This is a genomic window from Oceanispirochaeta sp. M1 (assembly GCF_003346715.1).
In the GTDB taxonomy this organism is placed as follows: domain Bacteria; phylum Spirochaetota; class Spirochaetia; order DSM-2461; family DSM-2461; genus Oceanispirochaeta.
Genome location: NZ_QQPQ01000032.1, coordinates 1 through 57,671, shown reverse-complemented (window position 1 = coordinate 57,671; position 57,671 = coordinate 1). Strand labels below are relative to the sequence as shown.

Sequence of the window (57,671 nt, the reverse complement as noted above, 5' to 3'; positions counted from 1 at the left end):
CGGTATTCCCCGTGAAATGACATCAAAAATATTTGAACCTTACTTCACCACCAAGGACAACGGCTCCGGTCTGGGCCTCACCATGGTATATAAAGTGATAAAAGAGCACGGAGGTGAAATTCGTGTAATGTCAAAAGAGGGAGAAGGAACTACCTTTATTATACTTTTACCTGTTCCACAGACCGACAAAAAACTTTTAGTCTGGGATGGTGAATAAATTGAAATTCAATATTCTTGTTGTAGACGATGAAAAAAATATCCGCGAAGGCTTGGCAAAAGCTCTTAAGTTAGATGGATATGAGGTATTTACTGCCGAAGACGGCAGTGAAGCCATGAAGATGATGGTTAAAATCGAAATTGACCTGATTTTAACAGACCTGAGAATGCCGAAAGTTTCGGGCGAGGAGCTTCTGAAAAAAGTCAGTACGTCCTATCCCACAGTTCCGGTAATAATCCTTACAGGACACGGCACAGTTGAAAATGCTGTAAATGCCATGCGTGACGGTGCTTACGATTTCCTGACAAAACCCCTGAATCTCGACCGACTGTCACTGCTGGTCAAACGTGCTCTATCCTCAAGAGAACTTGTAATAAAGCACAGAGAACTGCAGGAAGAGGTTAAAAAACTCGAAAGCCGAAGAAACAAGAGTAAGTTTATCGGCAAGAGCCTTCAGATGCAGAAAATTCAGGAACTGATACAGCAGGTGGCCTCAACCAAAGCCTCAGTTCTGATCACAGGAGAAAGCGGTGTAGGTAAGGAGCTGGTTGCTGATGCCATACACGATTACTCACAGAGAAAGGATAAGCCTTTCATCAAAGTACATTGTGCTGCATTAAGTGAATCACTCCTTGAAAGTGAACTTTTCGGTCATGAAAAAGGGTCTTTTACAGGGGCCTCAAGCCTAAGAAAAGGTCGTTTTGAACTCTCCGATGGAGGATCTATTTTCCTTGATGAAATCGGTGAAATAAATCAGTCCGTACAGATCAAGATATTAAGAGTTCTGCAGGAACGGGAATTCGAACGGGTAGGTGGTACAGAACCGCTGACAATAGACAGTAGAATCGTGGCTGCCACAAATCGTGATCTAAAGGCCGAGATAGCAGCCGGAAATTTCAGGGAAGACCTCTATTACCGTCTCAATGTTGTTAATATCCATATTCCCCCCCTCAGAGAGAGAAAAGATGACATACCTCTGCTGGCTACCGCCTTTCTGAAAGAATTTTCAGAAGAAAACTCCAAGCAGATAGAAGGGATTGACAATAAGGCCGCGATGGCTTTGTATAATTATTCCTGGCCCGGTAATATAAGAGAGCTTAGAAACTGTATGGAGAGTGCTGTTGTGATGTGTAAAGGTCACTTTATTCTGGCACATGATCTGCCTCCTGATATCTCAGCATCCGCTGAGGATGAAGGATCCATACGAATCCCCATGGGGACGAATATGGCTGAGGCAGAGAAACTGATTATCCGGTCCACCCTTAATTTTGCACAGGGGAATAAAAGCAAATGCGCCGAAATCCTCGGAATAGGGCGCAAGACCTTACATAGAAAGATTCATGATTTTGGAATGGAAGATGAATTTCTGAAAACATCCAAGCAGGAGGAACCCGATGGATGAAAGCAAAAAAGCAATAAAAGAACTGTCAGCAGTACTGGCAGAAAGTAATGATACAGCACTGATTGAAGATTTTCTGTGCAGCCTGCTGACTCCCAATGAGATCAAGGAGGTGGCCTCACGCTGGGCGCTGGTTAAACTGATAACAGAAGGGATGTCTCAAAGAAAAATTGCCGAAAAACTCGGCTTGAGTCTCTGTAAGATAACAAGAGGATCCAGGGAATTGAAAAAAGAAAACTCCTCCTTCAAGTCCATGATAGATCTGTACAGCCAGCTCGAAGACTGAGAATCAGTCGAAAGCTATCTCGCTATCCAGCATTTTTTCTTTTTCGAATACAAAGCGACCGCTAAACTTTTCACCTTTCAAGGCTCTTGGAAGCCAATGGATATCATCTTCCCACATTCTGTCCCAGGGGATCTCTTCCAATGGGCACCAGAAAGGGAGAGCTTCATCAGTCTCAATCATCTCACCCTTGAAATCACTGCATAGATATACCGTTCCTTTAAGCTGTAAACCGTCAAGAAAATGAAAAAAAAGTTCGCCGGAGTATTGAAGATTGCTTGTTATCAGTCCTACTTCTTCAATAGTTTCCCGGACAGCCGCCTCTAAAGGAGCCTCTCCTTCCTCGATATGCCCTCCGGGAGCATTGACTTTACCCGCACCCAATCCTGTTTTCTTATGAATAAGCAAAACCTCATTACCCTTAAGAATATATGTGATAACCGCATCTTCCGTGGGTACCCAGTTCTTCCAGTCTACATCGCTGACTTTCATTCTTTAATAACTTCCTTTAGTAAAACGCTCATATCGCCTTTATTGTTGTCCTTCTGTAAATCAAACATAATTCTGTTATTCCACAGAGACTGAGCCTTAACAGGCAATGCCTTGTGATCGGAGAGAGATAGAATCTGCTCAGACTTGACAGCTCCATCGTTATCACGCCACTGAAGAGTAAAATCCAGAGTGGATAAAGCTGTATTACTCTTATTATTAATTCTCAAATCATAAAAGTAATAATTGCGGTCGTAACCCTCAATCTGTGAAATAAAACGGCTTTCGGCATCCAGAAAAACTCCATTAGGCAGGGGAGTTTCATTATGAAGAATCTCTTCAGACCACTCACTGTTCTCCTGTTCTCTGTAGCTTACTTGCTCACTGATTCCAATATAAACAGACTTCAGCTGTTCAATGTCATCGTTAAAATACATATAATCATGGAAACTCTCTGTCTCACCACTTCTAAGAGGGGCGTCCCCTTCATCAATAACTGTTATTGTTCCAACAGAACTGTTGTCATCAGATCTGAATACTTCCAGCTCAAGTCTGCTGTAGTCATCTTTGACTGCTTCCAGATACCCGGCAATACTCAATGCAGGAGTGCCCGAAGGTGATTCACGAATAAGAGTAGTTTCCATTAAATCCATTTTAAAACTCTCTTTCAATGAAGAGCTTTTTTCATAATTCAGCTCCCTTGTCTCCCATGGAGGAACATAATCAAGGGGAGAAGAACTCTGCATAGCTGTATTATTCAGTGAAAGGAAATTGAAACGCTTTCTTATCTGCGGGTAGAGCGCTGCCCCGAGAATGATAATGACAATAAATATCAGCGGGATAATCCTGCGGTTATGCTGGGTCCCCCGAAGCATCTGCTTAAGTTGTTTTAGCTCTTTAAGAAACTTTTTGGCTGCTCTGTTTTCAGGTTCCAGAGTTAGAATGTCACTGGCTTCCCGGCCGGCGCGGTCCAGATCTTTTTGAAGATAACCATACTGAAAACTTCTTTTCATAAAAAGCTCAGCAAGATCAAGACGAACTTCATTATCAAGTGGAGAGAAGAGAAGGGCCCTTTCAGTTTCTACTATGGCACTGTCCCATCTTTCGTTTTTTTTGTAATCCAGCGCTCTGTTGAGATGTCTGTCGATAAGCATTGTCAACTTATCTATATCCTCAGGAGTAAGCATATACTTCTGCAGGAGAGCATCCACATCCTCAGTGTTCAGAAGTTTATTGTCCTGAGAATTTACAAGCTCTGTGAGAAAGTTGTTTAATCTTCCTTCATCAGACACAATTTCATCAGAAACACGCGGTTCATCATTTTCTTTACTCATATGACACTATATTAGCAAAAGGTTTAAAGCTTTGGCTACAGTAAACCGATTTTGATACTGAGTAATTGTATCTAACGGGAGTAAATGAGTATATATGAAATTTTCTGTGTTCTGTTCTGAGAAGAATAAAACAGAACTGCCTCACTTAAGAATAGCGTTTGATGAATTCTTCATCGAATATCAAACTCTACTTTTTTCAGAAAAAACTACTCTGGAAGATTCAATGCCTGCTCTTAAGCAGGTTCTATCATCAACATCCTTCTACCTGCTGATTCCAGACAATGAAGATTTCTCAAAACAGTGGCTCTCATTTGTCGTCGGATACAGTCAGCTGGTACATGAAAACATTATTATTTACGCTCCCGGAGGCTGCGCTCCATCCTGGCTTAATGATTTTATTATATGTCTTGATTTCAAAACGCTGATCAATACGATCAAAGAAAGAATGCCTTTATGGAATAAACAGCTGAAGGAAAACCAGGCCCTTGATACTCTCGAAGATAAAATGAAGGAACACAATCATCAGAATTTTGCAAAGGCAATTGAAGATGGTGACCGTTTTCTCACGGGTGTTTTTCTTGAAGCCGGTTATGAAGTGAACAAACTCTCTTCCGATCAGGTATCCCTTATGGCACTGGCTGCCAGACACGGTTATAGATCAATTGCAGAGATTCTCTTTGATGCCGGTGCAGATATAAACATTATCAGTCTGGACAGAAATAACACCCCCCTGATGGATGCCGCCTCAGAAGGACATGAAGATTTAGTCCAGTTTTTCATTGACAAGGGTGCCTCCCTTGATATAAAGAGTAAAAGCGGGCAGACAGCACTGGTCCTGGCGACCGGCAACGGTCACACTGGCTGTGCTGAGATTCTGATAGAGGCAGGAGCCGACTGTGATCAGGAAGATTCAATGGGTCTATCCGCCCGCAAATATGCCAGGCTTTATCAGAAAAACACAATACTTGATAAGATGCCTCCGGCTTCTGAATAGGGAGATTTTACTTGAAAGATATATTTTTTCTCAAATGGAAGGACCACACACTCTATCTTTCGGAGCATGAAGATAAAAATTTCATAGATGCTCTTGAGGAGGAGGATATTCGTGTCTGTTATGGATCAGGCCTTAACGAAGAAGACAACAGCTTTATTAAAACAGAAATGAAAGCAGGAATTGAAACTGCCGTAAACAACTGGATTAACGATTCCCGTTTTATCATCCACCTGCTGATGGCTGCAGGGGTTTTCCTTGTATCCTTTTACTTCCTATCCTATGTCATTCGTGACCCCCTCCCTATGGTGGATGAGATTGTTCTGTCTCTCCTGCTTGCCGCTCTTGCATGGTACAGACTCAAGAATCAGGAATACCAGTCAGAAAAAGTAATACATAAAAAAGTAGAACTGGAACAAGAGCTCTCCAGCATAACTATGGAACAGATGGAATATCTGAAGCAGATAGAACTTTACCTTGAGAAACTGGCGGATATGAACGGGGGGGAGCTTAAAAAGCTTCTTGACTCAGGTGCTGTTCCTGTATTTTTCACATCAGAGAAGAAAAATCTTCTTAAATTTGTCAAATCTGTAGATAAATACAGGAAGAAAACAAGGTTCAGCAAAAACAGAAAGTTCCCTGGAGAACTGAATGAATTGAGTAAACAGATCAGATCTTTTATGAAATATCATTCATCAATGGTCTGATTCTCTTCAATAACCTGATTCAGCTCAAGAGTTTTTCTGGCTGTCTCAATCATCTGTTCGGCCGGTGTAAAATCCGGCCTTACTTCAAGACTCTCTTCCCAATAGGCAATTGCCTGACTGATATCACCATTAGCATATTCCTCAAGTCCCTGCAAATACAGCAGCTGAGAACGTTCAACACGGGTCATACGTCCAAAGTCACCCAGGTTAAGTTTCAGAGCAAGACTGAAACGGTCCAGAGATGATACCTGAGTAGTCAAATCCAAAGTATAATTGGCTGTAACTGAGAATTTCTCAAGATCAAGTGATGATCCTACACTGAATCGGGGAAGACCTGTTTTAATCTGAAATCCTGATTGTACGGAAAGAAAACTTGTCAGCCCCAGATCAAGACCGACAGCATAGCTTACTTTTTCAGCCTTGGAACCATCAAGGTTAAAGGGAATATTTACATCAAAGGCCCATGTCATGGGCCTGATGGGAGAATAGGCTATTCCCGTAGAAATCATAGAAGGCAGTGGATCGGGATCCGTAATAAACTCGGAACCGAGGTTTTTGACCACAAACCCGAAGGCAAAGTTTTTATCTCTTGAACTGAAAAACTTCAATACATTGAATTTTGTCTGTATTCCGATATCGGCCATTACTGCTACGGCTGACTGATCAGGAGCAATGGAATAGGGAACTCCCCGATACGCCATCTTAACATTAGCACCGAGAGCAAGCCCGTGATAGTAGTAATTATCCAGAAAGGTATAGGCTGCATTCAGAGTCATAACAGTTTCTGTATAGTAACCCGAGGAATATGATCCATCACCATTCTGGGCTCTGTCTCCCCAGTCATCTATCCCTGTAAAGGGAAGGTAAAGAAACTTCCCGCCAATTCCTATACCGAAATCCTCCCAGCGCGATGTATAAGTTACACTCTCCAGGTTTGTATCAGCAATCCAGTTATTATGAAAAAAAGTCAGTTCTGAGTTTTTTATAAAGGAACTTCCCGCAGGATTTGCATCGAGAAATCCGGAATCAAGACTCATAGCTGTAAACGCTGTTCCCATGCCTTCATATTTACCGCCCGATGGAATTAGAAGCGTTAGAAATGAGTTTGTACCTGCATTGGGATCTATGCCGAAAATGTCGCTGAAATTGGCATAAGTAGTAGACGCAGCATTCCCTGCAGAGAGTCTCGAGATTGATAATAATGTAAAGAGTATTATTATGCCTTTTTTCATCCAACTATATTATACCTTTGAATAGAGCTTTTATCCAGATTCGTCCCCATCTTGCCGATAATGTTATAAGATATAAAGTCTGTTGATAATTTCGGTGATCTGAAGGGTTTACTTGACTGTAATAAATAAGAAGATTGTAATCATAGCCTGTATTATACTCCTGCTGAGTTCAGCACTTTTTGCTCAGGGCAAAGATCTGAGAAGAGGTCAGAAATATCGTGAAGTAGAACGGCTGATAGAAATATACGACTTTAACGCTGCAATCAACCTCCTCGTAGAGATTGTCAAAGAAGATCCTGAAGAGATGGACCATGCACAGAAACTCATACAGGAAATCAGGGAAAAAAAAGAAGAATTCAATGCAAAATATGAAGAGCTGATCCGTGTACTCTTTGAAGAGAATGATTATGAGAGAGGTCTGGAAATTATCAGTGAACTTGAAGAGCTTGACAAAAACCCCAACGAAGCGACTTCAGAATCTCTCAGTACAGCCAGAATTTCCGCAGAACTTATCTATTTCAAGCTCCTGTTCAACGAAATAATGGACCGTGCATTGGTTCAGATTGATGAAGGTAACTACAATACGGCAGCTACAATTTATAAAACCGGTTTTGAACTTCATAAGAGAACCTACAATGAGAGAGACTATGGTGATCTCATAAAGGGACCAGTTGACGCAAACCTGGAAAGTCTTCTTAGTTCTCTTGACGAATTTGTAAATAGTTATAATCTTTTAAGTAAACACTCAGCCGCAGAAATCAGCAGTTCAATTCAGGATAATACAGCTCTCGTTGAAGATCTTATCAGTGATATTAATCATTTTTCTGATATGAGAAATACTCTTTGGAAGGCTGCCTATGTTTTTGATAAGCAGAATAAACTTCTAGCTGAGATCAATGAAAATTACAGAGAAGACTTTTTTCTCAGTTTTGCAAACAGAATAATTTTCGGACGCCTTGAAACCAGGTTTGAAGAAGGTTTAATCAGGGCCTATGACAAATACTGGGACAGCACTGTCATGCCTATTCAGAGCGCTTTGACTCAAAAGACTGAAACTCTGATAAGAAAAGCTGAAAGTGAATATGAACAGCAGCAATGGGCTCTGGCGCAATCCAGTTTTGATGAAGCTGAATACTGGGCCGGGAGATCCATAGAGATTGGAGAACTCTGGTCCTCCAGATTAAATACAGATGAAGGATTAGGACTCCATCCATATGCTGAAGAGCTTTTACACAGGGAGTATCATAAGCTGGAAAACAGCAGGATACAGAACAGAAAGGCCATATCCAATTCACGTCTGAGCTTCTATCAGGAAGCTCTTGGCAATTATAAAGAGTATGATGATCAGAATCTGATTGAGATGACACAACGTAGGCAGACCTTGTCCAGGGAACTGGATGCAATGATTCCTGTTAAAGAAGAATGGAATGATTTTATATCTGCCTATAACAATGATGTTCTTTATACAGACAATTTCGCCGCAGTTGAAAATTCAGAGTTTAACATCAGAATTGACCAGGGTATTGATGGTTACAGAAACTTTGACGGACAGCTGGCCCTTGATTCTGCGGATCTGGAGATTCTCCCCCTTGAAAGAGAATATTTGGGGATGAAGAGTTCTCTGGACCGTTCTCTGACTCTCCTGGCAGGGATTCCTCCAGAAGGAGCACAAGAGGGTGACCGCAGCATTCTATTTGTTTTCCCTGAAGAGAGTTTTTCCATTTTGGAAGATCTTAAGGAGAAGAACATTAATCTGTCTCAACAGGCTTCAAGGTTCAAAAGCCGTTATCAAACGATTAGAAATGAAATACCCCAGCAGGCTGCTATGGCCCTGTACATAGGCCGTGCCGAGGCTCTTATCCTGAATCTTGAAGATCAGCTTCGTGACTATACCCGTGAGCAGAGAAAAGCCGACCAGAGTATTGCCAGTGCGGGACGTTACCTGGGTGAGGGTGAGTTTCGTTTTAAAAGAGCCCAGGAAGCATTGGCAAGAAAAGACTTTTCACAGGCAACACAGCAGCTGACTACTGCCCAGGAACTCTTTGTACAGGCCCTCTCCTTCAATGAAGCGATCATAAGCCGTGCAAGTATAGATTCACGGGTAGCCGAGCTTCAGGAGCAGATTCTCCTTGAAGAGAATAAAGAAGTAATCAAATTCGTACGTGAAAATGTAAATAAGGGTAAAAGCCTCTACCTTCAGGGACTCTATGGGCAGAGTGAAATTGTGCTTTTAAGAGCTGAAAATCGCTGGTACACCACAAATACCGATGAAAACAACGAAATCAACTATTGGCTTAACCTTGTGAGAGCCGCACTTTCGGTAGAATCAGGACGTACCATTGAAGAGACAGAACCTCTTTATGGTGAAATGACACAGTTTATCAATCTGGCCTATGCAAACTTTGAAGCCGGCAGTACTAAGATAGCCGCCGGTGAAAAAGAGGAGGGCTTTGAATTTCTGAATCGTGCAGATCAGAACCTCAATGAGATACTTATCCCCATGCCTCTGAACCAGCAGGCCAGTGTTCTCAAGCTGAAGATACAGCAGCTTAAGGATCCGGAACTTTTTAAAATTACATTTGATGAAAAGTTCAAATCTGCGGTGAGCAAGATAAATACTGAAACGGATACTGCATATATAGACCTGAAGGACCTCTCGGCCATACAGTCTGATTACCCGGGCATGAAAAAAGCTATCTATGATGCTGAAATTATTCTTGGAATAAGAATACCGCCGCCAGACCTGAAAGCACTGGCCGAGAGTAAAAATCTTTATGAGAAAGCATATGTGATTGTAGAAGGGAATGTACGTTCTCAATTCCCTGTGGCTCTGACGCAGCTCGACAGGGCTATTGAACTTAATCCTGAAAATCAGGATGCTATAGAATTAAAGGACAGAATTCAGCTTGATGCAGGTGGACAGACAGCAATTGTGTTATCATCATCAGATAACGCTCGTTTTAAATCTGCAGAAGATAAGTATATCAATGGCGAGTATTTCGAAGCTTATGCCATTGTTCAACAGCTGCTAAAGGATAAGAAAACAGCTTCTTATCCTCCGTTACAGGATCTTAAAAGGAGACTTGAATCAAAATTCTGAAGCTGAGACCCTTTTATATTTTGTATTTACTCATTCTTTGCCTCACTCCATCACTCCTCTCTGCAGAGGATTATTATTGGGAATCTCCCATGAATATCAGGACGGATGATGCCTACTTCCCACAGTCGGTGGTTTCTGATGAAGGTTATATTTTCACTGCATGGCAAAACTATGATGAAAGAAACTCAGAACTTGTTTCATTCTACGGAAGTATCTCCAGCGATGGTACCAACTGGTCTGATCCTTTCCTCCTTCTTGAACCTTTCCAGTACAGGGGAGAGGATAAAGTATCTCTCTTCACCCTTGCACAGGACAAAAATGGAAATCCTCTAATTTCTCTGATGGCGTCTGAAAACAGTATTTCCATATATAGACTTAATACACCCGGAAATCCTCTGGAACTGATTTCAAGCATTGAAACCGAGAATACTTCAGTTGTTCCAAGAATATTCAGGCGTTTCGATAATTCTCTTATTCTGTTTATGACTGGAAGCGTTACTCTTCCCAATGGAACAGATGCACTTTCAATACATTATTCGGTATCCGATGAGGGTCTCAGCTGGAGTGATGCACAGCATTTCATACGTAACTCGGAACTCAAGCAGAACTTTCTACCTTTTTATTGTTTTGATAATCAGGGTGAATATGTAGTTTTTCAGTCTCTTTATACAGGTAGCAGAAATACATATCAGATATATCTCAAAAGTCTAAAGAATGGAGATTCTCTCTGGTCGGATGAAATACTTGTTACATCCTATGACGAATATATTGATGGTGAAAATATAGAATTCACACAATTTGATAACCAGCGTCCCCATATGGTGGCGGAAAACGGAACTCTTCACCTTGTTTGGGAAAGAAGACAGGGCCGCGCCATGCCCCAGATTCACTATGGAGTCTTTAACAGCAATGGTGAGTCTCTGGAAGAAATTGAACAGATTTCCCGTGGAAGTTATTTCACAGCATCTCCCAGGATCACCAGAGATAACGGTGAGAGTCTGATTCTCTGGTTTGACAACAGAAATAATAACCAGGTGATTCTGGCAAAAAGAAATGGTATTTTCTGGCAGAGCGAAATAGTAAGTTCAACAAGCGGGAATTCCACTTATGCAAGGTGGATCAGCTTCAAAGGAGACCTTTTTGCAATCTGGGAAAATCTCCTTAATGAAAATAGAAATATAGTCATACTGACCCCTGATAAAACAGCCTCTCCTCCCATTATTAGAACAGTAAATTTTACTGATCAGGGACGACAGGCTGATGACAGGGTCATTTTAACCTGGAGACGTCCACAGGATTCTTCTGGAATACAGGGTTTTTCTTATGTATGGGATAATAATACAGACACCGAACCCGATAGAGATAAGGAATATCTTGATCTAAGAGAGAGAACTGAAACATTCAGAGCTATCGAAGATGGAGACTGGTACTTCCATATCGCTCTTGTAGACTATGCAGGAAACTGGTCAGATACTGTCCATATCAGAATCACACGAGACACGATACCACCGAGTCCAGTACAGTTTTTCAAACCTCTCACCGATGCAAGGGGATATCTGATCAGTAACACTTTCACCCTCAACTGGAGCTCCGATGATGAACATCTTGGCGGCTTCAGTTACAGGTTTTATTTTTTGGGAGAAGATGCTGATTTTATAGATCCATCAAAGTTAGACCTGCCTTCACCACCCGAAACGGTACAGACTATCAGTCCTGCCGTTCAGTATAATAATCGTGATAATGGACATTGGGCCCTCTCTGTAAGTGCCTTTGATGATGTCGGCAATAGAAGTGAACCGTCAATTCTTCTCTTCAGAACAGATAAATATATACCTGTTACCTATATTTCTGATGTACGTACACAAAAAGATGATCTTGAAAGAGTTGTTCTTACAATAATCGGTCGCGGTTTCTCAGTGGGCGGTAAGGTTCAAAGAGTTGTTCTTGACCGTGATGGTAAAGCTCCCTGGGATTATGAATTCACTGCCGATTCTTTCGATGTCAGAACAGACAGAGTCATCGAAGGACCTGTTGTTGAAGTATTTGAAGAAGGCTACTACCTGGTTGGTGTTGAACATCCCGGTAGAGGATTTGCCTTTGCAAAGGGCAAGTTAAGACTGGATTCAACCGGAACCGTCCGTTTCGGAGATTTCTCCTATGATTACAAGACATTCTGGCTGCCCATAGAATTGAGTCAGCGCATTTTCAGTATGAACAGTCTTATGTTTTATCTGCTGATTGCATTGCTTGTGTCTGTATGTGCACTGTCTTCATGGCAGATTTCCAGAATTATGAAAGAGAACAGTAAACTTGAAGAAGACATACAGTCAATAATATCCGGAGCTCCCTTAAAGAGTCATCTGAAAAAAGAGAGGATGAAGAGTATGAAACGGAGAGGAATGGGTCTGAGAATGAAATTTACTCTGGCTCTGTTAACCCTGATTCTTGCGGTAATCCTGTTGATTTCCATCTTTCTTGGAAATTACATGATCAATACTCAGAAGGAAAATCTTTCAGTTGGACTTTATGACAAGAGTGCACTCCTTCTGGAAACACTGACCACAAGTGCCAGAACATATCTGCCTACCCAGAATCGTCTTGAACTGGGACTCCTTCCCAATACCATCAGGGCGATGGATGAAGCGGTCAATACTACAATAAGCGGTCAGGGAGCCAACAACCCCGACAACTTCAACTATATATGGAGTTCCAATAACAAGGATATTGAAAAGTATCAGGAGTTTCCCTCAACAATCTCAGTTTCAAGAGTTGATTATCCTGAAAACTGGACCAACGGAACTATTAATAGCTTTGAAAGCAAGTACAGAGAGGGAGATAATTTCAGTTTTATCGAATATGAAGAAGATGATAGAGATCTTATTTATGATCTTTTATCCGAAGCGGGACTGATCAGCCGCTTTGAACCAGGTATAACAAGGGTAGACGATATTCTGTCTGAGGTTATAGATGAACTTGAAAAAGATATAAACAGCAGGGCCCTGGAACTGATCGGTGATCAAAGCAGTCAACTTGATCAGCTTTCAGAAGATGCCGTACGTCTGGCAATTAGAGGAGACCGGGCATCACTGGATGAACTGGCTGTAATTCAGGAAACAATCAGCCGGATTGAAACAGAAATCAATGACAAGCTGTCCACCGTATCAAATATTGTACAAACCTATCCTGAGTTTATTATTGAGACCCTTTCAGATGAGAAACTGATTTATACCTTCTACAAACCGGTTGTCTACAGAAACAAGGGACGTGATTCATATTTCAGAGGGATTGTCCGTCTGGATGTCTCGATCAACAGCATCCTGGAAGGAATTATAGAAACTCAAAACAGTATTCTTCGAATAACAGTTATTATTTCCCTGCTGGCTTTAGCCGGCGGACTCGTCGGTGCTTTCCTTCTGGCACAGACGATGATCAATCCTATCAAGAAATTAGTTGAAGGGGTTGCCAAGGTTAGAGACACCCAGGATAAATCCAAATTGAAGAATTATTCCATCGAAACCGGTACAAGAGATGAGTTATCCGACCTTGCGACAACTTTCAATCAGATGACAGAAGGGCTCGTTGCAGCGGCTGTCGCCAATAAATCATTGATTTTAGGTAAAGAAATACAGAAGAAATTTCTTCCATTAGATCCGGTACCACAGTCTGATAGAAAATATACAACAGGAGAAGAAGAAAATGAAAGAGTTCATTTCTTCGGATACTATGAGGGTGCCAAAGGTGTCTCTGGTGACTACTTTGATTATAAAAGATTAGATGATAAACATTATGCTACTATCAAATGTGATATTTCCGGTAAAGATATTCCTGCGTCACTTATCATGGTACAGGTTGCCACACTTTTTAAAGATTATTTCTCAAAACTGGATATTAGAAGAGATGGAATACACCTTGAGGTTCTCGTCAATAATATAAATGATCTTATTGCTCAGATAAATTTCCAGGGAAAATTTGCAGCATTCATCGTCGCAGTAATCAATATAGAAACAGGGAAATGTTGGATTTGTCATGCAGGAGACAATATGTTCTACTACTACGACGGAGCACTTAAAAAAGTCATAAAAAAAGAGATGGAAGAGGCTCCTGCAGCTGGTATGTTCGGAACAGATATAATTGGAGAGACAGCCTTCAAGCAAATAAATCACACTCTTAAAAATGATGATTTTCTCTTTCTCTTCACAGATGGAATTGAGGAAGCTAAAAGAAAATTCAGAACTAAGGATCTTGAAATCATACATTGTGATGGAACATGTGATTCATCAATTCTCGGAGGTGAAAAATCAAAGAGTCATATAGAGGGTTCTGATAATGAAGAACTGGGTCTTACAAGAATTGAAGAGATAATGGATGCAGTTCTCAATAAAAGCACATACCAGATATACCAGTATCATCAGCCAGATAAAGATATCAAGCTTTCCTTTGATTTCAGACAGGGAATAGGAGATATGAAAGAGACTGTACTGGCACTTATTTCTGTTGAAAAGGTATTCCGCCTCTATCCTGATCCGAATGCCGGTCCCGATGATAGAATTAGAATTGATAATAAAGTTGATGAATTTCTAAAAGTACATTTTGATCAATATAGAGATTATTTTAAATACCCTATTCCTGATGAAGATTATCCTGAGTACACTTATTATTCTCATATGAAAGAAGAGCCTCAATATGATGACCTTACCATCCTGGGAATTCATAAGAAATAATGGGGTTTTTCTGTGAAAACTGTGGTGAGGAAGTAAAAAGAAATTCTGATTCCTGTCCTGCCTGTGGTGTTAATTTCAAGGCAGTAAAATGTCCTTCCTGCGGTTTTATAGATAAAGCTGAATTCTTTAAAGGGGGATGTCCGGACTGCGGGTATATGACTTCAGTAGAGAAGTTTACTTATCATGACAATTCCAAAAAAAAGAGAACAAAGAAACCCATACTGGATTTCATACCAGCCTCAGTCTTCTGGCTCTCAGGATTTGGATTAATGCTGATACTGATGATAATTCTATTTACTTACTTAAAATAGAAATCCCAGATTTAAACCGATTGAATATCTCTCTCGCCCTTCCTTGACTGTTTGATCAACAGCAAAAAGATTTATGTACATGGGAGTGCCGGGTATATAAAAAGACCCCTCAACTCCCACTTGCATTACCATCTTGTTTCCGTTATATGAAGGGAGATATAGGGCAGAAGAGAAGGCTGCTCCAAAAATGGCATTTGAATAACTTACCCCCCATCTCATAACCCCCAGAATATCAAAACTGTCTGAAATATCAGCTGATGCTTGTGAATTCAATGTATATAAAAACTCGGGAGAGATCATAAAATCCCAATTACTCAGCTCAAACTGCATGGGAATGAAAAAAGAAAATCCTGAAGGATCTCTGATCAAAGAGTTTTGAACATTCTGCTTCAGGTCATTGATAGCGCCTTTATATGAGCCACGCAGTCCGAGACTGAGCTGAAACAGATCATTTCCGTATATATATGCTTTCTGAGAACTGTTAAGCCTGAGAGAAGGTTCCCCGGATTCATTAATAAAGGCAACTTCTGCTTCAAAAGAGGATTCCCAGCGTTTCAGAGGAGAAAATCTTAAGAAAAAGCTGAAGGGAAGGCTGTAGCCTCCGCTGGTCCCGCCATCAGGATTCCGGTCAATTGAGAAACTGGAACCAAACTGAAATCCTCCCGGAAAGAGTATTTGAGCAGTTGGAACAAGAACCAAACCCGCTGTTCCTGTGAAATAATTGGCAGCTTTTCTACTGTACATCCTATTCAGTTCAACCTTATATGTCTGACCTGGATTCATCTGCAGTGAATAAATACCGTCTTTCTGTTTCTCACCAAGAACATCCTTACCATCCCATGTAAATATAAAGGGGTACCGGGTTCCTTCAGGAACTAAAGAAAAGATCTTTTCACTCTCTTTACTCTTCAAAATTGCCGTATAGTGAGAATCACTGTCCTCGCTGTTCAATAAAAAAATCTGCCTGTAATAGGCAGGATCACCGGGATTGAATGAAAGATACAGGGGATGAGAATCCCTTTCAGGAATCGTATTATCTACTGGAGTACCGGAAACAGATGATCTAGGTTTCTCCTCATAGTAAACATGCGCAGTGGTCCTGTAGTCCTCTTTAACGTTTACCCAGAATGAAAAATCCCTGTAACCCGGTTTCTCAAGTTTGACTCTGATATATCCATTTGTAATATCATTACTTTCAAATGGAGTTCTTCCATTTTCTACATCAAATATGTAAATCTTCACATATTCAATATCTGTGATAATCTCAAGTCCGGAAACAAATTGGAATGACTTTCCTTCACGTATATCCTCTTCCTGAAGGCGGGGAGGGCGTTCATAATCAAGTTTTTTTCTTAACTGGATATCAACAACGGGAGTCTTGTTTTCCTGAGCGTAAAGTGACTCAGCTGAAACAAGAAACAAGGTTGTGAGAAACAGAAAACAGACTGTTTTTAAAGATGAAGATTTTCTAATGATTGTTTCGCTTTTCAATTAGCTCTACCCATCCGATATATAATAATAATGAGAACATTAAAGTACAATATAATAATATTATTATTCCTTATTTCACAGCTATTGTATAGTCAAAGTTCATTATTTGAAGATGAGACGAAAAACAGTAACATAGAGACCGGGGACGAAGACAGTACAGAAGAAATATCTGCCCTCCCTGACGGTTATAGAAGCATACTGCTGGGGATGGAGTTTTCGGAAGTCAAGGATCTGCTGTTACGGGAAGCCCGCTTTGACTTTCGGGGAGATCCCGATGTATCTATCCAGACAAATGGAAACCAGTCTCTTATAAGCAGCAGCGGAAGAGCTTTTATCGATCAGGGCTTTTTTCAATTCAACGAAAATCTGCTTTATCTGATTATTCTGCAGATGGATAGAGAAAGAATGGATTTCTATTCACTGCAGAAAACTCTGACAAAGAAATACGGCCAACCGGCTGAACTTTCACCGGAGGGTCTTTTCTGGAAAAATGAAAAGATGCAGTTGAGTCTTGAATATCCTCTGACCATAAAATATCTCGATCTTGAAGTTTTCAACTCATTTATTGAAGAAGATATACGTCTGAAGAGTTTTCAGGAGATATCACACAGTGAGTTCCTGAAGGATTTCTAATGAAATATATTCACCCTCGAAAAAACTTAATTCTTTTTTTATTCAGTCTCTTCTTTGCAGTCTCATGCTCTGCAGGGGAAAAACCATTATATGACATCTCAATCAATGGAGAAAAGATCAGAGTTGAGATTGCGGATACACCTGAAAGCAGACAGAAGGGGCTGATGTACAGAAAATCTCTTCCCGAAGATCAGGGAATGCTTTTTATATTTGAAAAAGAACAGAAAATGTCCTTCTGGATGAAGAATACAAAGATTCCCCTTTCCATAGCCTATATCAGCAAATCAGGTGTCATCCGGGAAATTCATAATTTAACCCCCCTCTCCCAGAAGGCAGTACAGTCAAGTCATTCAGTACTGTATGCTCTGGAAGTGAATCAGGGGTATTTTGATAAAAAAGGAATTGGAGAAGGAGATCAAGTTCACTTTTCCTTCTGATCATCAACCTTTATCTCTTCGATCATCTGCTCGGCACTGTCCAGCTCTTTCTCAATCTCTTGGGCAAGACCGGAGCCTTCCTTGTAAAGTTTCAGCTGCTCATCAAAATCTACAGCCGCAGTTTTAATTATTTCTGTGATCTCTTCCAGTCGTTTTATCTTTTTTTCGAATTTCATTTTTTTTCCTTATGCTTTTTCAACAAGAGCGGTTTTTTCTCCGTCTCTGAAACGGAGACTCAGGCGGTCACCGCTTTTCACCTGCTCTGCAGAATTTATTATTTTATTATCCTTGAATATAAGTGGAAATCCTCGTGCCAATATATTTTCCGGAGACACAGAGGAGATGGTCTCACTCATCAGAGCAGTCTGAGACCTCCAGCTGCCTATTCTGTCTGACAGCAATTTATTATTATCCAAGTGCCATAAATCCGGGATTTGCCTGATGTCTTCAATCCGTCCCGTCATTATGCCGTCTAGAACAGTCCTGTCACAGCTGCTGAAACGCCATCGCGTCTTCTCCATGGAATGCTGCAGCAGTTGTTTAAGTTCTTCCCGGCTCCGTCTGATTTTCTGCTCCAGGTCCAGTGTTGCTTCTGAAACAATCTCTGCGGCAGCTGACGGGGTGGGAGCCCTCATATCAGCTGCAAAGTCTGCAAGAGAAAAATCTATCTCGTGACCGACTCCACTGATCAGAGGTATCCGGGATGCAGCCACAGCCCTGACAACTCTTTCATCACTGAAGGAGAGCAGATCCTCGAGCGATCCTCCACCACGGGCTAGAATTATCACATCTATATCATCTCTTTTATTCATTGATTCAATGGATCTGACTATGGAAGGAGCTGAATATTCTCCCTGTACAACCGTATCATTCACAATCAGACGGAAAGACTTCATCCTTCTTTTAAGAACCTGAATTATATCCTGCAGTGCTGCACCCCTTGCGGATGTGACAGCCCCTATTGTACGAGGATAGAGGGGCAGCTCCTTCTTCAGTTCAGGATCAAAGAGGCCCTCCTGCTCAAGCCTCTTCTTAAGCAGTTCCAACTGATAAAGAAGATCTCCTCTACCGCTCTGTTCCATTGATTCACAGATAAGCTGATAGTTCCCGCGCTGAGCATAGACCGAGAGTCTGCCGATCACAGTCACAGACATACCATCGGCCGGAGTAAAATCCAGAGTACTCCGCTGCTGTCTAAATAGAACAGCATTGATAACAGCATCTTTATCCTTGAGATTGAAATAGCAATGTCCTGATGCCGCGGGTCTGAAGTTACTGATCTCGCCTTTTACTCTTACAACAGGAAATTGATTTTCCAGTGTGTTTTTTATCATATAAGTCAGTTCGCTGACATTATAGCTTGGAATTCCGTTCAAATATCTACCGCCTTGCTTATATTCCGGGTGAAAGAACTTGTTCCAGGGTGGATGCCGCTTCCGCAGCCTCTCTTACAGCCTGGAGAATATACTTATTATCCGAATCAAGTCCTGCTTTCACTGTATAGAGAACCAGATAATTCTTATTAATACTATCAGGGTTATCTTCAATCATAATAGACCAGCTGCCCATAATTCTAGTCTGCATATTATCTAAAAGGAGTACCCGGCTCAATGAATCAAGCTCTTCTTCACTGATAATCAATGAAACAGAAAATATCTCCCTTATTGCCACAGAACCCGAATGGTTCAGCTGCCCCCGTATCCATACATCCTTAAGAATACTGACACCGTCAGCAAGGATTCTGAAGTCACCTTCATTGTCCATTATATAGTTAAGGTTTTCATCATGAAAGAAATCCTCAAGTGATTTTGAATTCTTTAAGGGTCCTGCTGTACAAGATACAAAAAAAAGTAACAGACAAAGATAATTCAGTTTTCTCAGAATGCCTTTCATTATTTCTCCAAGAATTGTATCTTTCACTCAGAGGACCTACTCTAAATGACGATATTGTGACTATGAGAAATATAGTATTTTTGAATTTGATTCAAAACAACACCAACTCACAGATCCATCTGATGAACGGGAAGTCCCTGTCCACCATGATTCAGGATTTTACGTCCACACTTCCGGATGTAGAAAAAATTATACCCATTGCCCTTGATATTGAACAGTTAAAAATGTTTTACAGCAGTAAAGATCCTGAAGATTATGTAATTCTGAGTGAAAACAGACAGGACTTACTACTTCAGGCAATGGATCAGGCCGCAGCGGGCTATGATCAATGTATCTATTTTTTCGGTGATACTCCCTTACTGGATATCGATTTATTCAATAAAATGTATGCAAAGCATCTGAAGTATTATGCAGATTACAGCTTTGCAGATGGCTTTCCGGGCGGACTGGCTGCTGAAATTATCAACCCCCATACTTTGAATGAGCTGAATAAGCTTATTACCGAGTGCTCTGACCCCATCAAGAGAGAAAGTCTCTTTTCCTGGATACAGAAGGATATTAATTCTTTTGATATAGAAACAGAAATTTCTGAAGTCGATCTAAGGCTGAATAGAATATCCCTGGCCGCTGATAACAAAATAAATCTGATGCAGCTGCAGGCTTTTATCAAAGCAGGTATCATCAGAGCCCGGGATTTCATGGATCACCACAATAAACTTGAGAGTTTCACCAGAACTGCTCCCAATTATTATCAGATTCAGATATCCGCAGCATGTCCTCAGAGCTGCTCTTATTGTCCCTACCCTGAGATGAATACTGATCACCTGACTGACAGTAGACAGATGGCTCCTGAAAAAGTAATTGAACTTGCTTTGGCAATAGAAGCATATACTCCGGATGCAGTAGTTTCACTGAGTCTATGGGGCGAACCGTCTCTGTATACAAATATTTACGAGCTCCTTGAACATCTACTTGAAAACACTGAGTTATCCTTCGTAATAGAAACCTCAGGTGTCGGCTGGACAGATCTGGATGATGCAGGAATACAAAAAATCATATCCTCTCAACGGATTGAGTGGATATTTTCTCTTGATACACTGAACCCTGAACTTTACCGCAGACTACGTGATAAAGGGCAGGCTGAAGCTCTCTCCACTGCAGAATATTTTCTCAAATTGAACCCTTCACATACCTGGATACAAGCCATAAGAATGAAAGAAAATGAAGATGATCTTGAACAATTCTACCGTCACTGGAAAGAAAAAACTGACAATGTAATCATTCAGAAATACGATCATTTCTCTAAATCTCTGCCAGAAAAAAAAATAACTGATCTATCACCTTTAAAACGCTTTCCCTGCTGGCATCTTAAGCGCGAGATGAGTATTCAACTTGATGGAAACGTTCTTCTATGCTGTGAAGATCTGAAACAGGAAGCAACTCTTGGAAACTGTTTCACTGACAAGCTTGAAAAAATATGGGAAGCGGGCGACAGCCGGTTCTCTGAACATTTAGATGAAAAATACTGCGGAATATGTGAGCACTGTGATGAATACTACAGTTTCAACTTCTAGTATGGAGAGCAGCTATACCATCATTGCATCTGGTGACAACGAAAGAACTCCCTTTAATGGAATCAGTATTGTTCTTCTCAGCAGGGGTGGCAGACCCTTCAGGAAGGAACAGCTTCAAAAACTGGCTTCTCTTAAACTATCAGAAATAATCTCTATCGAGAGCAGCGGCTCCGACATGGATCAACTCAGTCATAGTATTCCTGAATTAAAATGCATAATCATATCCGGTGAAAAAACCGTGGGTGAGAAAATCAATATCGCCATAAGAGAAGCTTCGGGCTCCCATGTCCTTGTAATGTGGGACGATATGGATCTTCAGATTATAGGAAGAACAGGCAGACTTTTTGCAATGGCAGCGGAACAGAAGGCTCTTTGCAGTATTCCTGTTCTTATGAATTCAAGAAAAGAGTCCATCCCCATCAGACTGGCTCCCATCTTCTCGGGACATAAACTTGAAATAGTTCCCCTGGGATCGGTGAAAAACGAAACACCAACGCTCTATCCTTTTGATTACTGCGGAATCTACAACAGAAAAATATTTATGCTCACCGACGGTTATGATATAAAGATTGAATCTCCCTATTGGCAGAAGATGGATTTCGGATTCCGTGCATTTCTCTGGGGTGAAAAAATCCTCTGTTATACAGGGATCAAGATTGCCTATCAGAATGAAATTCCCAAAGAAGATGCAAGTATCAGTGACTCGTATAAAAGATTTTTCCTTAAAAATCTGGCGCTGGTCTATAAAGGAGATTCTTGTCAGCTCTCGTTGAGAAGTATTATCAGATTTCATTTCAAATCCGGAATGTCTCTATTTAATTCAATCGCAGATTATAAAAGTACTAAAAACTGGGTCAGAAAAAATCGCTATAGATTCCGTATGGATCCCTACAGTCTGACTGAACTCTGGGAACTTCAATGAAAACAGCTGTATTTCTACAGGTGCGGCTGGACTCCAGCCGTCTTCCTGAAAAAGCGTTAAAAATAATAGAAGAGAAAACTGTCATTGAACATGCAATGCTTTCACTGAAGAATATCTCTTTGAATGATTATGTGATTGTCACCGCAGAAGGTGATAAGGAGATACTTGCTCCTCTTGCTGAGAAATGCGGCTTCACCATTTTTGCAGGTGACAGACAGGACGTATTGAAAAGATACATAGACGCTGGAAGGCAATATTCTCCGGATATCATTATCAGAGCAACCGGGGATAATCCTCTTGTTGCCTGGGAACCCGCAGCCCAGCTGCTTCAGTTCTTAAAAGAATCATCCACAGTTGATTATACTGCCATGCTGGGAATCCCTGTTGGATGCGGAGTGGAACTGTTCCGTAGAGAATCTCTGGAAAAAGCATATCCACTGACAGATAAGAGCTATGACCATGAACATGTTACACCCTACATCTATAACAACCCTGACTTGTTTTCACTCTATTATCATCAGCATAGTCCGCAAATGTCTCAACGGGTCACATTGGATACGGAAGAAGATTACCGCCGGATACAGAAGATTTTTACAGAACTGTATGAGGGACAGACAATACCATTCAAAAAACTGAAGGATTATCTTAATTCAGATGATACAGACCGATAAGATTCTCTTTATTCCATCACTTCGCAAGGGTAACGGTACGGGTCATTTAAAGAGATGCCTGGACTGGGGTGAAACTTTCAAAACCATGCATATTTTTATTCTTCAGAATAATGATGAAGAGCTTCTGGATTATAAAAACCATCCCCTTTGCAGCAGGCGTGATAATATACAATGGCATGAAGATCCCGGGACGGACTGGGAGCTTATAATTCTTGATAACAGATCTAGCGACAGCATCCCTGATTCTCTGCAGGGGATAGCTCTTATAGCTATTGATGAGTCAGGAAAGATAAGAGAACACGCATCTTACGTGATGGATACGCTCCCCGCACTGACAAAACAGATGATAAACTCTGATGGATACCGTTTTCTAAAAAGAAATTATAATCCTGTCTGTCCTGATTCCCTTGAGCGTATACTGATCAGCTTTGGCGGGGAGGATTCTTCAGATCTTGCCGGTAGAGCACTTACGGCTCTGAATACAGATGAGATTTCCTCTTTTATCATAACATCAGGCATTAAAATTGATCTGATAATTCCATCAGCATCACATGAGACTCCACAAATTTATACAGATAATATCAGAGTACTTCCCTATGTAGCGGAACTCTCTGAAAAGCTCTGTGATTACGATCTTATTATATGCCAATATGGTATGACCGCCTTTGAAGCACTGTCATGCAGCCGTTTTGTTTTTCTGTTGAATCCCGGAAATTATCATGATCAGCTATGTATGGCAGCAGGTATTCCTTATCATCCCGGGGCAGCTGCATTAGATCCGGACCAGCTTACTGCTTTAATGCTTAAAATTTTAAAAGCAGATTCAGAATCAATGGAATCCCGTCTTAAGGAACATTCCCCACTGTGGAAGCAATATTCGCAGAAGAGTGAAAATATACAGTCCTGGCTATGCAGTTTGAATATAAGTCCGGATATCTGCCCTATATGCGGAAGCAGCAGTAGAAAAGCGTTAGCCCGTTTCGAGGAGAAAAGCTATTTCCAATGTGTGGACTGCAGTATGAAATATATGGTTCAGTTCAGAATTAAAGAAGATATCTACAGTAAGGAATACTTTTTTTCAGAATATAAGAATCAGTATGGCAAAACATATATTCAAGATTTCCCTCATATTCAGGAGATGGCAGAGAAAAGGCTTAAACAAATAAAAAAACTCAATCCCGTAAAGGGGAAACTGCTGGACATAGGCTGTGCCTATGGTCCTTTTCTGCAGACTGCATCAGAAAAGGGTTATGAAGCAAAGGGTCTGGAGATCTCGGAAGATGCTGTAAAATATATAAAAGATAATTTTGAGAATATTGATGCACAGCAGGGTGATTTGAACTTAAAAGAAACCCGTGACCTTTTCTATGATAAAGAATTTCAGATAATCACCCTCTGGTATGTGATTGAACATTTTTCCAGCTTGAGTGAAATTCTTCCGTATCTTGCAAGTCGCCTTGAAAAAGGAGGCGTATTGGCCATGGCGACTCCCTATGCATCGGGAGTCAGTGGACGCTATAATGCAGATTCTTTTTACAGTAAAAGCCCTGAAGACCATTATACTCTCTGGGATAGAAAATCAGCCGTGGAAAGCCTCAAACGTGCTGGATTTTCCAGAATACGATTTGTCAGCACCGGTCACCATCCGGAGCGCTTCTCTCCAAAAATAAAAAAAATGATTCCCCCACAGATGCTGTTACTTATCAGCCGTCTGATGGGATGGGGCGATACTTTTGAAATATATGCGCAGAAAGGATAAAAAATGAAAAAGATCGGAATAATGATTTTGGGGGCCGGTGTAATGCAGCTCCCAGCATATGAAGCTGCTCAGAGGAATAACTGGAGCGTCATAGCAGCCGACGGCAATGCGCAGGCACCATGCCGGAACAAGGCAGATTTATTTCTCCATATTGATCTAAAAGACAGAATAGGTCTGGCTGAAGCTGCCGAAGAAATAAAAGATAAGATGAATATTCAGGGTGTCTTTACCTGTGGAACGGATTTTTCTACCTCTGTAGCCTGGATAGCCGAAAAACTTAATCTTCCGGGAATCAGTTATCAGACAGCATTGGACTGTACAGATAAATATCGAATGAGAAAGAAATTCAGTGAAAATAACATTCCCAGTCCCGGCTTCTGTGAATTGTCAGTAGATATGGATTTTGTTAAGTCAGTGGCAAAGCTGGAGTATCCTCTAGTTGTCAAACCTGTAGATAATATGGGCGGCAGGGGGGTTATTACTGTTCCTGATGAAAAATCTCTGGATAAGGCTGTAAATGAAGCCATCAGCTTTTCCCGCACCGGCAGAGCCATTGCAGAAGAGTTTATGGACGGTAAAGAATACAGCATTGATTCACTTGTCATTTCACAGGACGAAATCATAATCACTGGATTTGCAGACAGACATATATGTTATCCGCCCTGTTTTATTGAGATGGGTCACACCCTTCCTTCAGAGCTGGGCAATGAAGAGACAGAAAACATGTTCAGCGTTTTCAAAGATGCAGTTAAAGCACTCGGAATTACGAGCGGTGCAGCCAAGGGTGATATAAAACTGACATCCAGAGGAGTCATGATAGGAGAAATAGCTGCAAGGCTGTCTGGTGGCTATATGTCGGGCTGGACCTATCCATATGCATCTGGAGTGACCCTTGTGGAAGAAGGGATGAAAATAGCCCTTGGGATAATTCCTGACAAACTTGATGAAACAATAAACAGAACATCATCGGAACGTGCTTATCTTTCTATTCCCGGTGTTATAGAATCTCTTGAAGGCATCGAAGAAGCTCATGAAGCAGATGAGATAAAGGATCTCTTTATTCTGGCTGAGGAGGGAGACCGGGTTTACTTTCCTTTAAACAATGTGATGAAGTGCGGCAATGTTATTGCAGTTGCAGACAAGCGGGAAGATGCTCTAAGAGCAAGTGAGAAAGCCGTAAGCCGAATCAGAATAGGCCTGCGGCCCGGTGATACGGAGACTCAGACATTTCTTGAACAGGATCTGGAAACTTCTTTTCCACCCTCAGCCTATAAGGCGGAAGGCTGGGATTCTCTTGAATATCTGAATGATTTTAAAGCTGATTTTTCCATGCAGTATAAAGACAGCCCTATTCTGATTCCATCGTCAGACTGCCTTGCATTCCTCTCTCAGAAAGACTGGAATTCTGTAATACTGGAAAGGGTTCTGAAAGAAATAGAGGAGAGTTCAGATCTGATTTTCAGTGAAAATGCCTCGTGGTCTCTCTTCTCAGGACATTTCTGGTATGCTCTTCTGAGAGGAGGCGTACAGGGAGCCTTATGGTATATTGATAATAATGACAAAGAAAACTGAGAGAATTATATTAATTCTGATCCTGTTGTTTCTTCCTCTGTCAATTTTTTCTGAAACCCTGGATCATACAGCCCTTATGGATAAAACCGGAGCAAGACTGCTCTGGGATCCGGTTCTGAAGAAGGGGATACTCCTCAAGAACGGCAGGAGTATAGTATTTCTTGCTGATGAGCCCATTCTTCTCCTGAATGGAAAGGATGTGGTTCATACCGCTGCAATTCTGTATGAAAAGGGTAATCTTAAATTTTCAAGTGATACTGTAAATTTGATTTCCAAGTTTTTTCTTAACAAGGGGAGCGCTGCTCAGGAATCTTCCTTCCGTGTATCTGCAATTATTCTTGACCCGGGTCACGGCGGTAGGGATTCAGGAGCCACAAGCCGTTTTCCAGTTGATGGAATCAATGTGGCACTGCAGGAAAAAAATCTTGTCCTTGATCTTACACTGGCTCTAAAAGAACGTCTGGAAGAGAAATTCAGAGATAAAGAAATTATTCTGACAAGAGAAAACGATATATATCCCACTTTAGAAGACAGGGTGGAGCTTGCTAACGGTGTAAATACAGAAAACGGTGAAGGCATTATATATATATCAATACACGGAAATGCGAGTTTGAATACCAAGGCTGAAGGATTTGAAGTATGGTATCTTCCCGAAGATTACCGAAGACAGATTATTCCGGAAAAGGAGTCTGAAAATGGTTCTATTGATCCGGTTCTTAACACTTTAATGGAAGAAGAATTTACTCTTGAAAGCAAAAAGCTGGCAGGATATATTCTCAATAATTTAGAAAAAGAGATCGGCGGCAGTGCCAGTAACAGAGGTCTAAAGGAAGAATCCTGGTTTGTTGTCAGAAATGCAATGATGGCTTCTGTACTGGTTGAAGCCGGTTTTATTACCAATAATGAGGAAAGCATGAAATTGCGTGACCCCCGATACTTGATACAAATTAATAATGGCATCTATAATGGGATTGTTGATTTCGTAGATTTTTTTGAAAACAGGTTTAATGAATGATTAAAAAAGCAGTCCCTTTTATTCCCGTATCCATAATTCTGATTCTTTTGTTAACAGTTGTCATATTGTTCAATAATGAGAATGGCAGAAGCAGTTATGTACTTTTTTTCCCTCTGGACTCCATGAAAGGAAAAAATGCTGAAATTCGGGAAGTTTACCGTTCTAAAGACTCTCATCACAGACTTGATATTTTTATCAATGAACTTATCCTGGGGCCGGTTGCCCTGAAGGTGAATCCTTTCATACCTGAGGGGACAAAAATAAGATCATTTATATGGCGTGATGAATTGCTCTATCTTGATTTAAATAAAGACTTTATAAGAGAAAGTGCATCTATTCCACTGGACTATATGGAGAAGATCGTTTATCTGAAAGAGAATATATTCTTCAATTTTCCACAGATTAAAGATATTACCATTACAGTGGAAGGTCAGATACCCGGCTCTGAGTTCTATGCTTTATCGGAAAAAAGCGAATCCTGAATTAGTAAAAAAAAAATTAAATCGTTGACAAACATGTCGGCATTCGTATAATTTTGAGTTATAAATAAAATGAAATGAATTCGAAAGGAGCTATGAATGAAACGGTTCTTCACACTTTTGTTTTTGGCAGTTTTTTGCCTGACAGGGTCCGTATTTGCTGAGGAAACAGTTCTAATCAACTTTTCTGATCTAATTGATGACTATCAGGGCCAGAATAAAGCAACTGTTATGGATTTTAGCACAGTAGCGGGCACACGCTATACCGAAGAAGAAAAGGCTGCTATGCAGACCTCACTGCTTGTTCCCAACTGGGAAGTCAGGTTGACTTCTTCTTCACAGACTGTGGTGAATAACTCTCTCTCTTATGTACTTGGTGTTCCTGTAAACAATGACGTAAATAATTTTGCGACAGCTGGTGACCAGGTAATGGGTGTCAGGGTTCACTTTCCGGAAGGGTCCTTTAATGGATACGCATGGATTAAACCCCCATTCGAAATCCCCGCTTATGCAACAAGTACTGTTGACGATGAAGCAGTAAGGGGAGACCAGTTCTCCGGATTCGGTGTTGTAAAAAACGTCGGTGTTCTTAAATCCATTAAAGTTCGTGTCTATGGTATGAACTTCCCCATGGGATTAGGAATTGTTCTTCGTGATGCGAGAAACAACAAACAGTCTATTTTTCTGAGTTACCTTGACTTTGATGGTTGGAGAGAGCTGGAATGGCAGAATCCTAACTATGTTTCTCAAATCAGAAACAGAGAACTTAGAAATGATCCCCTTTACCCCAGAAGCATGCCTGCTCTGACACTGGACAGCCTCTATATCTATAGAGATGCTATGCAGGAAGGCGGAGATTTTATCTCTTACATAAAAGATATCAGTATCATTTATGACCAGGCAGTTCTTGATGAACTCAACTCTGACATCGATCATGAATCCACATGGAGCATCCTCGCTGACAGAGAAGAAGCAAGAAGAAATGCTGAACTCAAAAGACTTGGTAATGTACAGGTTCTTAGATACCTGGAACAGCAGAAAATGCATTCTGATGAAGAAGTTGAAGGTGAAGAAGCTACAGCTGAAGAACCAGCTGCAGAATAATTACCTGACTTAATAGACCGATCTAAAGCTCTATTAAATATAAAAGACCCCGAGAGGGGTCTTTTTTATTTACTCCAGCGGAATCCGGATTCTACTGTTATCTGGTATAGAGGTACATCATTCAGTTCAATTGAACCTCTTGAAACCGGATAGATCTTGTTATCCAGCCCGATAAACACCGATACACCCGGTTTAACAAAAAAGTCTGTTCTTAAACCAAATAGAATATTTCTTAATTCAATATCACTTGTATCCTGGAATGTTCTGTTTAGAATTTCATATCCCATTTTAGTTTCGATCTTGAAGATTGATCTCTTTTCAAAAAAAATGGTGTAGAATATGTAACTCACGAGACTGTCAGTATAGGGATTGCTTCCCGAAAGAGCGGCATAATTATCAAGCTGTTGTGTAAAATAGCACAGTATATGATTCTGCTTGAGATAAAAACCGAATGTGTAATAGCTGCTGTAGTTACTGTAGTCATTCTCAGCTCCCGCATATTGAGCTGGAATCATATCACCTCCGATCTCCATAAAAAGACGTCCGGGCCATTCACCACGCAGCTTACCGGAAAATCCCGGCTTAACTAATGTGTATGATTCATTTATTATCCCGAATACAGGACCAAATGATATGGAGTAGTAGGGTTGTACGAATTTTAATTCTGCAGCAAGGCTGTATCCTTTAATCGTGTCCCGGCCAAGAACAAATCCATATTGAAGATTATCATTTGATTCTGACTTATCATGATAGAATATCTCCGCGGCCCACTGAAAATAAGGAATATATTCTGTAGAACTGCTACTATAATCTGATAAACCATAGTTACCGAATTCAGTAGTGATGCCAGTCTCAAGACTGTATACAGGCAGGGATAGCAATATTAGAAGTGCTGGAATAAGAATCTTTTTCATCCGGACATACCTTTAAAATAAAGTGTTACTTTATAATTTTCGTATGATTATGTTCCTTAACTTAGAATTATCTGCTTACATCACATATTTAATTGCATTTATTTATCTTTTTTAAGCAGACCATATATTCCTATAGTATAAATTATTTACATAGAAGCTTTTTCATATGTATAATAGGAATGTCTTTGTAAAATCAGACAGTTTAATTTAATATAAAATATATAAAACACAGAAAGCAGCAAAGCGAGATTACAGTAATGAGTGATTACCTAGATCCGAATAATGAAGAGCTATTAAAAGATTTCTATTCTGAGGCCAATTCACAAGTTGAAATTCTAGAACAGAATATACTGGCTATCGAAGATAATCCGGAAGATAGAGATTCTGTTGATGAAATATTCAGAGCGGCACATACCCTGAAAGGTGGAGCAGCTACTGTACAGATGACCGAACTGGCTGAGTTTACTCACCTGGTTGAAGACCTTCTTGATGAAATCAGAAGCGATAATATAAAAATTGACGGCACAGTTGTAGATAACCTTCTTGCATCAATTGATGTAATTAAGGAAATGCTTTCAGAGCGCAGCAACGGATCTATCTACGAAGAAGATATCACCAGCCTTAAGCAGAGTCTCAAGGCCTTGAGTGAAGGGAAGGGCACAGCTGCTGTCCCGGCCCAGGATACTCCTGTAACACAAGAACCGGCAGCTCCTCAAGAAACAGCAGAGCTTTCTGAGTATGAAATACTGGAGTTGAAAGAAGCTACCGGCGGCCTGCCGGTCGTGCAGGTAACTGTATATTTTAATGAATCCAACCCTATGAACTCTGTGGGGGGGATACAGGTCTATGCAAGGCTTAAGAATCAGGGACAGATCCTCAAAACTGTTCCCGATTTTGATAAACTATATGAAGACATGTACTTCCCTGTGGTTCAGTATTTCATCTCTTCAGAGAATGATCCCGTCGCACTTGAAGCTGAAGCCTTTATTTCTGAAGTTACAGATGCAGTGGATGCGGAAATACTCGGTCAGGAACAATCTACTGTAAAACCGGCAGCTGCCGGGATTGAAGCCCCTAAAGAAGCTCCTGTTGCGCTTCCTGCTGCACAAGTTCAGCAGAAAGCGGCGGTCAGTGAAAATGCAATTAACACTGAGATAAAAAAATCTACCAAAGCAGCTGCCCCGAAAACCAAATCCAAAGATAACAGCGGATCGATCCTCAGAGTGGACAGTAAAAGAATTGATAACTTGTTAAACCTTGTGAGTGAAGCGGTAATCAATAAAGCAACTTTCAACCAGATAAACAGCTCTTTTGTAGATATTCAGAATGAACTTCAGAATGCAGAAAGCACATTCAAGGACAAACTGAAATCTCTGTTTGATGATCTTCCTCAGTTTCTTGAAGATATACAGAGAAATAAGTCCGTTAAAGATGTAAAAAAAGAGATCAATGAAAAATATGAGGATCTTTTTACAATCTTTGATTCCTTTGAAACCAACTTTAAACAGACTGTTGGTACTTTTAAAAGTACCTCAGCCAATCTTGGTAGAAATACGGGGGACCTACATGAAGCTATCCTGAAAATCAGAATGGTTCCAATCAATCAGATATTCTCCCGATTTCCCAGACTTGTAAGAGACCTTTCAAAATCTCTCAACAAGAAGATAAAACTTACAATTGAAGGTGAAGATACAGAACTGGATAAATCAGTAATTGAAGAATTACTTGATCCTCTCATGCACTGTGTTCGTAACTCACTTGACCATGGTATTGAAAATCCTGATGTAAGAGTTGAAGGAGGTAAATCCGAAGAAGGACAGATTCTTCTTAAAGCCAGCAATGAAGGTAATATGATCGTCATCGAGATATCTGATGACGGAGCCGGAATTGATGTGGAGACTGTAAAGCAGAAGGCAATTGACCGCGGAATTATTCATCCCAGTAAAAATCTTTCAGATGTAGAAGCTTACAACCTGATATTCGAACCCGGTTTTTCCACAGCCAAAGAGATCACAAATATATCGGGAAGAGGTGTGGGACTCGATGTTGTAAGAAAAGAGATTGAAAAACTTAATGGTACTGTTACAGTCCATTCAAGCCGGGGAGAAGGATCAAGCTTTATTATTAAACTACCTCTGACTTTGGCAATAATACAGGGTCTTCTGGTTCGTGTCGGTAACGAAGTCTATGCAATTCCCATTACAAGTGTTATAGAAAGTCATAGAATTAAACCCGAAGAAATCAAGATTATCGATAACCATGAGGTTTTCAATGTACGGGATGATGTAATATCTCTTGTCAGGATGAATCGTTTATTTCGCCTTGATACAGAAAGTTCCAAGGATTATAATTTTGTTGTTATTGTGGGCAGCGGTGATAAAAAGATGGGCGTTATGGTAGATTCACTGATCGGTGAAGAAGATGTTGTTATTAAACCTCTTAAAGACAAGTATACCAATTCTCCCGGTATTGCAGGAGCAACAATCCTGGGAGATGGTACTGTTTCCTTAATCATCGATGTCAGTCAGCTTCTGGATCTCTGCATCCAGAAGGAACAGGCTACAAGACTCAAAAGATCACAGGCGTATTGAGGTAAAGAATGAGCATACAGGGACTGACAAACAGAGAAGAGCAGAAAGAGCTCGAAATGGCTAAAATTGACTTCAAGATGGTAACTTTTACACTTGCCGGTAAAGACTACGGAATCGATATCATGCGGGTCAAAGAGATTCATAAAGCTCAGAAATTTACTTTTGTACCTAACTCGGCACCCTTTGTAAGGGGTGTATACAATATGAGAGGGGATATCATTTCCGTTATAGATTTGAGAGTCTTCTTCAACCTTCCCGCAACAAGCAATGAAAAGGGATACGAGAATATGATCATCCTCAGACTTGAGGACAACACAATGGGTATACTTGTTGATTCCATTGAAAAGGTTATTGGCATTGATTCATCAAGAAAACAGCCGCCTCATCCCTTATTTGGAGATATTAATATTAAATATATTGATGGTGTTGTGGAAAATGATTCAAGCCTTTACATCATCCTTGATGCTGAAAAAATCTTCAACAATGAAACAAAGAGTGACAGCAAGGAAGATATCAGAAATATCGCACAGGCTGCGGAATATAAGGAAGTTGAAGTCCCTAAACCGGAAAAATCCGATAAAGTACTTAATCAGAGTTTTGTTGAAGAAACACTGGCCACATACCTTGGTTTCTATCCCAGCGCTCTTAACCGCGACTGGATATCCGCTCGCTTTGACAGCTGGATAAAACAAAAGGGAAAAGACAACTTTCAGCTTAAGAACAAAGAAGATGCAATTGAATTCCTGAAAGGATTTTTCTCCATCGGTACTGGTCAGATGTGGAGTGATGAAATTATCAATTCACTGACTCCAATTTTACCTGATCTGAAGGGTAATTCTCTTGTATGGAACCCGGGATGCGGACGCGGATATGAGACCTATTCAATTGCTTCAATGCTTAAGAACAAGAATCCTGGAACCATACTGAAAGTACAGGGAAATGATAATGATCTTATAAATATCTCTTCGGCTCCCGGCCTATCCTTTGACAAAAGCAGGATCTCTTCATTTTACAGTGAATATCTTGTTGACGCCGGCAGTGGTTCACAGTTCAATGAAGTTATCAAAAACAGCATCATATTTGAATACAGTGACCTGAACAATGATGTATCCATGCCCCCTCTGGACATGGTCATCTGCCGTGATACACTAAGTTATCTGCCTGAAACATCTCAGCAGAAGCTGCTGGATTTTATGTATGCCAACCTTAAGCCCGGTGGTCTGCTTATGCTTGGAGACAACGAAATCCCCATCAGTATCAGTGGTTGGAATGTGGTTGAGAATAACAGTTATAAATTATATAAAAAAAATTAAAATCGTGAGTCTATAGTATATAATTAAATTTAATGAGGAGAATACTGCATGAGAGTTGAGTATATCAATCCTTTTGTTGAAGCTGCATTCAACATTATCAAGGAAGTACTTCAAACTGAAGTAAACAGAGATGAGCTTTATCTTAAAAAATCAACACAGCCGGTGTTGGGTGTCGCAGCGATAGTAGGACTAGCCGGAGATGTAGAAGGACGAGTGCTGATTGATATGTCTCAAGAGACAGCAATCAAGATTGCTTCTACAATGAACGGTGAAGAGCTGACTGAAATGGATGAGCTGGTAAAAGCTACGATTACAGAGCTTGCAAATATGGTTACAGCCCAGGCTGTAACTAAATTGCATGATCTAGGTTTTAAATTTGACCTGACACCTCCGGCAATTATTACCGGTGAAAATATGCAGGTTTCTGATATCAATGTTGAAGCACTTATTGTTCCACTGGGACTGCCTCATGGTAAAGTCGAAATCAATGTGGCCATAAGAGAGCGATTAGGAGTCTAAGATGAAAACAACAAGTGATTTTCCCTCAATAAACGAAAGAGTCCCGGAAGGACAAAGTGGTGACGGTAGGTCTATCAAGGTTCTTGTTGTAGACGATTCCATGTTTGTTACAAAACAGATCAGCCAGATTCTGACATCAGAAGGTTTTGAAATTGTAGGTACAGCATCGGATGGTGCCGAGGGTGTTGAAAAGTATAAAGAACTTTACCCCGAAGTTGATCTGGTAACAATGGATATTACAATGCCACGTATGGACGGTGTAACAGCTCTTGAAAAGATCATTGAGTTTGATAAAGATGCTAATGTCATTATGGTAAGTGCCCTTGGAAAACAGGATCTGGTGAAGAAATCTCTTATGATCGGAGCCAAGAATTATATTGTAAAACCACTGGACCGTAAAAAGGTTCTCGAACGGGTTGTCAGCGCTATAAAATAATTTAGCAACGGTTATTGACAATTCTGTCAATAACCGTAAAATGATGATTCCCAAGGGGGGCTAGCTCAGTTGGTTAGAGTACATGCTCGACATGCATGGTGTCGGCGGTTCGAGTCCGCCGCTCCCCATAAAAAAGAGATCCGATATTTCGGATCTCTTTTTTTTATTATAAATCCAGTACTTGATCCAAATTATAATTCAACCCAGAGTTCATAGACACAACCATTGTCGTTATAGATCTTAAGCTCACCGTTACGCTGTTCCACAAGGGTATTGATAATCTTGAAACCAAGAGACTCATTTTTTGCATCCTCAAGCTCAAGATCAATTCCTTTTCCATAATCCCTAAACTCTATATGCAGTAGGTCTGTGACTCCCTTCTGTTTTTCAACACGGCTCATACAGAAAAACTTTTTATTTTCATCTTCAATATTGTAGGCGTATTTCAGGGCATTCAGAATAATTTCATTCATGATCATACCCACTTGAATACATGTATTTGTTGAACAGATTATATCTGTAAAATCCATTTCTAAATTATCCGTATCTTCCTTGAGTATGGATTTCAAAAGATCCTGCAGATAATATTTAAGATTTATCCTTGAAAAGTCTTCAGACTTATAGAGCATCTGATGCACCATCGCAATTGTCTGAACCCGGGAAACTGCCTCTTTAAGATAATTCTTCAATTCATTTACTTCTGTACGGCTGCCCTGCAGATTTAAAAGGCTGATGATCATCTGAAGATTATTGTTCACCCTGTGATGAACTTCCTGCAAAAGAATATTTTTCTCTTCCACAAGTTTTTCCAGCTTGAGATTACTCTGATTAAGCCGTTCTGTACGGTTTTTAATCTGGGTCTCCAGCTCATCGCTCAGGTGCTTCAGACTTATTTCAGAATCCTTTAAGGCTGTTACTTCGGTCAGTGACAGGGTGAGCAGACTGTCGTTCTCAATTTCTACGGCATTGATATTTACCGAGAAAAAGGAGTGATTATGAAAGATGACTCCTTCTTTCATATGAGAGAGTGGAGGAATAAGAGACTTGATATTAATACCGTAGAACTGTGTCTCAGCAATACCTGACATTCTGATGGCGGAATCATTTGCAAAAAGTATCATTCCATTATCTCTAATCAAGAACAGAGGCTCTTTCAGTGTTGCCAAAACATTGTATTTGTTGAGTAGGATCTGAGTTTTAATACTGTTCTGAATATACAGGAGAGCTGAAAATCCGACAAAGGTAAGAGTCAGGGGAGTGAGCTCAAAATGATGTCTGTAATCCACCAGCCATTCTATAAAACTGACTGATATTGTAAAAAGTCCCATAAAGACGATGACCCAGCGCCCGCGCCCTCTTTGGAGCAGGGTTCTGGTCGGTTTATATACAAGCATCCCGATACCCAGGAAAATAGAGAAAAACATAAAGACTATTAATATATCAAAAAGTGGCTGAAGCTCCTTGGTCAGTCCATAATCTCCCGTAAAATGCTCAATATTCAACCATAACAGATGGTGTATGGGATTACTCAATACAAGTCCGATTACAATAATGGGATAAAGAAACATCAGTCTGTTTACTTTCTTATCAAAAATAGATTTATTATGCCTGATCTGGTAACAGAAGCTTAACCAGATAACAGGCAGAAAACCTGTTGCAAAATATTGAAGAGTATTAAAAAATATTTTAATTTCAAAAACAGGAGCAAAATACTCCATTAACTCTGAAATAAGCCACAGCCAGAACAGAAACATAAGGATGGTAGCTGTTTTGAATATCGGCTTTCCCCGTGAAAAGAAAAAAAGGAATGCTAATGAGAGTGTCAGACCGCTTGTTATGATATTCAGCAAAAAATATACTGTTGGAAAATAAATCATATTTAAAGGATATCATAGCCGCAAACAGATTTCAGTAAAATTTAATTCTATTGTGAAATAGAGTATAAAACCATTAAAATATAGTATTATAGATCTTTAAGGGAGTTATCATGCAGTCATTTGATCTTGGGAAAAAAGTATTTTTTCTATATCCGCCCCACGACTTTTCAAAAAATATTATTACAGGGCTTTTCAGAGAAGGTTTTGAGATTTACAAACTGAACAGTACAGTGTCTCTACTGAAAATACTCTCCGCCTATCCTGATTCCATACTCGTTATCAATACTGATTACCCCTATGAAGATGACGGATTCAGCACTTTTACCGATAAGATTCTTAAACAGGAAGAATTTAAAAATCTTATGGTCTATACAATTTTCAATGAGAGTGTAAGCTTCGCTGATAAGGTCAGGGATTATATTGCATTAAACAGGCCTGATGAGGAAGTTTATTCCGATTTGAACAGGATTCTCACAGAAGGAAACGCTCATGGTAAAAGAGAGTATGTCCGCTACGGCAATTTTGATAAGTATCTAAGCACAATCAGCTTTACTGTAGAAGGAAATGATTATTCTGAAGGGATGCATGATATTAGTCCCAAAGCCCTCTCATTTTCATCAGACAAGGATATGGAACATCTTGTGGGTAAGAGTTTTTCCGATATGAAACTGAAAGTGGGAGTCTATGAGATAACTGTTCATGGTAAAGTTGAACTGAGCAGAATGATCGGTGGCAAGAAAATCTATATTGCAGTTTTTGATCTTGATGAATCAGAGAAAGATAATATTTTTAATTTTATTTTCACATCCCTTGAAATGGGTATGGATGAGATCATTCAGAAAATGGGTGGAAATTGAATACCTGCAGAACTGATCAGTGCTGAAGCAATCAGCACTAGAACTAATATAAGGTCCTCTCCTGTTTCACATATAAAGCCGTATACATCACCTGTAAGGCCTCCAAGCTTCTTTGATATGTTATGACCCATTAAATAGACTGCAGCCGCGTGAATAAACAGTAGAGGCAGCATAAGAGTATTTTCTGATAACACATAAACAGCCAGAACTGTAATAATTCCCAGAGACATTTCACGAAGCCTCATATGCTCCTGAAAAAAGCGTCCCATCCCGTCTTTTCTTGCAGGTTTGAAAGAACGTATGACAATCAGCTGTCCCCAGCGGGCCGTGACAGGTACCAGCAGAATCAATGCCGGATCAATCAGATTAAGTTCATAACACAATGCTGTTTTCAGCAGCATTTGCAGCACAAGAGCCAGAGCGCCGAAGGCTCCGATATGACTGTCTTTCATGATCTCAAGCATTCGCTCCCGTTCACGCCTGCTTCCCAGGCCATCAATAGTATCTGAGAGTCCATCCAGATGAAGCCCTCCGGTGATAATGACCCAGGCAATGGTCTGCAGAAGAGCTGTTGTCACCCCGGAAAATATAAAAGCAGAAAAATATTGAACAGCCAGTAAGAGAAACCCGATAATCAGACCAACAAAGGGGAACATACCCGAAGCGCGGGAAACCTGAACAAGATCCTCATTCTCCTTCCAGGGAAGGGGCAGTGAGGTCATAAATCTAAGAGCATAAAAAAGTTTTGCAATCATATTAAAATCTCGGTAACACCCGCTTCAGCAAATGTGGCCATTTTGTAATAACAACTGAGAGCATTATCAATCAGGGGAAGAATCATTACGGCTCCTGTGCCCTCTCCCAGACGCATATTCAGATCTACAAGAGGGTCTATTTGATAAATCCTGCAGATTTCCGCAAAACCGTCTTCACCTGATTGATGAGAAAAGAAAAGATAGTCCTTTACTAAGGGGTTAAACTGCATTGCCAGCAGGGCTGAAGCACCGGAAATAAAACCGTCTACCAGAACAGCACAACCGTATACTGCGCCTGCCAGCATAACTCCGCACATAGCGGCAAGTTCAAAACCGCCGACAGCAGAGAGTATATCCATTGGATCTGCAGAATCAGGGTTGTGAAGCTTTAGTGTTTCAATGATAACCTGAGCTTTATGATCAACCCTGGCCCTTGGAAGACCTGCACCCGTACCGGTGATCTTATGTGGATCAATTCCTGTAAGGGCTGCATAAATAGCACTGGCTGATGTCGTATTACCAACACCCATTTCACCGCAGAGAAGAAGATTGCGACCGGCATTGATTTCAACCCGGGCAGCTTCAAAACCTGTACTCAAGGCCTGAAGGACCTGTTCTTCGGTCATTGCTCTTGTCCGTCGCATATTAGCTGTTCCCAGTGCAATGGGAGCCTGTATCACACGGGGATCCTCAACCTTATGAACCATACCAGTATTAAATACTTTTAATTCACAACCACAGCAGTCTGACAGAACAGAGATGGCTGCTCCGCCATTGAGAAAATTCATAACCATCTCCGCTGTAACCACCTGTTTTGAAGGGGAGACCCCTTCGGCTACGACACCATGGTCCGCAGCAAAACAGAGAATTGTTCTTTTATCAATGACCGGCTCCCGGGTCTTCTGTACCCCTCCGAGCCTGGTAATCAAAGTTTCAAGTTTTCCAAGGCTCTGAGGCGGTTTGGTCAGTGAATCCCAGCGCTTCTCTATATCCTTCATAATATTGGAATCAAGTGATGATATTGTTTTCAATAGATCTGACAACTCAGTCTTATTCATTATTTTAGCCTCTGAGCCAGTCCGGCAATTACATGATAAACCTCTGATGCTGAAGCCGCCAGTGTCTGATGAGATCTGCCGCAGAGTTCCTGAAATATCCGTCCGAGAAAGTTTGGCGAGACCAGCCCCTGTTCTACCAGGTTGGAAACGACAATGATTTCCCCGGGAAAATCGTCCAATGCTTTAATAAAATCTGAAACTCTGCGGGATATAAGTTCCTCGGCTTCAATCTGTTTAAAATCATCACCCAGTTCCATTAGAAGGTTTGTGAGCCACAGGGTCAGACAGTCAAAAAGAATGACATCTCCCTTTTTCGCCTGAAACTCAAGGATCTTTTCTGGTACAGACAGGGTTTCTTCCAGGGTGATCCAATTCTCCGGTCTTGATTCCCGGTGTCTTTTTATTCTGAGTTTCATCTCATCATCCCAGGCCTGAGCGCTTGCCAGGTATATGACCCGTCCATTATTTTTCAGAGCCAGTTCTGCAGCCGCATTTTCAGCATAGGCTGTTTTACCCGATTTGGCTCCTCCTAGAATTAATATCATTTTTTCAGATACTCCCTGATACTGCTGAGCAGTTTCCTATTATCTTTTTCAGTTCTTACACCTATTCTGATTGTATTTTTCAATTTAAATGAAGCACAGTCCCTTACAAGAATCAGATCCTTCCATAAATGTGCCTTTAAAGTTTCCATGTTATCTACATCTACCAAAAAAAAGTTTGAACAACTGTTATAAACCTTGAGTCCCATGGATTTAAGCTCATCCCTCATATGCTCCCTGCGTTGTGCTGTTTTTCCCCAGCTTTCCTGGAAGTAGGCAATTTCATCATAACTGGCGACTCCGGCATCCTGTGCAGGGGCGCTGATACTCCATTCAGGCTGCCATTTTTTTATTGTTTTGATCAGCCTTGATTCGGCCATTAAATAACCAAGCCTCAGACCGGGAATACTGAAATCCTTAGTCATAGAACGAAGCACAATAACATTGTCTCTCAGAGGGTTATAACGTTTTTCTGAAAGCACGAAACAGACATAGGCTTCATCCAGAATCATAATTGTTCCGCTTTTAATACAGGCTTGTCGGATTTTTTCAAAATTATCCTCTTCCATATAACGGCCTGTTGGATTATTAGGAGAGCAGAGCCAGAGTAGTGCGGGTTTTTCTTTTTTCAATGTAGAGATAATTTTTTCGGCCTCAATAAGAAAATCATCTGAATCATCCATATAAATCTCAATAATATTGGATGTTTTCAGCCTGCAGGCATCCTCATATTCACTGTAGGTCGGCTGTACAATGCATACCGCCTCGTTTTCTTTCATAAGTGAGGAGACAATTAAAAACATCCCCTGAGATGTACCGTTGACCACTAGAATTTCATCAGTATCAACATCATTGAATTCGGCAATCTTTTCTCTCAGGAGGCTGCAGGCAGAATCAGGATATCTGGTGATTCTAGACTCCCTGATAGCTTTTAAAACTGTTTCAGGCAGTGGTTCAGGATTAATGCTTACGCTGAAATCTATAACATCATCTGGATTGATTCCGTTTTCTCGTAATTCATAATAGTTCAGACCACCATGTTCAGAAGCCATAATCCCCCCTTAAATATTGCCAGTAGAAGTAAAAGTGTCAGTAACAGGGATAATAATGTAATCCCTAGAGATATATCTATCTTTCCCGGACCGGGCAGCTCTTCATCGCCGCCCAGTGTATATTCATTCTTTTTTTCAAGCCTTACTGAAATGGCTCCCGACATGGCAGACATGGTCCATCCAGCATTGGGACTTGCTGTGTTATTCCTGTCCCTTACAAGATATTTCCAGCTTTTTCTTCCGGACGCACCTGGATATAAAAAAGATGCACTTACAATCATAAGAGCTGTTAATCGGGCTGGAATCCAGTTCAGCAGACTGTCACACCATGCTGTAAACTTTCCTCCCCACTCAAATTCCTCATTTCTATAAGCTATCATGGCATCTGAAGTGTTGATAAAACGATAGGCCCAGCAGCCGGGAAGTCCGGCTGCCAAAAAGAAAAAGATGGGAGAAGTAAAACTGTCAGTTATGTTTTCAGAAACAGATTCAATAACACAGGAGCTTATCTCCTCAGGACTTAAATTATCAGTATTTCTGCTTACCAGATGATATGAAGTCAGTCGTCGGGCCTCGTTAAGATTGCCCTCGACAAGCTGATCCCGTATTTCTCGGGCACTTCTGAATAGATATTTTAGTGAAAAAGAGACCTTAAGGAGGGGGATGCTGATCAGGAACAATATAAGATGATTCTCTGATGGGAGAATTCTGATCAAAAGGAACGGGACTCCTCCAAAAATGAAAATTCCGCTGATAACAATCAGGAAACCCCAGAGAAATTCACCTGTTTTTGCTGTGAAAGGTTTAATTTTCCAGCTTCCGGAAATAAACTTTCCCATCCATACCGTTGGGTGAATAAAGGAAGGGGGCTCCGAAAAAAGGAAATCCCATAAAATAGCTGCTGCAATAATCAATTCTGACATAATTTCTTATATCATTAATTATGAAAAGTTCATTGTTTTTTCTTATGATTAATTGGAAGAAATCGTATATGTAGTCTGGTTAAGTTTATTTATTATGTTTGATTATATTTTCCTATACATGTACTATGTAATTGTGTAAGAAATCTACTATTTCACAGTACATGCTAAAATATGAATAAAGACGATATAAAAAAACTTGAGACCCTAAGCTCCAAAGAACTCATTTCTCTTGTCCTTTCGCTAAACGAAGAGCGGGAAACAATGGTCATCCAACTGGGAGACCTTGCGACTGGGCTGACAAATCTTAAAAAAGAAAACAGTGATCTCCAGAAAAGGGTTGTCTTGAATCATAAAACCGGTCTTCCAAATCATGTTCAGGCCAATGAAGATATCAATCTGCTTCTTGATAAGAGAGTGGAAGAAAATAATATGAATCCCATGGCTTTCATTCTTCTTAAACTGAATGAAAGTTTTGAAGCAATTAACAAAGCCCTTAAGCCGTCCATCAGTGAGTGGGTTCTATATCAGATAGGAGTTCGGCTTATAGAAATCAGCGGTATGGAAAATGTTGTTTATCATACACGTGAAGATGAATTTCTTATCATATACCAGGATATTGGTGATGAGAGCCGTCTGCATATGTTTCTTCAGCTTCTGAATGAGGAACTCAAACGACCACATATCTTTTCAGGATATAACTTAACCATAGATACGAGTTGCGGGGTTTCCATCTATCCTAAGCATGGACTTGATAGAAATACTCTGCTTCATAACTCCGATATTGCATTAAGCTATGCTTTCAAGCAGAAACTCAGCTACACCATATATACTGAAGAGATCAGCGATCTGGTTATCCAGAAGATGGAACTGCAGAACAGCATCATCAAGGCCCTGGAAGTACAGGCTATTAAAGAAATTGATAAGCAGTTCTATCTTAATTTTCAACCGATTATTACAATTGATGTCAGTGAAAACAGCTTTAAGGTTATTGATGTCAAAGCTGAATCCCTGATCCGCTGGAATCATCCTGAAAAAGGGGGAATCAATCCTGATGATTTTATTCCCCTTGCAGAGGAGACCGGGCTTATCATCCCATTGGGGAACTGGGTTCTTTTCAGTGCTGCCAGACAGCTACAGAAATGGCAGGAATCAGAAGCTAAAGATGTTCAGATTTCAGTCAATGTTTCTCCCCGTCAGTTTTATAATCCTGAGCTTGTGGAAACAATAGAGAGGATGACAGACAATTATGATCTTGATCCTTCCCAGCTGAAAATAGAGCTGACAGAAAACAGTCTGATTGACAATCCAATAAATGCAATTGAAAAATTGAATCAGCTTAGAGAGGCTGGTTTTCATATTTCCCTCGATGATTTCGGAACTGGTTACTCTTCTCTCAACTACCTGAAAGATCTTCCCGTGGATACAGTTAAAATTGATAAATCCTTTGTCAGCAAAATTACTGAAAATAATCTGGACCACTCCATACTTAAGGGAATCCTCTACTTTATTAATGAACTTAATCTGGATCTGATTGTTGAAGGAGTTGAAACTCTTGAACAGCTTAAGATTCTTGTTGAACTGGGCTGTAGAACATTCCAGGGATTCTATTTCTCAAAAGCTCTTTCGGATACAGAGTTTATAAAATACAGAGATCAGATCTTAAATAAAGAGTTCTCTGTGAGCGCCTGGAAAGAGAAGTCCTGACCGTCCTTTATACCTTTCAGCCTATTACATCCAATCAAAGATCAGTTTAAAGTTAATAATTCAATAATAAACCCGGCATTTTGCTTATTAATTCATGTATTCATGATGTTAATAGTATTTCAGAGGATATAATAGATCATAAGGAGAGTACCCTGATGGCACTCATAAAGGACATACACCCGGATGTTTTGGAACATCTGCAGCTGCTTGCGGAAAAATATGGAGAGCCGGGAGACAAGTATATAAAATCTCTCAGCCGTGCCTGGCATAAAAAAGAGAAAATTTTTATGAAACAGGTAAAAACTTACCATATGACCATCGAAACAGAGATCAGAAAAGATGAAAGAAGGGCCTTTATTCTCCTTACATTTTCAGGATCTATTCTGGGTGCCGGTCCTGCTTCCGAGGATGGTTCAAGACAGATAATTTATGCCAGTATAGGAGAGAGAAAAGATGTACCGGAAAAGCTTCTTGAAGACAACATGATACTAAAAAGTGCTGTCAAACTTGATAAAGAAGCATCCTTTTCCGGCGGGTCTTTTAAAAGAAGTTCTCCCGTATATAAGATCGCTCTTATGAACAGCGGCCCCGCCGCCAGTCAGACTAAACAGCTTGAAGACGCTACAAGGATCATGACAAAAGAGTTTGTAAGTATTAACAACACAATCATACCGGACTGAAATGAAAAAAGAATTATTCAGAATAGCCAATGCAAAAGGACCAGACTCAGTACAGCTTATTATGGAACAGCTGCAGGCCGTTCAGGAAAGTATTGAAAATCAGGATTCTTTTATCCGGCCGCGGGATATAGAAAACAGACCTGGAGGTCTACTCTTTCTACATCAGGAAATACCCCTCATAGTTCTTCCCGACCTGCATGCCAGAAAGGACTTCCTCTATTCTCTGCTTATGAAAGAGACAGATGATGGAACAGTACTTGAACGCCTGGAAGAAGGATCTTTGCAGATTCTTTGTGTGGGAGACGGATTTCATGCCGAAAGACGTGCATATAAGAGATGGCAGAAGGCTCTGAGTGAATACAGAACTAATTTCAGAAAGCATAAAAACATGGATCAGGAAATGGCTGAAAGCCTGGGATTGATGCAGATGATAATGCTTCTGAAAACAAACTGTCCCGATCATTTCTTTTTCCTTAAAGGAAATCATGAAAATATTCTTAATGAAGAGGGACGGGGTAATCATCCATTCGGAAAATTTGTTTATGAGGGTGAAATGGTCAGATCATGGACAGAAAAGTTTATGGGTCCGGATTTCATGTATGATTATGCAGAATATGAACATTCCCTTCCGTTTATGGCCCTGGGCAAGGAACTGATTATCTCTCATGCCGAACCTGAAAGCTATTATCATCCTGAGGAAATAATTAATATTTATGATAATAACAGTGTTAAGCTGGGACTGACCTGGACTGCCAATGATCAGGCTGAAGAGGGGAGTGTTGAAGAAATCCTTGAGGATTACTCTACCAGATTCAACCGTGACTTTGCATACTGTGTCGGCGGGCACAGAACGATTAAGTCTCTTTACAGACTGAGAGCCTCAGGAAAATATATCCAGATACATAACCCCGACAGACATGTCGTTTTATATACAGATCAATCTACAGATTTCGATCCGGAACTGAATATTGTTGATCTGCAACAGATTAGGAGGCTTCCTTTATGAGCCGTATACCTACAAAGATAGGGAAATATCAGATTCAGGAAAAAATTGCAGAAGGCGGAATGGGGGCTGTTTTCAAGGGAACCCATCCCACATTGGAAAAACCTGTTGTTCTGAAAAAACTGACGTTCAGCTCCAATGAGCACCTGATTGAAAGATTCAGGCGCGAAGCCAAAATAATGATGGAATTCAGCAATGAAAATATTGTGAGAGTTTATGATCATTTCAAGAATGCCTCGGCCTATTATATCGTTCAGGAACTGGTAGATGGAAAATCTGTAGATCTGATTCTGAAAAAAGAGAGATATCTCCGTTATGATGAAGCAATCTACATTTTCTATAATGCCTGCAAAGCCCTGGATTATGCACACAGAAATCAGGTAGTTCACAGAGATATCAAACCGGCGAATATTCTACTGTCAAAAACCGGCGAGATCAAACTTGTGGACTTCGGTATCGCCCAGTCTGAAGAAGAGGATGATTCTCTTACAAAAGAGGGGATGGCCCTGGGGACCCCCTCGTACATGGCTCCTGAGCAGTATGATGACTCACGAAATGTAACATTCAAGGCTGATATCTATTCTCTGGGAATCATGCTCTATGAAATGGTAACCGGTAAAAAACCGTATCCCGGAAAAATGACACCCGAGACTCTCTTTAAAATCCAGAAAGGTAAGTATACGGCTGTCAGAAAAGCAAATCCCTCTCTTCCCAGATCCATCAACTGGTTTATTCGAAAATCAGTTCAGTCCAATCCAAAAAAGAGAGCAGATTCGGTTGCCCTTATCCTGAAGAAGCTTGAAAAATGGTACAAGAACTCCGACATTGAAGGGATAAAAGAGGATCTGATATTACTGGTCAATGATAAAGAGAGACGTCCTGCTGGAAGCAGCAAAAACCGATCTATAAAGAAGGGGATTCTGATCCCTCTGTCGATCATTGCGATTCTCGGGATAGCAGGATTTACACTGTACAGCCTTGGATATCATTACAGAACAATATATGCAGACAGCTATGGTGGATTCTATCTGAAGCAGGAGATATATTCACCGGAATATTATCCTGATGAATACAATTTTGAAACAAGTGTATTTCCCGATGAAGAAGGGAGAATAGGTGACAGTATACTGAGTACCTTTCGCTACAAGGCATCTAAAGAGCGGGAAGACGGTTCAATTATTATTGAATCTCCCAGGACCTTTCTCCCTACCGGTGCTTACTGGATCAAGACCACAACAGCATCCAGGGTCTATTGGCAGAATATATTTATCAAGCCCTTCAACAGTCGGGGATTTCTGATAAAACCGGGAGCCCTGGATATTCTGATGCTTGATCTTCCCTCATCAACTCCTGAAGAGCTCAAAGTCAGCCTGAATGTCAGGAGCCGATCAGACGGGGCGGACCTTAACAGTAAAGCTGCGATATCAGTTGAAATCAATAATAGTTATATTCCAATAGAGGAACTGGAAACTCCCCTTATCACGGGGAGAGCCTATAACTTCAGAATAAGTGCTGAAGGGTATTATCCTCTGACCTATGACCTGGGACTGAAAAAACATCAGGATGAACTACATCTTGAAACAAGACTGATTCCTTTAGAGGGCTTTTTAAGACTTAAAAGTACTGATTCTCTTAAGGAAGATGGACTGAAAGTACTGATCAACGGACAGAGCACAGTCCCATCGGGAGGAATCGTATCCCAGATGATGAATACCTCTCTATTAAAAAATCTTAAATCTCTTCCCCTGACACCCGGAGTATATGAGCTGGAGTTTATTAAGGGAAAAATCAGGAGCAGCTCCGAAGTGACAATCATATCAGGAGAAGAGAAAGTACTGATAATTGAATTAAAAACTGAAAATGATAAAACCAGGGAAATCCTGGTTGAGGAGTAAATCATGAATTCCAGTGGAAGATATATTGTTTCACTATGCATGGGACTGACGGCGGCCATTCTCGGCTGGTCTGTTCTTGAACTGATACTGTCCCTGCAGGAGAGTTTCCCGTCTTATACGGTACTGCTTCTTGCCACAGGTGGTCTCAGTACTGCAGCAATGACTGCAGTAATAGCATCTATTGAGGGAATACTTCATAAGAACAGCTCTAAGATAAATAGAGAGTGGACTATGGGTCTCGTCTGGGGCTTCGCGGGAGGAATGATCGGAGCCATAGCCGGACAGTTCTTTTTTAATCTGATCCTGCCGGACTCCGTTCTGCCCGAATCCTATAGAAATTCATATTTTGCCGCCCGTATTATCAGCTGGGCCATTATGGGAATGTTTATAGGTACAGCAGAAGGGCTTAGAGCCCGGTCAAGTCAGAAAATACAGGCTGGAATTATTGCCGGTCTTACAGGCGGAATTGCCGGTGGTGCAATTGTTGAGGGAGCCATGCTCTTTTTTCCTGCCGACAGCTGGCTCAAACTTCCCGGATTTATGATTATGACAATGGGAACAGCTCTTTTAACAATCCTGATTGAAGTTAAAACATCACCCGGTGTATTCCGGGTACTCAATGGAACCAGCAAGGGTCGTAAATATCTGATCAATCAGAAAAGGACAAGAATGGGGAGCCATCCAGGCTGTGACATAAGCATTTCCGGAAGTGATAAAGTTCCCGGTATTGCTGTATCACTGAAGCGTAAAGGTATGGAGATAATATTGCAGGCTGAGAATAATTTCAGAGTTCTTGTTAATGATGATTATGTAGAGAACTGCAGTCTGAAATATGATGATGTGATAAAAATCGGAAACAGTAAGTTCCTCTATGAGGTAAGACAATGAAAAAAATAATTACACTCCTCAGTCTTGTTTTATTTTTAATTCCCCTCTATTCCCAGCAGAATATCTCTGTCACAGGTGTGGACAGCAGTGAAATGCTTGTAAACGGGAATATCCACATATATGTGTCTCTTGAGGATAGCTCTGAGCTTCAAGTGAATGAAATGCCTGAATTGAATGATTTTTCACTTTTTGAAAAAGAAAGATCCTCGGAAGACTGGATAACTGAAGATCTCATTGATCTGCAGTTCAACGGGGTCAATCAGGATCAGATTTCATTCACTCTGCTGCTGGATAATTCAGGAAGCATGTACGATACCCTCTCTGCAAAACCCACAGATAAAAAGGATGAGCAGAGAATCCATTTTGTTTTGAAAGCTTTGCAGGATCTATTTTCAGCCACAACTGACTATAAAGACAATATCTCTATTGTCAGTTTCAATACGAATATTGAGACCCTCACATCTTTTACCGACAGCCGTACAAAGCTTCTTTCATCCCTTGACGGAATAATCCGTCCAACAGCCGAAGACTCATACACAGAACTTTACAGAGCCATGAAAACAGCGTCTGATCAACTGAGTATGCGAAAGGGCCGTAAGGTTCTGATTCTTCTCTCAGATGGAGAAAACTATACTTACAGTGAAAATCGAAAGGAGCCTCATCCTTTGTTTGGAAATGAGCTGCTGGAACTCCGCGATCTTGAGAAAGAGATGCAGAAGAGAGGGATCACTCTCTATACAATCCATTACGCAAGAGACAGCGACAGTGACCTTACAGCCCTCAGCAGAAAAACAGGAGGACTATCTTATACAGCCTCATCAAGAAATGAACTCCTCACAGCATACAAGGAAATTCACAGCCGGATAAACAACGAATTCAGGTTGAGCTACAAACCCGGTGTAAGCGCTGCAAGAGAACGCAGCATAAAAGTTTCACTGGGAGACCGGGAAAGCAGTTCGGAATTCACCTTCCTATGGGAGATATTCTGGGGACTGTCCCCGACACTGCCGTGGTGGGTCTACTGTATACTCTCAGCCCTTGCAGTTCTTCTTGTTTTTATCATTCACAGAACGCCCTTTGAAAAAATCTATAGTTTTCCACACCTGGAAGTGCTGGCAGCTGATGACTCAGATAAAACAGTCATACAGATCAGTCACGATAAAACCATGATAGCCGTAAGCCGGGATCAAACACAGATTATGGACGAATCTGAATTTGAGAATAAGGACAGTGATGAGACTGGTATAACAATTATTAAGGACTCCGACGGGAAATATCAGTTGAAGGCAGATCATGAAATAATGGTTAATAACAAGACTGTGATTAACCGTGAACTGGAAGCAGGTGATGTAATCCGCAGCGAAGGAACTATGATCATTTTTGATGAGCCAGCTGAAGATTGATAATGCAGCTCAAGTGGATCTTGTCATTACAAGCTAATTCCGATATGATCCACTTCACACATCACAAGAGAAGGAATATACAATGGGACAGAGAGGCGAAATCTTTACTTTAAAACGTTTTGTTGAAGACGGGGGTCTAACCTATTTTTTTAATGTAAAGGAAAACCGTTATGGAGATCTTTTTCTTAATCTGGTAGAGAGTAAAAAAAAGGATGACCGGTTTGTCCGCTTTTCACTGATTGTATATTCTGAAGATTATGCTAAATTCAGCGAAATACTTGAAACTGCCGTTACAAAACTCAAAGCTGAGGTTCCTGACTGGGAACATGAACTTAAAACAGGTTCCGGTAAGAGAAAATACAAATTTACAGTCAAGGCAGCAAAAAACAGGGAACTGTATCTCATAGTTTCAGAAAGCCGTGTCGGTTCTGATGAAAATTATGAAAATGTTTCAATCAGGGTCTTTAAAAGGAACCTGGATGTTTTCCTTGAAGGTTATGACCAGGCTGCTTCTCATATGAAAAGAGCTTAAAAGAACACTTACTTACATTTAACCCGCCATAAGGCGGGTTTTTATTATAAATAAGTCCTGACCAAATTTTCAGCATGTGATATATTTAAGTGTTATCAACAAACCCTTAAACAACTGGAGGATATGTGTTTCTTAAACGCATTGAACTGATGGGCTTCAAGTCTTTTGCAGACAGAACCCAAATTGATTTCACCGACGGAATAACAGCACTCCTGGGGCCAAACGGCTGCGGGAAAAGTAATATAGTAGACGCAATGAAATGGGTACTGGGTGAACAGTCTACAAAAAATATGCGTGCCGAGAAGATGGAGGATGTTATCTTCAATGGTACGGATGCCCGTAAAGCCCTCAATGTGGCAGAAGTTACATTGGTTATTTCCAACGAGGAAAACTATCTTGATCTCGACCTTGCAGAAATTTCCATTAAAAGAAGACTCTACAGAAATGGAGACAGCGAATACTTTGTCAACAATACTCTGGTGAAGCTCCGTGAACTGAAAGAGATCTTTTATGATACAGGAATAGGCAAATCCGCTTATTCGATCATGGAACAGGGTAAAATTGATCAGGTTCTATCAAATAAACCCGAAGAAAGACGATATCTCTTCGAAGAAGCCGCCGGTATCACCCGTTTCAAGATGAAGGGCAGTGAAGCCGAAAGAAAACTGAAACGGACAGAAGAAAATATGGTCCAGGTTGAAAATATCCTCAGCGAAGTTCGCAAGAATTATGAAACTCTCAGAAAACAGTCTGAAAAAACTCTTGTATACAGACAGCTGCGTGAAGAGCTCTCCTCAATTGATATAGACCTGCAACTCCTGCGCTTCAGTCAGCTCACAGAACAGCAGGAAAAGAAAGATAGTCAGAAAAACAGCGAACTTGAAAAGAAGCAACAGATTGAAGGAGAAATACTCCAGCTCAATGGAAATCTGGCCAGCAATCTTGATGCCGTCAATTCAATGGAGAATGAACTGATTGAAGACCAGAAACAACTTTACGGACTTGATCTGGAAAAAGAGAATCTGGCTGACAGAATCAAAATGTTCAATGAACAGCAGACTGAGCTGGATAAGCAGCATCAGGGACTCGCTCAGAAAGAGAAAGACCTTCTCGACAAAAAAGAGGGCCTTCAGAAAGAAGAAAGAACCAGAAAAGACTCTCTTCAGGGATTTCGGGATCAACTGAAAGACCTGGAAAATAATATCATTAACTTTGAAAGGAATATTAAATCCGCCGAAACGGGGATTGATGAGAATAACCGCATCATCAAAGAGACTGAAGAAAGAATAGTGCAGGGTGAGAAAGACAGAGAAAGCCTTCAGCTTAAACTCAGAAATCTGACTGACAATATTGTACATCAGCTTGATCAGGGACTCAAGGATTCCGGTTTTTCAATAAAGAAGAAAAAAGAACTTGAAGAGAATGTTGTATCTAAACTCAAGACTGTTCAGATTCAGCTGGAAGGTAAAATAAGACTTTTTGATGATTCCTCACGTGTGGGACATGGAAAAGACGATTCTGAAATATGGGATTCGGGTGTACAGATTCTGAAAGATTTTCAGGCAGGTCTGGTCTCTTTAGAAGAATCCATTCATAAGCTGGCTGATGCTCTTCCTGATTTCCTTGAGGAATTTCTTGCTCCCAGCGGTATTATCAGTAAAAAAAGAGACATCGATGATGAACTTGAATCTATAACACTGAATCTTAAAAAATTCAGGGAGACTGTTCAGAATAAAACCGAAGAATCCAGACAGCTCAACAGCAAAATTCAGCAATTCAGAAATACACTTGAAGAACTCAGGGTAAACAAGGCCCGCATGGCCACTCAGATTACTGCTATTGAAGATGGTATTGCCGCTCTTCAGAAAGAGATACGGGGCATAGAAGAGCAGATAGGTGTCAATCTCGATGAAATTAAAAGAGTCAAAGAGAGGGGCAAAGAGATTCTGAACAAAATCACGGCTTCTCAGAATCAGATGAACGCTCATGATGAGTCAAAAAAGGAACTTCTAAAAAAACTTAAAAATCTTGAAAAATCAATACAGAGCAGAACAAAAGATGTCAGCGGAGAAGAGGGTGCTCTTAAAAAGAAAAACAGCGACCTCCAGAAACTGCTGCTGAATCTTGAAAAAGTCAGTCTTGAACATCAGCATATCTCTACAGATCTTCAGGATCTCTGCCAGAATTTCATTGAAAATAACTCTTCGGATATAAAAAATTATCTTGATCGGCTGCCCGGTCTTAATAAAAACCGGCAGGATATGAAAAAAGACTATTCCACAACACGGGACAAACTGAGAGCCCTGGGACAAGTCAACCTGATGGCTCCCGAGGAATTTTCTGAAGTCAAAGAACGCTATGATTTTCTGAATAATCAACTGGAAGACCTTCGAACCGCAAAAGATCATCTGAGACAGGTTACCAGTGAAATAAAAAAAGAGTCTGCCGCTCTGTTCCAGAAGACATACAATGAAATAAAAAAGAATTTCAATGATGTTTTCAGAAGAATGTTCGGTGGAGGCCGGGCTGAACTGAAACTTCTTGATCCGGAAAATATCCTTGAATCTGGAATTGAAATTTATGCTCAGCCTCCCGGTAAGAAACTGGAGAACATTTCTTTGTTGTCAGGTGGAGAACGTTCCCTGACTGGAGTAGCCCTCCTTTTTGCCACATACAAAGTTAAACCTTCACCATTCTGTATCCTTGATGAAATTGATGCAGCACTGGATGAAGCAAATATTCAGCGTTTTATCAATGTGCTGATGGACTTTGGTGCTGAATCACAGTTTATTGTCATCACACATAATAAGAAAACTGTAACAGGTGCCAAGACACTGCTGGGTATAACCATGCAGGAGTCTGGAGTATCCAAACTGATAGCCATGAAGATAGGAGAATCTGCCAATGAAGCTTCCTAAGTTTCTCAGTTCAATCAATAAGAAAGTCTTTCTCATAATCGGAGGATCAACACTCCTTCTGATTTTTGTGATTGTTGGAATTCTTGTCCTGAGAGATTATATGGAAGACCAATCTGTGAATGCCATGGAACAGAGGAAAATGGCCTACGATACGGCCAGACTTAATCAGACAACACAGATAAGAAACCGCAGTGAACTGCTTTATCCCGAGGTTATTGAGGAGCTTGATCTCTCAATGGATCTTTATAGAAATAAAAACTTTAAATGGACTGAAGAAGAAGTATCCAGACTCTGGATCGAACCGGATGCCTCGGATATTGATTACTTTACTGAAGCCAATCATAAACTGGTATGGGATATTCTCAAAAATGCACCATAAGAACAGACTCTCCTTTCTACTCATCTGCTTTATTCTGTTATTCTCCTGTAAAACAACCGAGGAAGCTCCTGAGCAGACTCAAAGTGATTCAACAGAAGAAACAACAGCTGATGTCCCGCAAGGCTCTGAGGGCCAACAACAGGCTGATATATCTCCTGATACGGTATCTGATGATTCATCAGAATTTATAGAGGAACCTGAACAGGAACCAGAATGGGAAGAGAATCTGGAAGATGAGGAGACTACTCATAAAAGCATACCTCCAAGAGGCGGAATGAAATCCAGACCTGTTCCTCCGGAAGAGCTTGTTCCCGATGAACAGCCAGAGAAAATAGAATACACAGAGTCAGAACCTGAGACGGTGGAAACATCAGAAGATATTCCCGATATAGTATTTCCTTTGGAGCCTGTAATAACTGAGACCGTTGTAATTGAGAAAGAGTTGCCGGCAGCTCCTGAAACAGATATAACCGACGGTCTTATGGAATATAATAAGACTGAAAATAAAGTCATAAATGATGAACTGCCGTCAGAAATGGATGAAATTCTCTCAAATCCTCTTCTCCCTCTTGTAATTAAGGCGGACAAAGATGAGGAGAGACCTAACAGTAGAATAGAAGAACCGGTTATTGTTGTAGAAGAAGTGACAGTGGAAAACACAGAACCTGTTCCATTAATTGCAGCAGATGAGAGTCCGGAACCTGTAAGGGAAGAAGCTGTACCGGCTCCTGCATCAGTTGCAGAAAATACTCCCATAAGTGAAAGTGATTATAATCTCAGTACAGATTCATCAGGAAAATTGATAATTAATCTGCAGGGGACCGGCTGGGTCTTCCTTTCCAGCAGCGGCAGTTCTGAACTGAAACTTCGTGATAAATCATACGACCCCGCCTCAGGAAGAACCCGTTTTGCATTCACTGTGAAGAACAGCGGTGAATATAATGCAGATCTTGTCTTTATGAAGCAGGATTTGCTGAAAGGCGAATCTGAACAGAAAGTTTTAAGCATAGATAAAAGTAATAGCCCTGAAAGGACGGGAGCTGCAGAACGTAACAGCAATGTAGAAGAAGAGACTCCCCCTACTGTAACTGATCTTAAACCGGAACAAATAGAAACTGACGGTGATGCTGCAATAAATACAGCTCCTGGTGATCAGGAAGCAGTTTCATCCGTGGAATCTGAAGTGATTGCCCTCCCCGTTGAAGAATCTGTAGCAGAAGTAAAAGAACTTCCTGTGGATCTTAATCAGCTGGCTGCTGCTGAACTGTATCAACTGGCCCTGAGCTATGAAAAACCGGGGACAGGTCAGTCACTTGAAACTGCCATGGAGCTGTACCTTATGATTAAAAGAGAGTTCCCTGTGACAGAAGAGCGCTTTAAGGCTGAATCCAGAATCAGATACCTGAATAAGCATTATTTTAAAGTACAGTGATAAATGATTTTATTTCTATTTTCATTACTCAGAAATATGTCTTCAACTGTTGACAGAAGCTCAGAATATCTGTATAAAAACTGGATAGTTAATGAAGGTTTGAAATAAAATATGCTTGAAAAATTAACAGAGAAATTTTCTGATCTGTCCAGACAGCTTTCCGGACAGGCAAAAATCTCAGACAAAAATATTGAAGATGCAGTCAATGAAATTAAATTGGCGCTTCTTGATGCTGATGTAAACGTCAGGGTTGTACGCCGGTTTGTGAACAGCACTATCGAAGAAGCACGGGGTGAAAAGGTATTAAAAGCCGTAGATCCCAGCCAGATGTTCATAAAACTGGTTTATGATCGAATGGTCAGTCTTCTGGGAGACAGTAAACAGGATTTGGAGCTTAAAGGTCCCGATACTGTGTCTTCTATTCTGTTTCTGGGACTTAACGGTGCCGGTAAAACGACTACAGCGGCAAAATTGGCCAGCCGCCTTAAGTCAGAAGGCAGACGACCCTTACTGGTTGCCTGTGACCTTGCAAGACCTGCAGCTGTTCAGCAGCTAAAGGTACTTGGAGAACAGATCGGGGTAGAAGTTTACGCAGAAGATGCGAAAAACCCTGTAAAAGTGGCCAAAAATGCGCTTAAACACGCTAAAAAGTTTCAGTTTAATACAGTAATCTTTGATACTGCCGGACGTCTTCAGATTGATGCTGACTTGATGAAGCAGATCCGTGAGATTAAAGATGCTGTTAAACCTGATGAGACAATTCTTGTTGCCGATGCAATGACAGGGCAGAGTGCCGTTGATATTGCGAAGACGTTTGATGAAGAACTGGATCTCACAGGTGTTATATTAAGTAAATTTGACTCCGATACACGCGGTGGTGCGGCTCTATCCCTCAAGAGCATCACAGGAAAAGCAATTAAGTATATCGGAGTCGGTGAAAAGATAGAGAATCTTGAACCTTTCTATCCTGAGAGAATCGCCTCCCGAATTTTGGGAATGGGTGATATTGTATCTCTGGTTGAAAAGGCTCAGGAGACAGCCTCTGAAGAAGAAGCTCTGGAACTTCAGAAGAAGATGGCCTCGGCCACTTTCAATCTTGAAGATTATCTGGATCAGTTTCAACGGATGCGGAAGATGGGCAGTGTTCAGTCCCTCGTCGGCATGCTTCCCGGATTGGCAGGGAAGGTTAATGAAGACGATATTGATGAAGCTGCATTGAAGCGCGAAGAGGCGATCATTCTCTCGATGACTTTTAAGGAAAGGAGAAATCACCGGATTATCGGTCCACCACGTAAAAGGCGTATTGCCCTGGGTAGCGGATCGACTGTGGCTGATGTTAACCGCCTTATCAAGAATTTTGAGAAAATGAGGCTGATGATGAAAAAAATCAGCAAAAATAAGAAATACCAGGCTCAGCTGATGCAGCAGTTTGGTGGAATGTCTTAAACAGTAGGAGAATAATAGTGGTTAAGATTAGATTAAAAAGAATGGGAGCTAAAAGGCGTCCCTATTACAGAATAGTAGTTATGGATTCCAGATCACCCAGAGACGGAAGAACTATTGAAGAACTGGGTTACTATCATCCTGTTGAAGCTGAAGACAAACAGGTAAAGTTTAAAGAAGATAAAGTTCGTGAATGGCTTGAAAAGGGTGCACAGCCCACTTTGACTGTTCGTAAACTTCTGAACAAGAATAACTTCTTTATTAAATAGTTCCTGGAGCTGACATGGAAAAAGACTTAGTAGAATTTATAGCAAAATCTCTCGTAGATGACTCAGACAGTGTCATGGTGAATATGATTGAGGGTGAAAAATCTACAATCATTGAACTTAAAGTTGCCGATGACGACATTGGTAAAGTCATAGGTAAACACGGACGCATTGCGAAAGCAGTCCGAACAATCCTCTCTGCTTCTGCCAACAAGACAGGCAAGCGGTTTGTGCTGGAAATTCTGGACTAATGTTAGCAGAAATAGCCATTGGCCGGGTTCGAAAGACTCACGGTATTAAGGGCTATCTTAAAATCATGAGTTATTCAGGTGAATATGATCATTTCTATGATTTGACTCTGATCACCCTGAAAAACAAAGAAAGAACCCGTAGTTTTGAGATCGAGAAAGTAATTCCCCTTGGTGGTGAAGTGCTTATAAAGCTCAAAGGGGTTGATAATCCGGAAGACGGCAAGCTGCTGAGCGGCTGGGATATTTGGGTTCCCCGCACACTGGCGTCAAAGCTTGAAGACGGAGAATTCTATCTTGCTGATCTGGCGGGTAGTGAACTGATACTGGAAGGAAAGTCGGTAGGAAAGATTCGTACCATACTTAATTCCGCATCGGATGATCTGCTTGAAGTTGATACTGAAGAAGGTAGCAAACTTGTTCCCTTCAATTCGGTATTTATCGGAAAGATTGATACGGATAAGAAAACTGTAGAATTGCTTGAAGGCTGGATTTTAGATTGAAATTCACAATTTTGACTTTGTTTCCTGAAATAGTGGAAGCATTTTTCAGCAGTTCTATCATGAAGAAGGCCGTAGATAAGGGTTTGATTGAGTACAATCTGGTAAACATCAGGGATTTTGCTTTAGATAAGCACAGAACCTGTGATGATGCACCGTATGGCGGGGGTGCGGGTATGGTCCTTAAGACTGAACCTCTTGCTCTTGCCCTTGATTCTGTAAAAGCATCGGATATTCGGACAGTATTTCCTACTCCTTCAGGAGTTAGTTATACACAGAAGATTGCCGACGAGCTGTCACAGGAGAAAGAGATAGTACTCATATGCGGCCGGTATGAGGGCATTGACCAAAGGATCATTGATCTATATGTTGATGATGAAGTTTGCATTGGAGATTATGTTATATCCTCCGGTGAAATTGCATCATTGGTAGTCATTGACAGCATTTACCGGCTTTGTGACGGGGTAATAACCCAGGAATCTCTGAAAGAAGAAAGTTTTCAGGGAAAACTTCTGGAATACCCTCATTACACAAGACCCGAGGTGTTCAGGGACATTAAAGTTCCAGACATTTTACTATCCGGACATCATGCTAAAATTGTAAAATGGCGGCATGAAAGACGTTTGGAAAAAACTATTAAAAACCGTCCGGATTTACTGGATGAAGTAGAATTTGACAGGAGGATGAAGTAATGGATATTATTCGCGCTGTTGAAGCTGAACAGTTAAAGGATAACGCTGAGAACTTCAGAATTGGTGATACCATCAAGGTACACTTTAAGATTATCGAAGGTAAAAACGAAAGAATTCAGATTTATGAAGGACTCGTTATTGCATTGAACAATACAGGAATCAACAGAACAGTTACTGTTCGTAAGATTTCCTATGGTGTCGGAGTGGAGAGAATTTTCCCCATTCACTCACCTAAAATTGAAAAAATTGATGTAATTAGATGTGGAAAAGTAAGACGTTCCAAGCTCTACTATATCCGTGACAGAGTTGGTAAAGCCGCTAAGGTTAAAGAGTTGATTAAGAGAAAATCTGCAACTAAAGCCAACTAATCATTTTTCAGTTAATGAAGGAGCTGTTGCAAAAGTAAAATTGCAGCAGCTCTTTTTTTGGTCCACAATCCTTTCCTGAATATTCTTATGTTAAATCTATAAACAGCACCTTAGTTTGCCCCTGTGTCACCAAGTTTTATCATTATCAG

The 57,671-nt window shown here is 40.7% G+C and carries 53 protein-coding genes and 1 tRNA gene (1 of these 54 running past the window's edge); 40 read left to right on the top strand and 14 right to left on the bottom strand.

From position 1 onward, the window contains the following. The 3 genes in view from DV872_RS19330 to DV872_RS19320 are tightly spaced (at most 1 nt apart) and all read left to right on the top strand, a layout consistent with a single transcriptional unit that may run on beyond the window. On the top strand, positions 1-217 hold the final stretch of the coding sequence (locus DV872_RS19330; protein WP_114631607.1) for a nitrogen regulation protein NR(II). 956 nt of this gene lie to the left of the window's left edge; 217 of the gene's 1,173 nt are visible here — the last part of the coding sequence; the start codon falls outside the window, past its left edge; it ends in the stop codon at positions 215-217. A 1-nt stretch (position 218) separates the two neighbouring features. After that, on the top strand, positions 219-1,619 hold the full coding sequence (locus tag DV872_RS19325; RefSeq protein WP_114631606.1) for a sigma-54 dependent transcriptional regulator: 1,401 nt from the start codon (positions 219-221) through the stop codon (positions 1,617-1,619). After that, positions 1,612-1,902, top strand: a complete 291-nt coding sequence (locus DV872_RS19320; protein ID WP_114631605.1) for a Trp family transcriptional regulator — start codon at positions 1,612-1,614, stop codon at positions 1,900-1,902. The genes DV872_RS19325 and DV872_RS19320 overlap by 8 nt, the downstream gene beginning before the upstream one ends. A 3-nt stretch (positions 1,903-1,905) precedes the next feature. Here DV872_RS19320 and DV872_RS19315 read toward each other — a convergent pair whose 3' ends face one another. Next, complete coding sequence (locus tag DV872_RS19315; protein ID WP_114631604.1) at positions 1,906-2,391, bottom strand: 8-oxo-dGTP diphosphatase; 486 nt, start codon at positions 2,389-2,391, stop codon at positions 1,906-1,908. Beyond that, positions 2,388-3,722, bottom strand: a complete 1,335-nt coding sequence (locus tag DV872_RS19310; RefSeq protein WP_114631603.1) for a hypothetical protein — start codon at positions 3,720-3,722, stop codon at positions 2,388-2,390. Before DV872_RS19310 ends, DV872_RS19315 begins: the two co-directional genes overlap by 4 nt. Positions 3,723-3,816: 94 nt before the next feature. On the opposite strand from DV872_RS19310, the gene DV872_RS19305 reads away from it, so the two are divergent. Continuing rightward, positions 3,817-4,716 (top strand): ankyrin repeat domain-containing protein, encoded by a 900-nt coding sequence (locus DV872_RS19305; protein ID WP_114631602.1) that lies wholly within the window; start codon positions 3,817-3,819, stop codon positions 4,714-4,716. A gap of 11 nt (positions 4,717-4,727) precedes the next feature. Then, on the top strand, positions 4,728-5,420 hold the full coding sequence (locus DV872_RS19300) for a hypothetical protein (RefSeq protein ID WP_114631601.1): 693 nt from the start codon (positions 4,728-4,730) through the stop codon (positions 5,418-5,420). On the opposite strand, the gene DV872_RS19295 is transcribed toward DV872_RS19300, so the two are convergent. Further along, the gene (locus DV872_RS19295; RefSeq protein ID WP_114631600.1) at positions 5,402-6,652 is read right to left on the bottom strand and encodes a UPF0164 family protein; all 1,251 of its coding nucleotides are present in this window, start codon (positions 6,650-6,652) and stop codon (positions 5,402-5,404) included. The two genes, DV872_RS19300 and DV872_RS19295, sit on opposite strands and share 19 nt — an antisense overlap. Positions 6,653-6,764: 112 nt before the next feature. Between DV872_RS19295 and DV872_RS19290 the strand changes: the two genes are divergently transcribed. The 3 genes from DV872_RS19290 (at position 6,765) to DV872_RS27300 (ending at position 14,784) form a co-directional block, all read left to right on the top strand. Then, positions 6,765-9,752, top strand: coding sequence for a hypothetical protein (locus DV872_RS19290; RefSeq protein ID WP_114631599.1), 2,988 nt, complete (start codon positions 6,765-6,767; stop codon positions 9,750-9,752). Positions 9,753-9,841: 89 nt separating this feature from the next. Further along, on the top strand, positions 9,842-14,473 hold the full coding sequence (locus tag DV872_RS19285) for a SpoIIE family protein phosphatase (protein ID WP_114631598.1): 4,632 nt from the start codon (positions 9,842-9,844) through the stop codon (positions 14,471-14,473). Next, on the top strand, positions 14,473-14,784 hold the full coding sequence (locus DV872_RS27300; protein WP_114631597.1) for a zinc ribbon domain-containing protein: 312 nt from the start codon (positions 14,473-14,475) through the stop codon (positions 14,782-14,784). Before DV872_RS19285 ends, DV872_RS27300 begins: the two co-directional genes overlap by 1 nt. Here the strand turns inward: DV872_RS27300 and DV872_RS19275 are convergent. Beyond that, positions 14,776-16,275, bottom strand: a complete 1,500-nt coding sequence (locus tag DV872_RS19275) for a PEGA domain-containing protein (RefSeq protein ID WP_114631596.1) — start codon at positions 16,273-16,275, stop codon at positions 14,776-14,778. The genes DV872_RS27300 and DV872_RS19275 overlap by 9 nt on opposite strands. 84 nt (positions 16,276-16,359) lie before the next feature. Here DV872_RS19275 and DV872_RS19270 point away from each other — a divergent pair, with 84 nt between their 5' ends. Next, positions 16,360-16,908: a hypothetical protein gene (locus DV872_RS19270; RefSeq protein ID WP_114631595.1), complete on the top strand. Its 549-nt coding sequence runs from the start codon at positions 16,360-16,362 to the stop codon at positions 16,906-16,908. Continuing rightward, a complete protein-coding gene (locus tag DV872_RS19265) occupies positions 16,908-17,345 on the top strand; it encodes a DUF192 domain-containing protein (protein ID WP_114631594.1) in 438 nt (145 codons plus the stop codon). The genes DV872_RS19270 and DV872_RS19265 overlap by 1 nt, the downstream gene beginning before the upstream one ends. Here the strand turns inward: DV872_RS19265 and xseB are convergent. Genes xseB through DV872_RS19250 form a run of 3 tightly spaced genes read right to left on the bottom strand, consistent with a single transcriptional unit; the run spans position 17,330 to position 19,238 of the window. Continuing rightward, the gene (gene xseB / locus DV872_RS19260; protein WP_114631593.1) at positions 17,330-17,521 is read right to left on the bottom strand and encodes an exodeoxyribonuclease VII small subunit; all 192 of its coding nucleotides are present in this window, start codon (positions 17,519-17,521) and stop codon (positions 17,330-17,332) included. The genes DV872_RS19265 and xseB overlap by 16 nt on opposite strands. 9 nt (positions 17,522-17,530) lie before the next feature. Beyond that, a complete protein-coding gene (gene xseA / locus DV872_RS19255) occupies positions 17,531-18,721 on the bottom strand; it encodes an exodeoxyribonuclease VII large subunit (protein WP_114631592.1) in 1,191 nt (396 codons plus the stop codon). A gap of 16 nt (positions 18,722-18,737) precedes the next feature. Then, on the bottom strand, positions 18,738-19,238 hold the full coding sequence (locus DV872_RS19250) for a hypothetical protein (RefSeq protein WP_114631591.1): 501 nt from the start codon (positions 19,236-19,238) through the stop codon (positions 18,738-18,740). Positions 19,239-19,300: 62 nt separating this feature from the next. On the opposite strand from DV872_RS19250, the gene DV872_RS19245 reads away from it, so the two are divergent. The 8 genes from DV872_RS19245 to DV872_RS19210 all read left to right on the top strand — a co-directional run bounded on the left by DV872_RS19245 (position 19,301) and on the right by DV872_RS19210 (position 28,334). After that, entirely contained in the window at positions 19,301-20,812 is a 1,512-nt protein-coding gene (locus DV872_RS19245; protein ID WP_114631590.1) for a spiro-SPASM protein, read from the top strand. Beyond that, the gene (locus DV872_RS19240) at positions 20,787-21,734 is read left to right on the top strand and encodes a hypothetical protein (RefSeq protein ID WP_147283213.1); all 948 of its coding nucleotides are present in this window, start codon (positions 20,787-20,789) and stop codon (positions 21,732-21,734) included. Before DV872_RS19245 ends, DV872_RS19240 begins: the two co-directional genes overlap by 26 nt. Further along, positions 21,731-22,405 carry a cytidylyltransferase domain-containing protein gene (locus tag DV872_RS19235; protein WP_114631588.1) on the top strand — a complete coding sequence of 225 codons (675 nt, stop codon included), beginning with the start codon at positions 21,731-21,733 and terminating at the stop codon, positions 22,403-22,405. Before DV872_RS19240 ends, DV872_RS19235 begins: the two co-directional genes overlap by 4 nt. Beyond that, positions 22,389-24,164 (top strand): methyltransferase domain-containing protein, encoded by a 1,776-nt coding sequence (locus DV872_RS19230; protein ID WP_114631587.1) that lies wholly within the window; start codon positions 22,389-22,391, stop codon positions 24,162-24,164. Before DV872_RS19235 ends, DV872_RS19230 begins: the two co-directional genes overlap by 17 nt. Before the next feature lie 3 nt (positions 24,165-24,167). Beyond that, positions 24,168-25,736, top strand: coding sequence for an ATP-grasp domain-containing protein (locus tag DV872_RS19225; protein ID WP_114631586.1), 1,569 nt, complete (start codon positions 24,168-24,170; stop codon positions 25,734-25,736). Next, entirely contained in the window at positions 25,720-26,751 is a 1,032-nt protein-coding gene (locus DV872_RS19220) for an N-acetylmuramoyl-L-alanine amidase (protein WP_114631585.1), read from the top strand. The genes DV872_RS19225 and DV872_RS19220 overlap by 17 nt, the downstream gene beginning before the upstream one ends. Then, positions 26,748-27,233, top strand: a complete 486-nt coding sequence (locus tag DV872_RS19215; protein ID WP_114631584.1) for a GerMN domain-containing protein — start codon at positions 26,748-26,750, stop codon at positions 27,231-27,233. Before DV872_RS19220 ends, DV872_RS19215 begins: the two co-directional genes overlap by 4 nt. Before the next feature lie 96 nt (positions 27,234-27,329). Next, positions 27,330-28,334: a flagellar filament outer layer protein FlaA gene (locus DV872_RS19210; RefSeq protein WP_114631583.1), complete on the top strand. Its 1,005-nt coding sequence runs from the start codon at positions 27,330-27,332 to the stop codon at positions 28,332-28,334. Between the two features lie 65 nt (positions 28,335-28,399). Here DV872_RS19210 and DV872_RS19205 read toward each other — a convergent pair whose 3' ends face one another. Then, positions 28,400-29,248 (bottom strand): hypothetical protein, encoded by an 849-nt coding sequence (locus DV872_RS19205; protein WP_114631582.1) that lies wholly within the window; start codon positions 29,246-29,248, stop codon positions 28,400-28,402. A gap of 257 nt (positions 29,249-29,505) precedes the next feature. Here DV872_RS19205 and DV872_RS19200 point away from each other — a divergent pair, with 257 nt between their 5' ends. The 5 genes from DV872_RS19200 to DV872_RS19180 all read left to right on the top strand — a co-directional run bounded on the left by DV872_RS19200 (position 29,506) and on the right by DV872_RS19180 (position 34,235). Beyond that, positions 29,506-31,839, top strand: a complete 2,334-nt coding sequence (locus tag DV872_RS19200; RefSeq protein WP_114631581.1) for a chemotaxis protein CheW — start codon at positions 29,506-29,508, stop codon at positions 31,837-31,839. A gap of 8 nt (positions 31,840-31,847) precedes the next feature. Then, entirely contained in the window at positions 31,848-33,152 is a 1,305-nt protein-coding gene (locus DV872_RS19195) for a chemotaxis protein CheW (protein ID WP_114631580.1), read from the top strand. Between the two features lie 48 nt (positions 33,153-33,200). Further along, entirely contained in the window at positions 33,201-33,671 is a 471-nt protein-coding gene (locus DV872_RS19190; protein ID WP_114631579.1) for a chemotaxis protein CheX, read from the top strand. Position 33,672: 1 nt separating this feature from the next. Continuing rightward, entirely contained in the window at positions 33,673-34,107 is a 435-nt protein-coding gene (locus tag DV872_RS19185) for a response regulator (protein WP_114631578.1), read from the top strand. A gap of 54 nt (positions 34,108-34,161) precedes the next feature. Next, positions 34,162-34,235, top strand: a tRNA-Val gene (locus tag DV872_RS19180). A 63-nt stretch (positions 34,236-34,298) separates the two neighbouring features. On the opposite strand, the gene DV872_RS19175 is transcribed toward DV872_RS19180, so the two are convergent. After that, positions 34,299-35,984, bottom strand: a complete 1,686-nt coding sequence (locus tag DV872_RS19175) for a histidine kinase dimerization/phosphoacceptor domain -containing protein (RefSeq protein ID WP_114631577.1) — start codon at positions 35,982-35,984, stop codon at positions 34,299-34,301. 110 nt (positions 35,985-36,094) lie between these two features. Here DV872_RS19175 and DV872_RS19170 point away from each other — a divergent pair, with 110 nt between their 5' ends. Continuing rightward, a complete protein-coding gene (locus DV872_RS19170) occupies positions 36,095-36,841 on the top strand; it encodes a hypothetical protein (protein ID WP_114631576.1) in 747 nt (248 codons plus the stop codon). On the opposite strand, the gene cobS is transcribed toward DV872_RS19170, so the two are convergent. From cobS to cbiB, 5 genes are read right to left on the bottom strand one after another with little or no spacing between them, the layout of a single operon-like run. Further along, entirely contained in the window at positions 36,820-37,596 is a 777-nt protein-coding gene (cobS, locus tag DV872_RS19165) for an adenosylcobinamide-GDP ribazoletransferase (protein ID WP_114631575.1), read from the bottom strand. The genes DV872_RS19170 and cobS overlap by 22 nt on opposite strands. Next, positions 37,593-38,654 carry a nicotinate-nucleotide--dimethylbenzimidazole phosphoribosyltransferase gene (gene cobT / locus DV872_RS19160; RefSeq protein WP_114631574.1) on the bottom strand — a complete coding sequence of 354 codons (1,062 nt, stop codon included), beginning with the start codon at positions 38,652-38,654 and terminating at the stop codon, positions 37,593-37,595. The genes cobS and cobT overlap by 4 nt, the downstream gene beginning before the upstream one ends. After that, positions 38,654-39,199 (bottom strand): bifunctional adenosylcobinamide kinase/adenosylcobinamide-phosphate guanylyltransferase, encoded by a 546-nt coding sequence (cobU, locus tag DV872_RS19155; RefSeq protein ID WP_114631573.1) that lies wholly within the window; start codon positions 39,197-39,199, stop codon positions 38,654-38,656. The genes cobT and cobU overlap by 1 nt, the downstream gene beginning before the upstream one ends. Then, a complete protein-coding gene (locus DV872_RS19150; protein ID WP_114631572.1) occupies positions 39,196-40,248 on the bottom strand; it encodes a histidinol-phosphate transaminase in 1,053 nt (350 codons plus the stop codon). Before DV872_RS19150 ends, cobU begins: the two co-directional genes overlap by 4 nt. Further along, positions 40,224-41,171 (bottom strand): adenosylcobinamide-phosphate synthase CbiB, encoded by a 948-nt coding sequence (cbiB, locus tag DV872_RS19145; RefSeq protein ID WP_114631571.1) that lies wholly within the window; start codon positions 41,169-41,171, stop codon positions 40,224-40,226. The genes DV872_RS19150 and cbiB overlap by 25 nt, the downstream gene beginning before the upstream one ends. A 171-nt stretch (positions 41,172-41,342) precedes the next feature. Here cbiB and DV872_RS19140 point away from each other — a divergent pair, with 171 nt between their 5' ends. The 16 genes from DV872_RS19140 (at position 41,343) to rplS (ending at position 57,522) form a co-directional block, all read left to right on the top strand. Beyond that, positions 41,343-42,875, top strand: a complete 1,533-nt coding sequence (locus DV872_RS19140; protein WP_114631570.1) for a bifunctional diguanylate cyclase/phosphodiesterase — start codon at positions 41,343-41,345, stop codon at positions 42,873-42,875. A gap of 155 nt (positions 42,876-43,030) precedes the next feature. Further along, positions 43,031-43,555 carry a hypothetical protein gene (locus tag DV872_RS19135; protein ID WP_114631569.1) on the top strand — a complete coding sequence of 175 codons (525 nt, stop codon included), beginning with the start codon at positions 43,031-43,033 and terminating at the stop codon, positions 43,553-43,555. A gap of 1 nt (position 43,556) precedes the next feature. Continuing rightward, entirely contained in the window at positions 43,557-44,561 is a 1,005-nt protein-coding gene (locus DV872_RS19130) for a metallophosphoesterase (protein WP_114631568.1), read from the top strand. After that, complete coding sequence (locus DV872_RS19125; RefSeq protein ID WP_114631567.1) at positions 44,558-46,453, top strand: serine/threonine-protein kinase; 1,896 nt, start codon at positions 44,558-44,560, stop codon at positions 46,451-46,453. The genes DV872_RS19130 and DV872_RS19125 overlap by 4 nt, the downstream gene beginning before the upstream one ends. Positions 46,454-46,456: 3 nt before the next feature. Further along, a complete protein-coding gene (locus DV872_RS19120; protein ID WP_114631566.1) occupies positions 46,457-47,341 on the top strand; it encodes an FHA domain-containing protein in 885 nt (294 codons plus the stop codon). After that, positions 47,338-48,744: a VWA domain-containing protein gene (locus DV872_RS19115; RefSeq protein ID WP_114631565.1), complete on the top strand. Its 1,407-nt coding sequence runs from the start codon at positions 47,338-47,340 to the stop codon at positions 48,742-48,744. Before DV872_RS19120 ends, DV872_RS19115 begins: the two co-directional genes overlap by 4 nt. An 82-nt stretch (positions 48,745-48,826) precedes the next feature. Next, positions 48,827-49,276: a DUF3276 family protein gene (locus tag DV872_RS19110; RefSeq protein WP_114631564.1), complete on the top strand. Its 450-nt coding sequence runs from the start codon at positions 48,827-48,829 to the stop codon at positions 49,274-49,276. Positions 49,277-49,401: 125 nt separating this feature from the next. Further along, positions 49,402-52,194, top strand: a complete 2,793-nt coding sequence (locus DV872_RS19105; RefSeq protein ID WP_114631563.1) for a chromosome segregation SMC family protein — start codon at positions 49,402-49,404, stop codon at positions 52,192-52,194. Further along, positions 52,181-52,573 (top strand): hypothetical protein, encoded by a 393-nt coding sequence (locus DV872_RS19100; RefSeq protein ID WP_114631562.1) that lies wholly within the window; start codon positions 52,181-52,183, stop codon positions 52,571-52,573. The genes DV872_RS19105 and DV872_RS19100 overlap by 14 nt, the downstream gene beginning before the upstream one ends. Next, positions 52,563-54,005: a hypothetical protein gene (locus DV872_RS19095; RefSeq protein ID WP_114631561.1), complete on the top strand. Its 1,443-nt coding sequence runs from the start codon at positions 52,563-52,565 to the stop codon at positions 54,003-54,005. The genes DV872_RS19100 and DV872_RS19095 overlap by 11 nt, the downstream gene beginning before the upstream one ends. A 111-nt stretch (positions 54,006-54,116) precedes the next feature. Beyond that, positions 54,117-55,451: a signal recognition particle protein gene (gene ffh, locus DV872_RS19090; RefSeq protein ID WP_114631560.1), complete on the top strand. Its 1,335-nt coding sequence runs from the start codon at positions 54,117-54,119 to the stop codon at positions 55,449-55,451. 14 nt (positions 55,452-55,465) lie between these two features. Next, a complete protein-coding gene (rpsP, locus tag DV872_RS19085; RefSeq protein ID WP_114631559.1) occupies positions 55,466-55,717 on the top strand; it encodes a 30S ribosomal protein S16 in 252 nt (83 codons plus the stop codon). 14 nt (positions 55,718-55,731) lie between these two features. Further along, positions 55,732-55,965 carry a KH domain-containing protein gene (locus DV872_RS19080; RefSeq protein ID WP_114631558.1) on the top strand — a complete coding sequence of 78 codons (234 nt, stop codon included), beginning with the start codon at positions 55,732-55,734 and terminating at the stop codon, positions 55,963-55,965. Further along, positions 55,965-56,465, top strand: a complete 501-nt coding sequence (gene rimM, locus DV872_RS19075; protein ID WP_114631557.1) for a ribosome maturation factor RimM — start codon at positions 55,965-55,967, stop codon at positions 56,463-56,465. Before DV872_RS19080 ends, rimM begins: the two co-directional genes overlap by 1 nt. Beyond that, complete coding sequence (trmD, locus tag DV872_RS19070; protein ID WP_114631556.1) at positions 56,462-57,154, top strand: tRNA (guanosine(37)-N1)-methyltransferase TrmD; 693 nt, start codon at positions 56,462-56,464, stop codon at positions 57,152-57,154. The genes rimM and trmD overlap by 4 nt, the downstream gene beginning before the upstream one ends. Further along, positions 57,154-57,522 carry a 50S ribosomal protein L19 gene (rplS, locus tag DV872_RS19065; protein WP_114631555.1) on the top strand — a complete coding sequence of 123 codons (369 nt, stop codon included), beginning with the start codon at positions 57,154-57,156 and terminating at the stop codon, positions 57,520-57,522. The genes trmD and rplS overlap by 1 nt, the downstream gene beginning before the upstream one ends. The last annotated feature ends 149 nt before the right edge of the window (positions 57,523-57,671 follow it).

What these genes read in the sequence shown, in the direction of transcription:
- DV872_RS19320 (WP_114631605.1), top strand. Translation starts at nt 1,612, where the DNA reads ATGGATGAAAGCAAAAAAGCAATAAAAGAACTGTCAGCAGTACTGGCA.
- DV872_RS19315 (WP_114631604.1), bottom strand. Translation starts at nt 2,391, where the DNA reads ATGAAAGTCAGCGATGTAGACTGGAAGAACTGGGTACCCACGGAAGAT.
- DV872_RS19310 (WP_114631603.1), bottom strand. Translation starts at nt 3,722, where the DNA reads ATGAGTAAAGAAAATGATGAACCGCGTGTTTCTGATGAAATTGTGTCT.
- DV872_RS19305 (WP_114631602.1), top strand. Translation starts at nt 3,817, where the DNA reads ATGAAATTTTCTGTGTTCTGTTCTGAGAAGAATAAAACAGAACTGCCT.
- DV872_RS19295 (WP_114631600.1), bottom strand. Translation starts at nt 6,652, where the DNA reads ATGAAAAAAGGCATAATAATACTCTTTACATTATTATCAATCTCGAGA.
- DV872_RS19285 (WP_114631598.1), top strand. Translation starts at nt 9,842, where the DNA reads ATGAATATCAGGACGGATGATGCCTACTTCCCACAGTCGGTGGTTTCT.
- DV872_RS27300 (WP_114631597.1), top strand. Translation starts at nt 14,473, where the DNA reads ATGGGGTTTTTCTGTGAAAACTGTGGTGAGGAAGTAAAAAGAAATTCT.
- DV872_RS19265 (WP_114631594.1), top strand. Translation starts at nt 16,908, where the DNA reads ATGAAATATATTCACCCTCGAAAAAACTTAATTCTTTTTTTATTCAGT.
- xseB (WP_114631593.1), bottom strand. Translation starts at nt 17,521, where the DNA reads ATGAAATTCGAAAAAAAGATAAAACGACTGGAAGAGATCACAGAAATA.
- DV872_RS19250 (WP_114631591.1), bottom strand. Translation starts at nt 19,238, where the DNA reads ATGAAAGGCATTCTGAGAAAACTGAATTATCTTTGTCTGTTACTTTTT.
- DV872_RS19245 (WP_114631590.1), top strand. Translation starts at nt 19,301, where the DNA reads ATGAGAAATATAGTATTTTTGAATTTGATTCAAAACAACACCAACTCA.
- DV872_RS19240 (WP_147283213.1), top strand. Translation starts at nt 20,787, where the DNA reads ATGAATACTACAGTTTCAACTTCTAGTATGGAGAGCAGCTATACCATC.
- DV872_RS19235 (WP_114631588.1), top strand. Translation starts at nt 21,731, where the DNA reads ATGAAAACAGCTGTATTTCTACAGGTGCGGCTGGACTCCAGCCGTCTT.
- DV872_RS19230 (WP_114631587.1), top strand. Translation starts at nt 22,389, where the DNA reads ATGATACAGACCGATAAGATTCTCTTTATTCCATCACTTCGCAAGGGT.
- DV872_RS19225 (WP_114631586.1), top strand. Translation starts at nt 24,168, where the DNA reads ATGAAAAAGATCGGAATAATGATTTTGGGGGCCGGTGTAATGCAGCTC.
- DV872_RS19220 (WP_114631585.1), top strand. Translation starts at nt 25,720, where the DNA reads ATGACAAAGAAAACTGAGAGAATTATATTAATTCTGATCCTGTTGTTT.
- DV872_RS19215 (WP_114631584.1), top strand. Translation starts at nt 26,748, where the DNA reads ATGATTAAAAAAGCAGTCCCTTTTATTCCCGTATCCATAATTCTGATT.
- DV872_RS19210 (WP_114631583.1), top strand. Translation starts at nt 27,330, where the DNA reads ATGAAACGGTTCTTCACACTTTTGTTTTTGGCAGTTTTTTGCCTGACA.
- DV872_RS19205 (WP_114631582.1), bottom strand. Translation starts at nt 29,248, where the DNA reads ATGAAAAAGATTCTTATTCCAGCACTTCTAATATTGCTATCCCTGCCT.
- DV872_RS19200 (WP_114631581.1), top strand. Translation starts at nt 29,506, where the DNA reads ATGAGTGATTACCTAGATCCGAATAATGAAGAGCTATTAAAAGATTTC.
- DV872_RS19195 (WP_114631580.1), top strand. Translation starts at nt 31,848, where the DNA reads ATGAGCATACAGGGACTGACAAACAGAGAAGAGCAGAAAGAGCTCGAA.
- DV872_RS19190 (WP_114631579.1), top strand. Translation starts at nt 33,201, where the DNA reads ATGAGAGTTGAGTATATCAATCCTTTTGTTGAAGCTGCATTCAACATT.
- DV872_RS19185 (WP_114631578.1), top strand. Translation starts at nt 33,673, where the DNA reads ATGAAAACAACAAGTGATTTTCCCTCAATAAACGAAAGAGTCCCGGAA.
- DV872_RS19175 (WP_114631577.1), bottom strand. Translation starts at nt 35,984, where the DNA reads ATGATTTATTTTCCAACAGTATATTTTTTGCTGAATATCATAACAAGC.
- DV872_RS19170 (WP_114631576.1), top strand. Translation starts at nt 36,095, where the DNA reads ATGCAGTCATTTGATCTTGGGAAAAAAGTATTTTTTCTATATCCGCCC.
- cobS (WP_114631575.1), bottom strand. Translation starts at nt 37,596, where the DNA reads ATGATTGCAAAACTTTTTTATGCTCTTAGATTTATGACCTCACTGCCC.
- cobT (WP_114631574.1), bottom strand. Translation starts at nt 38,654, where the DNA reads ATGAATAAGACTGAGTTGTCAGATCTATTGAAAACAATATCATCACTT.
- cobU (WP_114631573.1), bottom strand. Translation starts at nt 39,199, where the DNA reads ATGATATTAATTCTAGGAGGAGCCAAATCGGGTAAAACAGCCTATGCT.
- DV872_RS19150 (WP_114631572.1), bottom strand. Translation starts at nt 40,248, where the DNA reads ATGGCTTCTGAACATGGTGGTCTGAACTATTATGAATTACGAGAAAAC.
- cbiB (WP_114631571.1), bottom strand. Translation starts at nt 41,171, where the DNA reads ATGTCAGAATTGATTATTGCAGCAGCTATTTTATGGGATTTCCTTTTT.
- DV872_RS19140 (WP_114631570.1), top strand. Translation starts at nt 41,343, where the DNA reads ATGAATAAAGACGATATAAAAAAACTTGAGACCCTAAGCTCCAAAGAA.
- DV872_RS19135 (WP_114631569.1), top strand. Translation starts at nt 43,031, where the DNA reads ATGGCACTCATAAAGGACATACACCCGGATGTTTTGGAACATCTGCAG.
- DV872_RS19130 (WP_114631568.1), top strand. Translation starts at nt 43,557, where the DNA reads ATGAAAAAAGAATTATTCAGAATAGCCAATGCAAAAGGACCAGACTCA.
- DV872_RS19125 (WP_114631567.1), top strand. Translation starts at nt 44,558, where the DNA reads ATGAGCCGTATACCTACAAAGATAGGGAAATATCAGATTCAGGAAAAA.
- DV872_RS19120 (WP_114631566.1), top strand. Translation starts at nt 46,457, where the DNA reads ATGAATTCCAGTGGAAGATATATTGTTTCACTATGCATGGGACTGACG.
- DV872_RS19115 (WP_114631565.1), top strand. Translation starts at nt 47,338, where the DNA reads ATGAAAAAAATAATTACACTCCTCAGTCTTGTTTTATTTTTAATTCCC.
- DV872_RS19110 (WP_114631564.1), top strand. Translation starts at nt 48,827, where the DNA reads ATGGGACAGAGAGGCGAAATCTTTACTTTAAAACGTTTTGTTGAAGAC.
- DV872_RS19100 (WP_114631562.1), top strand. Translation starts at nt 52,181, where the DNA reads ATGAAGCTTCCTAAGTTTCTCAGTTCAATCAATAAGAAAGTCTTTCTC.
- DV872_RS19095 (WP_114631561.1), top strand. Translation starts at nt 52,563, where the DNA reads ATGCACCATAAGAACAGACTCTCCTTTCTACTCATCTGCTTTATTCTG.
- ffh (WP_114631560.1), top strand. Translation starts at nt 54,117, where the DNA reads ATGCTTGAAAAATTAACAGAGAAATTTTCTGATCTGTCCAGACAGCTT.
- DV872_RS19080 (WP_114631558.1), top strand. Translation starts at nt 55,732, where the DNA reads ATGGAAAAAGACTTAGTAGAATTTATAGCAAAATCTCTCGTAGATGAC.
- rimM (WP_114631557.1), top strand. Translation starts at nt 55,965, where the DNA reads ATGTTAGCAGAAATAGCCATTGGCCGGGTTCGAAAGACTCACGGTATT.
- rplS (WP_114631555.1), top strand. Translation starts at nt 57,154, where the DNA reads ATGGATATTATTCGCGCTGTTGAAGCTGAACAGTTAAAGGATAACGCT.